Here is a 50156-nt window from a genome sequence, read left to right as displayed (position 1 = left end):
AAATTATTTTGAAAATATTACTTTATAAACTTATCAAGAACTTCTGACCCTTAGCGGGGTGCAAATATATATAATATTCATATCTAATTCCAAATAATTTTAAAGCCTTTTTAACTTTATTTTGTAATGAATTGATTAAAAGATTTTTAAACAATTAAAGCAATGCACCTATTTAAAAAATAAACTGAAATAGATTAAAAAATTAATCGAAACGAATAGTTTTGGCGGGAGCAATTCTAGTTATAATATACGATGGAATTAATAACACAAGTAAACATATTGAGACAGTCCCTATATTTAACAATATAATATAAAAAAAATTAACATCAACTGGGGCAACATTTACATAATAACTTTCAGGATTTAATTTAATAATCTTAAAATATTTTTGTATTAATATTAAACCAATTCCGATAGTATTACCCCATATAAGTCCCCTTCCAACTAAATATGCTGCATTATAAATAAATATTTTTCTTATTGACCAGTTATTTGCTCCTAGCGATTTTAATATTCCTATCATTTGTGTCCTTTCAAGAATTAAAACCAGAAGTGCAACTACCACATTTATTGTTGATACTGATATCATGACAATTAAAATTATAAAAATATTGAAATCAAAAAGCTTTAGCCATTCAAATATATAATAAAATTTTTCCACTATTGTTTGAGAGTCAAGGGTTGAAGATGTTTCTTCATAAACTTCTTTTCCTTTATTTTCAATTTGTGTAAAATCATTAACAAAAACCTCAAATGCGCCAACTTCATATGGCAACCATTTATTTATTCTTTGTACATGTCGAAGGTCTCCAATAACATAAATAGCATCAAACTCTTGAAAACCAGAGTTGTAAATTCCAACTATTTTAAAATTTCTAAGATTATAGCCATCATTATTCTCTTTCATAAAATACGTCACAAATTTATCTCCAAGTTTCAAATGCAACCGATTGCATAAATACTGAGAGATGAGCACTTCTTCATTAAGACTGGCGCTAAAATTAGGCAATCTTCCCTCAATCAAGTACTCATTAAGATTACTCGATTTAAAATCTTTACCAACACCTTTAAATATGACACCTTCAAAAGCATTCTCTGTTCTAATTATTCCCGCTTTACTTCCAACAGCCTGAATATGAGCAATACCTTTAACACTTTTAAATAGTGGATAAAAATTTTGATAAATAGATATTGGTCTACTACTTACATCTGATTGATTATCATTATACCCCGAAATAATGATGTGTCCATTAAAAGCTGATACTTTCTGACGAATTTTTTGTTGTAAACCAATTCCAGTGGAGATAGAGACAATCATCATAATCATTCCCAATGCAATGGCTGTGATGGCAATTTTTATTATTGGCACAGAAATACTACTTTTATGGTCTTTAGTAGTAATTAGTCGTTTTGCTATAAAATATTCTAATTTCAATAGTATGAATTCAAATTTGGTGTTCAAAAATACAGTTTTATTATCATTTTTACTAATACTATCTTGTGGCAGTTCAGTAAAGAATATAGAGAATAGAGAAAAGAAAATAGAAGATACTTCAGAAAATACATCCGCAGGAATTCAAACAGGTGCTGATAATTATGTAGCTTATCTTCCTTTATTAAAAGATAAAAAAGCGGGAATTGTAACCAATCAAACGGGAATCCTTTCTAACAAAATGCATCTTGTTGATTTCCTGTTAGAACAAAAAGTAAAACTCCAAAAAATCTTCGCTCCAGAACACGGATTCCGGGGCACAGCTGATGCAGGCGAACATATTGTTGATGGAAAAGATATAAAAACGGGTTTACCTATAATATCACTTTATGGCGATAACAAAAAACCAAAACAAGAACAATTGGCAGGAATCGACATTATGATTTTCGACTTACAAGATGTTGGTGCACGTTTTTACACTTATATTTCATCGCTACATTACATCATGGAAGCTTGCGCCGAAAACAATATTCCACTAATAGTTTTAGACAGACCAAATCCTAATGGTAGTATTGTGGATGGACCAACATTAGAAAAAGAATTCACTAGTTTCGTCGGAATGCATCAAATTCCATTACTGCACGGAATGACCATCGGCGAATACGCTAAAATGATTAATGGCGAAAAATGGCTGAAAAACGGGGTTAAGTGCAGCTTAACTGTAATCCCATGTTTGAACTACAAAAGAGAAATGGCATACAGTTTACTAGTTAAACCGTCGCCTAATTTACCCAATGACCAAGCGATAAACTTATATGCAAGTCTATGCTTATTTGAAGGCACAAATGTTAGCGTTGGTCGTGGAACTGAAAAACAATTTCAGATTTATGGTTCACCATTTCTTCCAAAAAGTGATTTCAGTTTTACACCAGTTCCAAATTTTGGCGCTAAAGAACCGATGCACAAAGGACAATTATGTCATGGCGAAGATTTATCCAAAATAGAAAAAGTAAAACGATTAGAATTGAAATGGTTGATACAAGCGTACAATACCACATCTGATAAAACCAAATTCTTCAATTCATTTTTTACTAAACTTGCTGGAACTAAAAAACTACAACAACAAATTGAAGCCGGAGTCTCAGAATTTGAAATCAGAAATTCATGGAAAAAAGGATTGAGTGATTTTAAGGAAATGAGAAAAAAATATTTGATTTATGAATAAAATCGATGAAAATTTTGCCAATTAATATAAGTTAAGATTGACTGTTGGCAATGTCTTTGCTGTAATTTTGCTATTAAGAAGCATATTTATATTTTTAGACAAGGCCTATGAAGGCTGGCAATTCTTTTCAGCTCCAACTGTATTTATATTTGGATTATTTCTAGTTCTTTGTGATTATTTCGTTCAAATAAATGTTAAAAAATATCTTTTGCTGAATATTGTTGAATTGATAATTTTACTAACTTTTTTTACTGTTTTCAATGATTTTGTGAAATTCATATTCTAACTTCAATCTCCGGATTGATTTTCAATAGTTCCTCAACAAAAAGTTGTTTTTCCTTTGGCGAAATATAAACTTCGTCAAACTTGTTATACTGAACCGCTATTCTATCGAGAGATAATGCTGGTGAACTCAAAATACTGTTAGTTTTTTCAATTTTTCTTATTTTGTTTATTTCAATTCTTTCGTTAACGATAAACATACTTTTTACGATCAATTGATTTTCATTTATGATATATCGTGTGGTTTTCGAAATAAAAAAAATCAATAAAATAATTACTGAAATACCTATGTAACCCATCCATTTCCCTTCAATCATACTTGAAACACTCAAAAAAATAGGATATAACAAAGGTAATCCCAACCACCAATCTATTTTTGATTTATATACTTTCATAATTACAAAGGCATTTTTTTCTTCATTTCTTCCACTATATTATAAGCTGCCGGACAAATAGCCACATTCTTAAGTGTTAAATCCGAAATTTTATGAAACTTTTTTCTATCGGTATGAGGAAATTCGCGACACGCTTTGGGACGAACATCATAAATCATGCAATAATTTTCATTATCCAAAAATGTACACGGAACGCTTTGTAACACATAATCTTTATCCTCATCAATTCTTAAATATCGGTCCATAAATTGCTGTGGTTTTTGCTTCAAATGCTTTGCTATTCGTTCTATGTCTGCCAAAGTAAAAAGTGGACCAGTCGTTTTACAACAATTAGCGCAAGTCAAACAATCGGTTTTTTTAAACTCAGCATTATGTAAATCTTGCATGACGTAATCCAAATTTTTGGGTGTCTTCTTTTTCAGCTTATCAAAATACTTTTTGTTTTCGATATGCTTATCTTTGGCAAGCTTTTGTAATTGTTCGATTTGGTACAACATTGTTTAAAACTGTTTAAGGTTGTTAAATCCTTATTTCTAAACAAAATTAAACCTTTAAACAATTTAAACTATATTAAATGAAAGATTTATTAGGCCAAGCCATACTCGATTTTCAAACTAATAATTCATCCGAAGACTTAGTGACCGAAACCAATATCTCTGACGCTGACGAAATGAGCGTTGCCTATCTTTTCAGAAATTACGATGAAATGCCCAAACTAGAGAAGAAAGCATTACAACTCGCCAAAGGAAAAGTGCTCGACATTGGTTGCGGCGCTGGAAGTCATAGTCTATATCTTCAGAAAAAAGGATTTGATGTTACTTCGATAGACATTTCTGAAAATGCTATTAAAGCATGTCAACTTCGCGAACTTCAAAAAGCAAAAGTTCAAAATATATTGGAAGTTGAAAATGAAAAATTTGACACTATTTTACTTTTGATGAATGGCACTGGTATTTTTGAGACGTTAAATCAAACTTCAAAATATTTGCAAAAATTGAAATCTATACTCAATCCAAATGGACAAATCCTAATTGATAGTTCCGATATCATTTATATGTTTGACAAAGATGATGATGACAGTTTTCAAGTTCCTGCCGATGGATATTATGGAGAATTGACTTTTACTATTTCCTATAAAAATGAAACTGAAGAACCCTTTCCTTGGTTATATCTTGACTACAACACTTTGCAAAATGTTGCTTTTGCCAATGGCTTACAATGCGAATTGATTTTAGAAGGAAATCATTTTGATTATTTGGCAAAAATTACTTTAAAAAAATAAATCCCAAACTCGGTTTGGGATTTATGTCTTGCTCTACTGCATATATTTTGTCATCATGGTTTGCATTTCTCCTTGCAAACTCATCATTGTTGCTTGTGATTTTTCTGCAATAACTTCGGCTTTTTCTGCCATCTTTTTACCTGTAGGACTATTATAAAATGCTAGCATAGCTTTTACATCCTCTTTATTATATTCATTCATATAAATTTCGGCTGTAGCATCGTTTGCTTTTTTCATCAATAAATCAAATTCGATTACAAACGCCGCCTGTTTTTCTGCAGGTATCATACCCAGCAATTGCTTTTTTGCAGCGTTAAGTTGTCCTGAACTTCCACTTTTTTCAATTACTTGAAGAACATCTTCTTTACTTGGTTTATCTTGCGCAAATGCTACACTTGAAACGCACGCAAAGGCTACCGCGATTAAAATTTTTTTCATGTTTATTTATTTTATTGTTAATTTAATAAAAATACATTTTATTTTCAATACTTTATTTTAAAAATACAAGAATTTAAAAATTCAAAATTACTTTATCTGGAACGAATGGAAATCGGTAACGAATATATGCATCTAATCGGTTTTCCATTCTGTCTTCCTGGTGCCCATTTGGGACAAATTTCTAACACTCTAACAGCCTCTTTACCAGCGCCATATCCAATATCTTTAATAACTTTGATATCCGTTAAACTACCGTCCTTTTCCACAATGAAAGAAACTATTACTTTTCCATTTATTCCTTGTATATCGGGAACGCGATAGTTTTCTGCGATAAATTGATAAAATTTTTGTAAACCTCCTATATAATCTGGTTTAGTTTCGACAGATGCAATATCATACAACTGAAGGTCAGATTCTGAGTCGGGGCCAGAAATAGGTTTCTCAGTAAATTCGTTGTTAGCAGAAGATTTTATTTTTTCTTTAAAAATGAGCGGATATTTTATTTCTATACTAATGGGTTTTCCGCCACGTTTTGCTGGTTCCCATTTTGGACACAATTTTAAAACTCTTACGAACTCTAATGCTGATTCAGTATCTAGAACTTGTGTGATTCTAATTTTTGTCACGTTACCTTCAACATCAATTGTGAATGTAGCTTCTAATTTTCCAGGTTTTGAAACTTTTGAATAATCAAAATTTTTAGTCAGATAATCACTAAAATTTTCAAGTCCACCACCATTAAACTGAGCTTCTATTAAATCTCCATTTAAATAGACTTCATCTTCACCTCCAATTTGAGAAAAACCAAAAAATGGGAATAGAATAAGCAAAAATAATGTAGTGACTATTTTCATTTATGAGATTTAGGGAATATTCAAATATTTATGGGTTTGTAAAGAAATTCTCCATTTAGGATTCTTCATAACATAATCCACAATCATTGGTGTCATTTCTTCTCTTTTACTCCATTCGGGTTGCAGAAAGAGAATGGCTTTATCATTTACTTTTGCGGATTGTTCTTCAGCAAAAATAAAATCGTGTTTGTTGTAAATAATAACTTTTAATTCATTGGCAATAGCATATGCATCAGCTACAGGTACTTTATTTTTCTTAGGTGAAAGACAAAACCAATCCCAAATTCCTGAAACGGCATATACTCCAGATGTTTCGATATGCACTTTTAAATTATTGCGGTTTAATTTTTGGGTAAGTAAAGTCATGTCCCAAGTTAAGGGTTCACCACCTGTTACGACAACCGTGTCTGCATATTTTTTCGCATTCTCTACGATTATATCTGTGGCTGTTGGCGGATGCAATTCGGCATTCCAACTTTCTTTCACATCACACCAATGACAACCCACATCGCAACCGCCAATTCTAACAAAATACGCCGCTGTTCCTGTATGAAATCCTTCGCCTTGAATAGTATAAAATTCTTCCATTAATGGAAGCATCTCTCCTTTATCGACAGCTAATTGTGTTTCTTTTGATAACATTTTTTCATCTATAGTCGGCAAATATACTTAATTTGCTTTGCCAGTTTGCTATTCATTTTTAAAAATGATTTAATTTGAAAATGATACCTACAAAAAAACCGCTCTGTACTGTGAAAGCGGTTTTAAAAAAAATACGATTTTATTTTATTTCAACTTTTGTATTGCATCAAGAGCATAAGTATTTGCCGGATCAAGTGCTAACGTCTTGTTCAAAAACTCAATCGCTTTTGCTTTATCTGAATTAGCATAAAAAGAAGCAATACTGTTGTATGATTCAATAAACTTTGGTTTTAACTTATCTAATTCGGCTTTATATAAAGTATAATTGAAATCTTTTATAGTTCCTTTATATAAATCAAGAATAAATTCATTACCAATAATCGCAGAGTTAGCTTTTTCCAGTTCTTTTTTCCATTTTTCAGATGCTATATTAATATACTGTTGATAATACGTTGCCATCAACTCATCTTTTTCTAACAAATTATTCGTTCTTGCTCTAAACAAGTAAGCATCTTGAGTGGTTGGCGATGCTGTAATTACGTTGCCCAGTGCTGTATCTGCTTTTTGCAATGCAATTGGGTCTGGTTTTACGACATCTTTCCTTGTGTTATCATAATACAAAGATGTTCCTAAGTAAAAATTATCTATTAAATAGTTTTTAGAACTTGGTACTGTTACTGCAATTTCAAATATAGCTGCAGCTGCCGCAAATGCTTTTTGGTCATATAATTTTTTTCCTAACTCGTTTAATTCACTTGCAAATAAGGGTTCTACTTCTACTGCTTTTTTAACATCAGCAACTGCGGAAGTTAGCATTGCAGCATCAATAGACTTTCCATCGGCATTGGTTCCTTTTTTAATTTTTGTTTTCCCTAAATAAAAATAATCTCTTGGGATAATTTTATTTGAAGTATTCGCAGTAAAATCTTGCAAAGCTTTCAAAGCAGTATCTACATTTCCATTTTCATATGCCGAATATCCCAAATAACGCAATATTCTTGGGTTAACACCGTCTAATTCTTTCATTGCATTAGCTTCTAGTTCTAATGCTTTATAATCTTTAGCCAAAATTAAAAAGTCAGCGTGACGCATACGAGAGTTTAGTGAATAATCCGTCAAAGTCAAGTATTTTTCGTAAAAACCAAGTGCTTTTTGAATGTTCTCATTATAAGTTGACGGCATATTGTTTCCCCATAAATAATAAGTTTCTGCCAATTCTCTGTATACTGGTCCATAATTTTCATTAATTTCAATGACCTCATAAAAAGCTTTAATTGCTTCTGTGTAAGCTTTAGCTCCTTTTAACAAAACACCTAATTGCATTTTAGCTCTAATCAATGTAGGATCTGCTTGATAAGCATTCCTGTAGGCAACATAAGATTCGTTTTGATTTTTATCCCCATAATAAGCATCGCCAAGAGCCAGCTGAACTTGGGCATCAGTTGGATTTGCAGTCTTAGCTTTTGTCAAAACAGCAATAGCACTTTTATAATCGGGTTTATCAGCATTCATATAGGCACGAGCAATGTATATATACTCTTCGGTATCTTTCTTTCTCATGTCTTTAGTAACCAAATCAAATTTGGCTTGGGCCGCAGCACTATTGTTGGCATCCAAGTCTATTTGAGCTAATCCAATGTTATTGAACTTTGCGTTTTCACTAAAAGCTAATCCCTTGTTGAAATAAATAGTCGCTGAGTCCACGATATTTTGTCGCAAATAAATATTACCCAGGAAAAAAGTTGCTTTTCCATTAGTAGGTTTAGCTTGTATAGCAGCCTTAAGTATGGATTTTGCTTTTTCAAACTGCTCCGCATCAATCGCAGTTTTAGCCGACTCTAAATCTTGTGCTTTAGCAAATGTGGTTGCTACTAGCGCTAAGCTGAAAATTTTAAACTTGTTCATTTTACAATTTTTATTTTTTTTCTTTAATGACATTATTTCTTATCATGATTTTTCGACTTGGAAAACGTTCTGGAACTAATCCTGATTTTAGAATTATACGTTGCCCTCTTTCTCCGCCGAGAAATGACGCAAACCCCATTCCGAGACCTGAATACCCTTGACAATTGATGATGTACAAATGACGTGCCAAAGGATATTTTCCCGATGCCAAATTATCTTGTGTTGGAAGCACATATTCTTCAGAGTCTATTCCTTTTACACTCATAACATTTACTCTGTCGACAAATTCCTGTAAATCTAATGGCGGTTGAAATATCCAGTTTATTCCAATAACTCCAATCATCCCTTGGTTTTCCGATACATACTTAACAACTTCTTCATTAGTTCTAAAAGAAAAAATGTTTTTTTGTTTAGCTATTTCAACTCCCGCTAATTCGGAAATATATCTCGCAGTACTGGAATTTATATTATCAAATACTAATCCTTTTATAACTGTTGGTTTCCCAACTTTTAAGAAATTAATAATATCTATCAAATTTACTACTGTGTCCTTATCCTTCTTATTCTTTATAAATGCGATAGCATCAGTTGCAAATTTTGTAGTTTTTGGCAATATTTTTTTGCTTTTTAATGTTCCTAGCTCCGCATTCGTCAACGTTCTTGTAAGCACCGCAATTTTTGCGGTATCGCGTAGCATAGCATTTACAATTTCATTTTCCGATTTAGCTACTAAGTGCAATTTAGCATCATATTGTGTTTCAAAGACTGCAACTTCATCTTCGATTATTGGAAAAATGGACTCGTCAACATATAACGTAGCTTTACCTTGTAAAACAGTTTCTTTCGAAACTTCGTTCTTTTTCTGGCAAGAGAATACAAAAACCATGGCAAGTAGCAAAAAACCAATAATTGTTTTGGTGAATTTATTCATTTTAAAAGATTAATCTTTATTAAAGAAACGCAAAAATCGTAAAAAAGAATATACGATTAACAAAATACCAAAAACTATTCTATAGTTATATGGTAAAGGCAAGGGTAACGACTTCCAAAAAATTATAATCAATCCAAAAAGTAGATAAACACAAAAAAACAAAATCCCTATAACGAGAAGAAATCGCTCTTTAAGCGATTTCTTCTGAAAGTTATTAATGACTTTTGAAATCATTTATTCTGGGGATTGAATAGAAATTGGAAGTGAATATAGTACTCGAACTTTTTTTCCGTTTTGTTCTCCAGGATTCCATTTTGGACAAGATTTTAAAACTCTAATCGCTTCTTTACCTGTGCCATATCCAATATCGCGGACTACTTTAATATCGGTTAATGAACCGTCTTTTTCTACAACAAAAGTTACAAACACTTTACCTTTTAAGCCTTCTTCATCTGGAAGTTGATAATTTTTACTTATAAATTTATAAAACTTTTCCAATCCGCCAGGAAAATCTGGTTTTACTTCAATACCTGCTGTGTTATAAATATTATTGTCTTCTTCTACAACTTCACTTGGACCGTTTCCTACAGGTTCAACTGTTAATTCAGCATCTGGATCGCCTTTGATGTTTTCTTTACCTAGATTTTTATCTTTGATTTCTTCGATCTTTGGCGGTTCTTCTACAATTTCCTCCGTTTTTGCAACAACTGGTTTAACAAATTTCACTTGATCCACTTTTGGCGGCGGCGGTGGAGGTGGTGGAAGATCTTTAGGTTGCTCTTCTTTAGGAGGTAACTTTATAGTGACTATTTTCTTGTCCATGGACTCCTCCTCTTTTGACAAATCAGGAATTAAGTCCGCAATTAGTGGTGCAGCTACCGCAAAACTAAATATGAGAGCTCCTATAAGTAGTGAACGCAAGGTTGTCTTCGAGTTTTCTTTTCGCAATTCATATGCACCATATGCTTTATTACGCCCTTCAAAAACGATGTCTATCCATTGTCTTGTTAATAAATCTAATTTCATTTTATACTATTTTAAGATTAGCTCAAGAGCATTACTTGTTCATTTCATCTATTAGTTTCTGTTCATCAGGCGTAATATCATTTACGATGGCATAAGTAGGCACATCGCAAATAGCCATTTCATCCAAAATGTCAACTAAGTTTCTATATGTAGATTTTTTTGAAGGTTTAATGATAACAATCATCCCTTTATCTTTACTACCCGTCACTTGAGGAATTGAAACCACTCGTTTCAATATCTCTTTACGAATACCATTTTTCCCATAAACCGCATCGGTAACACCACCATTAGCTTCTGGTGTTGCAAGAAGCCCATGAAACCATTTAATTTTATTGTCTTTTCCCAATAAAATAGTAACGGTTCTTCTCTGGTCGGTTAACATTGGTTTCTCTTTAGTTTTATCATCTTCTTTATCAGGCAAACCCAAATCCATAGATTGAGGTTTTGATAAAGACGTTGTTAACATAAAGAAAGTAATAAGTAGGAAAGCCAAATCTACCATGGCTGTTAAATCAACCTTTGCGTTAGATTTTTTACTTCTTACTTTCTTACTGCCTTTTTTGCCACCGCCATCGCCGCTATTTAATTCAGCCATTTTATACTATTATTAATTATTAATAATCTTTTCCTCTTAAACCAGTAACTAGATTAAAGCTATTGATTTTTTGGTCCTGTAACATATCCATAATCTTTTTGATTTGTGGATATTCTTCTTTAGCATCGCCTTTAATTGCAAATTGTAACTCTTTGTCGGCTACATCTATATTTGCTTGACGTGCGGTATAAATCCAATCTTTCAATTGATTATTAATAGAGTCGCAGGGAATTCCTGGTTGAACTCCAACTTTTGATCTATCTGCGCCCTTCATGGCCAGCAATTCCTTCATGGACTCGATAGGCACACCAAACTCTTCTACAAGAGAAAACTGTGTTTTTTCATCATCTGTAAAAGTTACACCATACTTATCTCCCATTAACTCTAACGTTTTTATACGTACATCTCTCCCTTTAACACCAAAGAATACTTGTTCTTTTCCTTCATTTTTTCCAACTATTAAAGTGGCTAAATCAGTTTCAGGCAATTTAGTTTGAACTGTGGACGAAGGCGTGTCTACTGGTAACGGTTCTGGCAGCTTGGCTGTTGCCGTTAAGATAAAGAATGTAAGTAAAAGGAAAGCTACATCACACATGGCAGTCATGTCGATGGATGTTGACTTTTTAGACATTTTTACTTTACTCATAATTTAAGTGATTTTAACAATTTCTAATAGGTATTAAAAACTGCTTTATGATTTAAGACTTCCTCTTAATTTTCTGTATGTATTTACTATAGTCGAACCTGCTTCATCAATAGAATAAGTTAAAGTATCGATCTTTGAAGTAAAGTAGTTGTAAGTTACAATTGCAAGAGCAGAAGTAGAAATACCTGTTGCAGTATTGATCAACGCTTCAGAAATACCATTTGCAAGTGCAGCTTGGTCAGGAGCACCAGCAGTAGCTAACGCACCAAATGCTTTGATCATCCCTGTTACAGTTCCTAATAATCCTGCAAGTGTTCCCAATGCCACTAATGTTGACAAAATTGTCATGTGTTGCTCTAACATTGGCATCTCGAGAGCCGTCGCTTCTTCAATTTCTTTATGGATTGTTTCAGCGGCTTCTTCACTAGTAAATCCTTCCTTTTTAACTTCTTGATATTTTACTAAAGCTGATTTTATAGCGTTTGCCACTGAACCTTGTTGTTTATCACATGCGTTGATTGCATCTTCAATATTCCCTTGTTTGATGCTACTTTGAACGTTTTTCATAAATACGTCTAACTTGCCTTTTCCTGCCGATTTAGAAATAACAAAGAAACGCTCAATAGAAAATACAATAACCATTAAAAACAATCCCATTAAAACTGGCACTACAGCTCCACCTTTGTAAACCATCGCTAAATAATTTCCTGGTAGCGGATTACCAGTATTTACTCCTCCTTCAAAATTTGAGCCCGCACCCATAACGAACTTCCATAATAAGACACCAAATAAAATACATGCTACAATTACAATTCCAGAGAATACGTTTCCTCCTTTTGCTCCACTTTCTTGCTTAACGTTTGCCATTTTTTTTAATTTTAAATGTTTTAAATAATTTATAATTTGTTGTTGTTTAAAAAACTTGTTTGGGCAAATTTAAATTTTTAGTTGATATAAAAAAACTTTTTTTACGTTTAATACTTTATCGATATCTTTTAATAACGTAGCAGATAAAAATATAAAAAAAAAAATTAAATTGATTTTCCTATCTATGGATTGACTACTGTAATGTATTAACGAAAAAAAATTAAAAATTGTATTTTTTATTTTTATTTTTTACATCGTACTTTAAATGTTTAACTTATTTGTTAAGTTATCAAAGTTTCATTTAATGGTTTTAAAAAAAATAGTACTTTGCATAATTTTATATAATTTCAGAAAAAATGACTATGATTTCAGAATTCAGCAAGCAAATTAATGATGGTTATAACTTTAAAGGAGAAAGTATAACTCTTGGCGGAGCTATTTTTAATGGCGAAGCAGTAACGAACACTTTTGTAAAAGTACCTTTAAAAACCTTAAATCGTCACGGTTTAATTGCTGGCGCAACAGGAACAGGAAAAACAAAAACTATTCAAGTATTATCTGAGCAATTATCGTCTTTTGGAATTCCAGTTTTAATGATGGATATCAAAGGTGATTTTTCGGGAATTGCTGCCGCAGGCGAAGAAAAATCGTTTATAACAGAACGTCATGCTAAAATAAATATACCATATAAAGTAGAAAGTTTCCCTGTGGAATTGATGTCGTTATCACAACAAGATGGCGTTCGATTGCGTGCTACAGTTTCTGAATTTGGTCCTGTACTTTTTTCTCGAATTTTAAATTTAAATGATACCCAAGCCGGAGTTGTTGCAGTAATTTTTAAATATTGTGATGATAAAAAAATGCCGTTGCTTGATTTGAAAGACTTCAAAAAAGTAATCAACTATATCACTGATGAAGGGAAAGATGAAATTGAAGAACACTACGGAAAAATTTCAACATCTACCACTGGTATTATTCTGCGAAAAATTATAGAACTAGAACAACAAGGCGGCGATATTTTCTTTGGTGAAAAATCATTTGAAATCGATGATTTAATGCGAATAGATGAAAACGGAAAAGGATTTGTAAATATTATTAGACTGACCGATATTCAAGATAAACCGAAACTTTTCTCCACTTTTATGCTCAGTTTGTTAGCAGAAATCTATCAGCAAATGCCTGAAAAAGGAGATGCAGACCAACCTGAATTAGTTATATTTATTGATGAAGCCCATCTCATTTTTAATGAAGCTAGCGATGCTTTACTAAATCAAATTGAAACAATCATAAAATTAATTCGCTCGAAAGGAATTGGAGTTTATTTTATCACTCAAAACCCAATGGATGTTCCGGCGAGTGTTTTGGCTCAATTAGGTTTAAAAATTCAACATGCTTTGCGTGCTTTCACAGCCAAAGATAGACAAGCTATTAAGCAAACTGCCGAAAATTATCCAATTTCAGAATATTACAAAACTGATGAAGTATTGACTTCACTCGGAATTGGCGAAGCTTTTGTTACTGCTTTGAACGAAAAAGGAATTCCAACACCACTGGCTGCAACCATGATGCGAGCGCCAATGAGCCGAATGGATATATTAAATGAAACTGAGATTGCTACTATCAACGCCAAATCAAAATTAGTTAGAAAATACAACGAAAAAATTGATCGGGACAGCGCTTATGAAATGCTAACCCAAAAAATAGAAATCGCCAATCAGCAAGCCGAAGCAACTCAAGAAACCCAACAAGAAGAAAAAAGAAAAAGCAGCGAACCAAGCACCACAGAAGTTATTGGGAAATCCGTGGTAAAAGTGGTCACTAGTGCTACGTTTATTCGTGGTGTTTTTGGTGTGTTGAATAAATTGTTTAGAAAGTAATCATGAAAAAATACCTTATTCAAAAATCTCCCTTCATCGTTCCCACAACCGATGGAAAACTAATTGAAGAACACCATGGAAAAGCAACTACCAACAATAATGAAATTTCCATCGCGCACATGATTGCACCACCCAAATGGAGCGAACCTTTTCAAACTCCCGAGTTTGAAGAATACACCTATATCATTTCGGGAAAGAAACAATTTATTATTGAAGATGAAATAGTAATTTTAGAAGCTGGACAATCGATTAAAATAGAAAAAAATACACGTGTCCAATATTCTAATCCGTTTGACGAATCCTGCGAATATATTGCCATTTGCAAGCCCGCCTTTGATTTCAACAAAGTACATCGGGAAGAGTAAAAAACAATTGCAATAGCAATATCAATGACAATAACTGAATTTTGAAATTGCTATTACCTTTGCTATTGAAATCTTATTTAAGTAAATCGATAATTTTATTTTCTACTTCTTCACTATTCCATTTTTCTTCAATATTTTCCATTTGCATTACCTCTTCCATAATTTTATTTTGGAAATCGCCAATGGCAAGCGCTTCGGAATAGGGTTGTAAACTAAATGTAACGCGACTATATAAAGGCATCCATTTATCAGGATGTTTATCAGAAAACCACTTTTCTATTTTTTTCTGAAGTAAAAATTTTGCATCTGCAGTTTTAGCGCTCATTTCTGTGAAATTTCGATAGGACAATTCGGCTATAGCATCTGCATTTGGCTTTCTTGAGTTTTCATAATCGTTGAGTAAATTGGCCCAATCATCGCCGTACTTTTCCATCATTTCTTCTAAAACCGTGATGTCCTCAAATCCTGAATTCATGCCATGACCATAGAAAGGAACAATAGCATGCGAAGCATCACCAATCAAGGCTACTTTATCGCTAAATGTCCACGGAAAACATTTCATAGTGACCAAATAGCTTGTTGGGTTTTTAAAAAAATCTTCTACTAAATCAGGAATAACTTCCTTGGTATCTGGGAAGTTTTTAGCAAAAAAAGCGACTAATTGTTCGGTAGTTTTTAATGAGGCAAAAGAATTTTCCCCATCGTGCGGCATAAATAGTGTACAAGTAAAACTTCCGTCTAAATTGGCCAATGCCATCAACATAAAATTCCCTCTGGGCCAAATGTGTAGACTGTTCTTATTTATTTTATGAGTTCCATCAGCGTTTGCAGGAATGTGTAATTCTTTGTACCCAATATTTAAAAATTCTTGCGAATAGTTAAACATGCTTTGGCGTTGCATTCTATGTCTAATTCTCGAGAAAGCACCATCGGCACCAAAAGTCAAATCATAATCTTTCGTTATCCATTCACCGCGCTCTGTTTCGCCAATTGAAATCGTTGCAGTGGTTAAATCAACATCCCAGACTTTTTCTTCGAAAAAAAATTCAACACCAGCTTTTTCAGCTAAATCCACCATTTTTTTGTTCAATAATCCTCGTGAGATGGAATAGATTACTTCGCCATTTTTTCCATACAACTGCTCATTTACAGTGTCTTGACCAACATGAATTGCACGTCTATCAACAGGAATTCCTATGGCAAGAACCTCTTTTTCTAAACCGATGTCTTGCAACGTTTTGATTCCTCTATTCGATAAAACTAAATTAATCGAACGTCCAGAAAAATTGATTTTTCGGATATCAGGACTTCTATCATAAACGTGAACAGTGTGACCTCTTTTTTTAAGATAAATCCCCAATAAAGAACCTACTAATCCTGAACCTACAATAGCAATTTTTTTTGGTGTTTGCATTTACTTTTTCTAAATAAGTCGCAAATTTAATTATTAAAACGCAGATTTAGTGCTGTTTTTTCCAGCATTTTTAAATCGGCTCGTTTGTATTTCTTCGTAACGAGAATATAAATTAACATATCTTTCCAGTTCTACAATGAAATAGAGATGCTTGCTTGGACAGCATGACAAGACTATTGTTATTTTGGATTGAAGACTAATTTGGTTGATGTTTGTATAATTTCCAATCTATTAAGTTTCATTTTTCTAAATTTCCCGTTCACAAATAAATCGGTTTGATCGCTATAATGTTGGCTCATTGGGTTTCCTGATTGTCCCGTTGGCAATACACTAATACTGTTTTCAATATCAGAAAAGTCAATAATTCTTCGGGTTGATGGTCCGGCTTTTATGTTGTATTTTGGATCATCTGAATAAAAAAACATTTGGTTGTTAATAACTTCATTTGAACCTGCAACAGGAAATGAACCAATATTAAAAAACTTTTTAAATAATGCTAATTTCCCAATTGGGTGTTGAAATTCTATTTGGTGTACTTTTCCCCATTGCCATGCCTTTATGTCAATTCCTAATTGAAGTTCTAGAGATGCAATAGCATCATTAAAAGATTTATTCAAGATTTCTGCTTGGGTTTCTTTTTTACTTTTGGTGGTAGTATTATCCCACCATGGTGATGTACTATTTTGACTTTGTTTTTCAATAATTTGTTTTATAACATGAGTGCCGATCAATAGCTTGAAGTTTTCGGGACCAAGTTCGTCTTCAAAGGTATTTTTGAGATAAAAGTAAAGCCATTTATTATAAATTGTTGGTGCAACATCCGTTACGTTGTGCGTCGCTTTCCATGATTTTAAAAGGCGAACGGCTTCCTTTTTATTATCGGAAAATTCAGAAACAACAAGATGCTTTACCATATTTGCAACAATAGTTTCCGCAGAAGTCGATTTATTATCAACCATCATTTTTTCAACATCTGACCTTGTCCAGTTGTTCTTCGAACTCAGCAATGCGTCTATTCTGTTGGCTCTGTCTTTTGAGAGATAATAACCAGGATATAAATAACCATCGATAGCTTCTGGTTGATTATTTGCAGAATAAACATAATGCCATGGTGGATTGATTGCTACAGGATTTTTTGAAAACGGCAACCATTCTTTTTTGTCATCAATACCGTTATTTCCATTTAGAATGAAATTTGTATTTACAGATGACGGTACTTTATAAAGTTTACCCGAAGTAATCCATGCGATATTTCCTTTTGCATCGCCATACATAATGTTTAAACCTGGCGCATGAATAAGTGCTATATTTTTTTGAAAATCTTCTAAATTCTTTGCATGACAAAGCGAATAAACCGCTTCTAGAATTTTATTTTTCTGCTGCGTGTAAATCCAAGACATTGCGATAGAAGGTTTGTCTTCGATACCATCAAGTAACCCATTGACAATCGGACCATGAACTGACGTTTTTATATTCAATTTTACATCACTGCTATCTTTTACTTTAATGATTTTTTGCTGATAGGTGTAATTTTTAAACCCGTCTGTAGTAATGTACTGTTTTGGATTATTGGGATTATCTTTCTCTTGAAAAAAATCAACATCGTCATTTTCAAACATAGTTAATCCATAAGCATAATCACGGTTGTGTCCTAACAGCGGATATGGCACGCCTGCAATATAGTAACCGTAAATTTCATAATCTGGGCAAACAATATGCGCTTCATACCAAGTTCCAGGCTGTGAAAACATAATATGTGGATCATTGGCTAGAATCACTTTACCACTTTTTGTTTTGGCACCACCAATTACCCAACTGTTGCTTCCAATAAAAGCTGGCACTGGAGAAGTTTCTAATAGTTGTGTCACAGATTTTGCAATCGTAGCATATTCCTTAAATTTTCCTTTATAAGATTTGAGCTGTGTTGTTCCAAGCGAACCTTCTAAACCAAAATCTTGCAGATAGTCCATGCCATATTTGTCTCGAATATCAGTTAACAACGGATCGGTTTTTTGTGCCATAGCGAAACTAAAGGACATATATCCCAAAATATTGTACACGTCTTTTAAGACAAATTTTTCTTGCTTAATATCCAATAATGTTAATTCTATTGGAGTAATACCTTCCTCTATGTATTGATTTATCCCTTTGAGATAGGCATTAGCTAATAAATAGGTTGGAGCGTTTTTATCTAATTGGTCAATTGCTTTTTGAGAGTTTTCATCAATACCAGTTCCTAAAAAAAATTGGTCATTTTTTAATGCTACATTTCCAAATATTTCAGCCAATTTTCCAGGTGCAATACGACGCATGAGTTCCATTTGCCACAATCTATCTTGTGCATGAACATATCCCAACGTTGTCATCGCATCGATTTGATTTTCTGCATAAATATGTGGCACACCATAATCGTCGATATAAACAGTGGTTGGTTTGCTTAGCCCTGCTAATGTTAGATTACCTTCGTATTTAGGTTTAGTGTATTGGAGGAAAGCGACGGCAATAGCAGCTAGTAAAACAAATAAAATTAGAATTGCTAGAGAAACTTTTTTGATTTTTTTCATAGGATGAAATTATATATCAAATATACTCCAAGTTTTAAAAAAAAGGCACAAATCGATCATGATTTGTGCCTTTTAAAATTCTTATAGTTTACTTATTTATTTCTTTTTGTCATCAAGTATTGCACCTGTTCCTGCGCCAACTCCTGCACCAGCTAAACCACCAATAATTGCACCTTGACCTTTTTTCTTGCTTACAATTGCTCCGGTTGCTGCGCCAACTCCAGCGCCAATCACTGCACCTTTTGCAGCACCACTCCAACCTTTTCTTTTGGTGGCGGTTGTAGTTGTTGACGAATTACCATTTTGATTGACGTAAATCATTTCTTTTTGTGTCGCTGCTTTTGTAGCTTCTACTTTCATTGAGTCTATAATTCTTTGTTTTTCTGCTACAACTTTCATGGAGTCAATTGTAATTTGCTTTTCATCATTGACAACTCCCATGGCATCCGTATTTTTACAAGAAGTGATTATCAAACCAATCAAAACCGATAGTGTAAGCGCTAAATTTTTCATAACTTATTCATTTTTATTTCTATGTTGCAAATATGAAACTTGTATCAATCATACTGCTTACACAATTGAAAGGAAGTGTTATATAATTCAAATAAAAAAAGCCTTTCTAAAAAATTTAGAAAAGCTTGTAATGATCACTTAAATTATTTTTATTTTCTTAGAAATTCGGCTCTATTCCCCACATTCATACCATTGTTCTTGGCTAACACTCCACACATGTGGAAAAGCATTCGTGCGCCTACGTTTCCATCCCAATCGTCGTTCTCGCCTGGAGCAACTTCAACCAAATCAAAACCAATGATTTCTTTACCGCTTTCGGCTAATTTGTTAAATAAATAAGTGGCTTGTTCAAACGAAAATCCTCCTGGCACTGGTGTTCCTGTATTTGGACAATACCAAGAATACATGCCATCGATGTCAAATGAAACACATACTTTTTGAGGCAAGGTAGCAATGATGTCCTCACATTGTTGTGCCCAAGTTTTTCCTTCGAAAGTTTCCTTTTTCAAATCTGTATCGGTGTGGACTAAAACTCTTCCTTTTTGTGAATTTACAACGGCAACTTCTTGTTCGCAAAAATCTCGAATTCCAACTTGTACAATTTTTGAAATTTGTGGAATTTGTAATGCATTATACATAATGGATGCATGTGAATAGGTAAATCCTTCATAAGCAATGCGTAAATCCATGTGCGCATCTAGATGTAATATTCCAAAATTATCGTGTTTTGTTGCTAACGCCTCGTAGTAACCAAGCGGAGTAGAATGGTCTCCACCAAGTAGTACCACTTTTTTTCCTTGATTTATCCAATGCAAAACCGTTTCTTTAACTTGCGTATGTAAGTCACGACAGACGATATTTATTTTATCTAAATCAGTTTGTAACGCTGGAATATCGGCAACATTTTGTCCGTCTTCTAAAGCTTCAATTATCGGCTGTGCTAGCGCTTTGTACTTGTCAGAATTGATTTTCCAACTTTCGGGAATTTCAGCTAAATACATTCCTAGTTTCCATAACTCTGGAAAATCCTGATGATTTAAATCCACCTGAAAAGAAGCGTCGAGAACAGCATTTGGACCTTCTGATGCGCCAGCGCCGTAACTCACAGTAACTTCCCAAGGCACGGGAATGATAATAATTTCTGATTGTTCAGCTGAAAATGGCAAGCCGAAAACGGTAGCATCTGCTAATCCCGGTTGCGATGGGTCAAAATTGTCTATGATTTCTTGTTTGGTCATTATTTCTTAATTTGATTTGTCATTCCGGAGAAAGAGGAAACTCTACAACTAAATTAATCAATTTAATGAGTTTCCTCTTTCGTTGGAACGGCAATATTGTAGATTAGTTATTTAACGATTGTATCCCTTCTTTCAATATTTGTCCAAAATTATACATGTCTTCATAAGACGTATAAAATGGAACTGGTGCCAATCGAATTACGTTAGGTTCGCGCCAATCGGTGATCACGCCATTTTTGATTAAGTAATCAAATAAGCTTCGACCTTGCCCATGAAGAAAAACGGATAACTGACAAGCGCGTTCGTCTTGATTGCCTGGTGTGATAATTTCAAATTCAGTTCCCTCAATTTCGTTATCTATTTCGTGAAGAATGAATTCTAAATACGCGGTAATTTGGTTTCTCTTTTTAATCAGTTTTGGCATTCCTACTTTGGCGAACATCTCTACTGAAGCTAAATAAGGCGCCAAAGATAGAATGGGTAAATTGGAGATTTGCCATCCATCAGCGCCAATGATAGGGTTGAATTTTTGTTCCATTTTGAAACGGTTTTCTTTTATATTTCCCCACCAACCTGCAAATCTTGGTAAATTACTATTGTGATGTTTTTCGTGAATAAAACAACCAGAGGCATTTCCTGGTCCTGAATTCATGTATTTGTAGGAACACCAAGCCGCAAAATCGATATTCCAATCATGCAGGTGTAATTCAATATTTCCTGCCGCATGTGCCAAATCAAAACCAACGATTGCACCCACTTTATGTCCGGCTTCGGTGATGGTTTTCATATCAAACACTTGTCCGGTGTAATAATTTACGCCACCAAAAAGTACGAGTGCTAGCTCATCACCAATTTCCTCAATTTTTGATAAAATATCTTCAAGACGAATATTGTGTTCACCGTCTCTTCGTTTAATTTCAATGATGGTGTCTTTTGAGTCATAGCCGTGATGCTCTACTTGTGATTGAAACATATATTGATCAGAAGGAAATGCTTTTTCTTCGCAGATGATTTTATATCGTGTTTTTGTTGGGCGATAAAATGAAACCATTAACAGGTGAAGATTTACCGTTAATGTATTCATAACCGTAATTTCTGCAGGTTTTGCACCAACTATTTTACTTAGCGGTTCGGCAAAACGTTCGTGATAATCCCACCAAGGTTTTTCTGCATAAAAATGTCCTTCTACTGCAAGGTTTGCCCAATCATTCATTACTTCATCCACATAGGTTTTTGCTATTTTTGGTTGCAAGCCTAATGAATTTCCTGTGAAATAAATCACATTTTTTTCGTTATGTTGCGGAAAAATAAATTCGTCTCGGTAGTGTTTTAATTCGTCTTGTTGATCAAGTTGTTGAGCGAATTCGCGGGTATTTTTAAATGTCATTTTGTTTTGTTTGGATTGTAAAAATAGAAAAAAGAGTAAAGAGTAAAGAACAAAGAGCAAAGAATTTTACTGTGAGGTTGTTGTAAAAAACCCAATCTAATTTTTAAAACTAGATTGGGTTGTTCAATATGCACTTCAACTGCGCTCAGTGTGACAGCACAGTTTTATATTATCAACATGGCATCGCCATAAGAATAAAAACGGTATTTTTCTTTAACTGCTTCTTCGTAGGCTTTTTTCATTAAATCGTGGCCACAAAATGCAGAAATCATCATTAGTAATGTTGATTTTGGAGTGTGAAAATTAGTTACCATACAATCTGCTATGCTAAAATCATAGGGTGGAAAAATGAATTTATTTGTCCATCCTGTAAAAGGATTTAAAGTTCGTTGTGAAGAAACTGAACTTTCTATTGCTCTCATAGAAGTTGTCCCTATGCAGCATACTCTTTTTTTGTTTTCTTTCGCTTTATTGATAATATCGCATGCTTCTTGAGAGATAAACAACTCTTCTGAATCCATTTTATGTTTTGATAAATCTTCTACTTCTACTGGATTGAATGTTCCTAAACCAACGTGCAGTGTTACCTCAGCAAAATCAATCCCTTTAATTTCTAGTCTTTTTAAAAGATGTTTAGAAAAATGTAATCCAGCAGTTGGTGCCGCAACAGCGCCTTCTACTTTTGCATAAATGGTTTGGTAACGCTCTGCATCTTCTTCGGTAACTTCGCGATTGATGTATTTTGGGATTGGTGTTTCTCCGAGTTCAGTAAGTTTTTTTCTAAATTCAGTATAAGAACCATCATATAAAAAACGCAGCGTTCTGCCACGTGATGTGGTGTTGTCGATCACCTCAGCAACTAAAGAGTCGTCATCTCCAAAATATAATTTATTTCCAATTCTAATTTTTCGTGCCGGATCAACTAATACATCCCAAAGTCTTTGCTCAGCGTTTAATTCTCTTAACAAGAAAACTTCGATTCGTGCTCCTGTCTTTTCTTTGTTGCCATACATTCGGGCAGGAAAAACTTTTGTATTATTCAAAATCATTACATCTCCATCGTCAAAATAATCAATGATGTCTTTAAACAACTTGTGTTCGATGGTTTTTGTTTTTCTGTTAACAACCATTAATCTTGACTCGTCTCTGTTTTCTGATGGGAATTCGGCAAGTAATTCGTTGGGAAGATTAAAGTTAAAATGAGATAATTTCATTAAAAAAAAGTTTAAGAGTTTAAGAGTTTGAAAGTTTAAGAGTGTCTTCTTAAATCTTTAAAAATCTGAGTGCAAATATACGATTGTGAAATAGGCGTTGTCAAGTAAATAGGAGTTTATTTTTATTTTACTATTTTTGCCAAATAAATCGGGATGTAGCGCAGCCAGGTAGCGTACTAGCATGGGGTGTTAGGGGTCGCTGGTTCGAATCCAGTCATCCCGACTTTTATTCTTTCTGTATTGTAAAACCAATACTTTTCAAATCGTCCCAAAACGTGGGATAGGATTTTGAAACTACTTCGGCATTTTCAATGATAATGGGAACTCTTAATGCTAATGGTGCAAAAGCCATTGCCATTCTGTGGTCTTGATAGGTTTTTATCACACAATTTTCGTTGATTTTTTCCGAAGATTCTAAAGTAAGACTATCATTGGTTACCGAAATCGTTACTCCTAGTTTTGTCAATTCGTTTTTTAAGGCTTCTAGTCTGTCGGTTTCTTTAATTTTTAAGGTGTGTAATCCTGTTAGATGACAACCTATACCTAACCCGAAACAAGTTACTGCAATGGTTTGTGCGATGTCGGGTGATGATTGAAGATTTAAGAATAACGTCCCGAAGCTTCGGGATTGTCTTTTGATATTGTAATTGATTTTTGAAATTGTGATTGAATTATCATCATTGAAAACAGTTTCCACTCCAAAGTTCTTATAAATTTCAACTAGCACGGAGTCTCCTTGTAGACTATTTTTTTTATAGCTTGACAAAGTAATTTTTGTTCCAATTTCAGATAAAGCAACAATGGAAAACCAATAGGAAGCAGAAGACCAATCGGATTCAATTGTGATGTTTTGCCCTTCGACTGTACTCAGGGTGACAAGTGGGTTAACTTTTATTATATTTTCTTCAAATGATGTTTCAACGCCAATATTGTTAAGCAACTCTATAGTCATGTTAATGTAGGGAAGCGATGTGATTTCTCCTTCGAGTGTGAGTTCTAATCCGTTTTCAAGTTTTGGAGCAATTAATAAAAGTGCCGAAATATATTGACTACTAACATTAGCTGGAAGTGAAACTTTGCTTTTGTTTACTTTTTTTCCGATGATTTTCATGGGTGGAAATCCTTCCTTTTCTTGATAACTGATTTCAGCTCCAAGTTGCTGTAAGGCATCAACCAATATCTTTATTGGGCGTTCTTTCATGCGAGAAGAACCGGTTAACACTACTTCTTTTCCTTCTTGAATGGCAAAATAGGCAGTTAGAAATCGCATGGCTGTTCCGGCGTGATGAACGTCGATTTCAGTTGGCAGTTGGCAGTTTTCAGTTTTCAGTTTTTGTAAAGCTTTTTCCATCACTTCACTATCGTCAGAATTGGAAGCATTTTCTAATGAAATAGTTGGATATAAAGCTTGCAACAATAACAATCTGTTGGTTTCCGATTTACTTCCGGTGATTGAAATTTCGAGTTTCGTCCCTAGGCTTCGGGAGCGAGTGTCGAGTTTTGAAATATATTGTAGATGTAGATTCATTTTTAGTTGTTTCACTGAGACACACAGAGTAGCACAAAGATACACTGAGAAACTTCCATCTCCCAGCTTCCATCTCCCAACTTATTTCAATTTCTCATTATTCTGATGCCTGTCGTGGTCGCGATTGGTTTTTAGCTCCATTTTTTTATCAAAAGCCGCTTGAAGGTCAATCCCTGTTTGATTGGCAAGACACAACACTACAAAAACTACATCGGCTAGTTCTTCGCCAAGGTCTTTGTTTTTGTCGCTTTCTTTTTCGGATTGTTCGCCATAACGACGCGCAATAATTCGTGCCACTTCGCCTACTTCTTCGGTAAGTTGTGCCATATTAGTTAGTTCGTTAAAATAGCGAACGCCGTGGTTTTTTATCCAGTTGTCTACTTCGAGTTGGGCGTTTTTTAGGTTCATTTGTTATTGTTTTGCCACTAATACAGAAAGGCGCAAAGTGAATTTATTTATAATTTTTATTATCGAGATATACGAAAATCTACTAAGAAAGAGGAGTTTGCTTCATCGTGAATTCCTTTTTTGATTAGGAATGGTTCACAACATAGTTCAAAAACCAGTTTGGAACTTTTTCTACATCTACAATTGTTACTTTTGAGCCTTCTTTAATATCTGCAATAAGCGAACTTGCCGAACCGGAATTATCCCAGAAATAAGCATCGTCAGAATTTCTTATTGCCTCTCGTAATTGTCCTAAACTTTTATAATATCTATCGATAACTGTTTCTGGTTTGACAGGATGACCATTTTGAGCAACTCTAACATTTACTCTACTTATGTTAATTTCAGGATCTTCTGTGGCTATATAATATAAGTAAACTTTAAATCCTTGACTTCTTGCATATTTTAAAAAGTCAATTTTACTTGGATGGCTCATCACGGTTTCATAAGAAAATGAAATTTGTGATGCAAGAAGTTGTTGTCGTATAAATTCTGCAATATCAGCTGCTAAATAGGAATCTACTTCTGCATTTATCTTTAAAATATTTTTCTCTACTACTATTTTCGACCATAAAGCAGGCTCTTTTCTTTTTATTGGCGAAAAAGTACTTTTTTTAAAAAAGTCTTGCAGTTGTTCTTGCGATATATTTAACTGAAATGAATTGAACAATACTATTTTAGATTCTTTAAGTTGTAGTTCAATATCATCGGCATTGATGTAAACACCAAAAGGAATAATATCTTGCAAACTTTTTATGATTGTTGTTTTACCAGAACCATTTGGACCAGCAAAAACGCGCATTCTCTTAATGCCCATTTTATTTAAGAATAAACTGTTTTTTGAGTTTAGTTTGAGACTTTTCTATTCTTTTTACAAAATGCTTAGAACCATCAGAAGCGATTTTATATAGAGTACCATTTTCTTCTATATAAAAAGGTATATGTGTTTGTTTGGCTTTATCATTTGCTTTTAAAGTTGCAAAAAAAACAGCTCCGGCAATAGCTCCAATGGTTGCACCTTCTTGATTATCATCAGCAATTAATGCTCCTAATGCAGCACCAATAATACCGCCAGCTACTAAATTTTTTACTATTTCATTATCATTGTTCATAACACAAATGTACGTATTATTTGTTTAGTTTTTAAGCCTGTAAACATATCTTTAGTTTGTAAATCTCAATTTCTAGTTTAGTGTTGTTATGTTGTTCAACTTCGAGTTGGGCGTTTTTTAGGTTCATGGTTTATTGTTTTTTTTAACCCTAACAGGGTTTTGAACCCTGTTAGGGTTGCGTTGTACTTAAAGATTTCGTTATTTGTCATACAATCCTTTTCCTTGCAGAATATGTTCTTTAAATTTTTCGATTTGATTTTCCCTTGATTTTTTTAATTTTAAAGAGGAAAAATAGCGCACATAATTTTGTTGTTGTATTGGGTTTAATTGAACGAAGGCGTTATATAATTGAGGCATAGTAGCCAAAGCTAATTCAAACTCGGCAGGCATTTTGCAATCTGAATTATCTTCAAAAAGTACTTTCATTCCTGCACGATGCATTTGTATCGCCTGATTGATATAATCTTTAATAATTCTTTTATTGCTCATTACTTCCTTTTGATTGGTAAATCGCAGTTGTCTTGCTGACTGTACCTTATCGTTTTCTACTGCTAAAATAAAATGATAATCGTTGATCAAAGCACCTTGAAAAAAAACTACGGCACAATATTCATGAAAACTTTGTAATAAAATTATAGGATCGTTTCCAATAATGTAGCAAGGTTTACCCCATTTAATTGCTTCTACCATATCAAAGTCTTGAATAATTTTGCGCAGGGCTAAAAATTCATTTTTCCATTTAGGGTTTCGTTTGATAAATTCCTCTACGGTAGCAGGTGGTTCATGTTTTGCCATGGCTTGTCGGTTTTACTTTTTTAATCCTTTTTATATTTTTTTAACCCTAGCAGGGTTTTGAACCCTGTTAGGGTTAAAAATTTCCTGTTTATGAATTATAGTATTCTACTCCAATTATTGGGGTCAAACATATCGTTGTCTTTTTCAGATTGTATCATTTTTTCGGCCAGTTCTTTCATGGCATCGGCATTTTCTTCATTATTTACTATACAATCCATCACATATTCGCGCACGGCGGCAGTGGCAAGGTCTATTTCGCGCATTTCTTTATCGAGTTCCTCTTGTGCCATGACTAGGTTAGCTTCGGCTAGTTTTTCGTCTAAAATAGCGTCTTCATATTGGTCAATCATGTTGTCAAAATTGTCGAAGCCTTCCACCATGGTGCTAACATCATCTCCGTTCTCAGCGGCTATTTCCTCGGCTAGTTGTTTTAACTCTCTTAGTATATCTGCTTGTTCAAGCAGGGGTTGGGCAACTAACCACTCTTCTAGGGCATTTTCGTTTTCGTCAAAAATGATTTCTAATAGTTTTTCACGATATTTCATGGTCGCTCTTTAATTAATTAGCCACACTACGCTTGTTTACTGCTGGGTGGTATAGTACACAAATATAAAAATAATTGTGAACTTATACTTACTAATACGTAAAGGAGGTTAGGTAACGTGAAGCAAGGCTATGCCACATTAAAAATGAGGGCTATAAGGTTGTAGACGGTGTTTTTAATCTTGTAAAAGGCGTTTTTACTATTGTAGACGGTGTTTTTACTATTGTAGACGGTGTTTTTAATGTTGTAAACGGTGTTTTCAATGTTGTAGACGGTGTTTTTAATGTTGTAGACAGTGTTTTTAACATTGTAGACGGTGTTTTTACTATCGTAGACGGTGTTTTTAATTATAAATATGCCTATTTATTATTATATTCTTTTATTTTAAAACATTTTGTTAAAGTATTCATAAATTTTTAACATTTGCTTTGAAATCAGAAATAGGCTATTTATTTTTGATATAGTGTATTTGAAATCATTAGTAATTTAATTTTATTTATCATGGCAACACGAACACCAGGAAGAATAAAGCTTCCTTCTAATGTTACCGATTTATTAGAATTGGCTAATAAAATCTACGAAAAACATCAAGCAGATGGGGCCGCTTCGCCACTGAATGCACAACAAGATTATGACTGGTCTATGGAAGGACCCAAAATTTCTCCCTGTTTAACCAATCATAACAAAGCCGAAGAAGCTATGAAAGTAGCCGAAAGGTTTTATAAAGAAAGAGATAATGATTTGCCAGCTATTAGAGCCATTGTTCAAAATAGTGCTCAGTTACTGAAAAGCGTATATGCTAAAAATCCAAAAGTGTTGGGCGATTATGGTTTTGTAGTGGATGACACTAAAAAAGTGAAAAAATCGTAACTGATTTGAGATGCAGTTAATAATGGTGAACTTTTAATGAAGTTCACCTTTTTTTATTTGTAAAGGCGGATACTGTATAGCACTATTTTGTATCATTGTTTATTACAAAATGAAAAAATTACATTTTTACAGTATATATTTTTACATTTTACATAAATAAACACTATTTCAATTTTTCGTTATTCTGATACCTGTCGAAACCTATACTAAATGTGATTATTTTTTGTCTCATTACCCTTTTTTCAAAACAATTTTTTCCGTTTGTATTTCAATGATTTTTTTATAGAAATTTTTCAATATTTCGTAATATCCCGATTCTATAGTCGCTTGATTAGTATCATGAGTATAAACCAATTGTATTTGTTTTCCAGTATTTGAAATCATGTACCTCAAATTTGCCAAATTATCAGGCATTGATAGCGCCATTTCCTTTGGCAAGGTTTCAACTACATATCCTTCTGGAATGGTGAAATTGATTATCACTTTATCTTTATTTGGATAAATAAAATCTATTGGATATTCACGTTTTTCTTTTTTGAATGGATTTTCAGTTTTCATTAAAAATAAAAAAGGTGAAAAATACATTTTGTCGCCTATAATCTCCACAACATTTGATGTAGTAAAATCGTAATTTTCAATAATTGGCAAATCTAATTCTTCACTATTTTGCACTGTGTAGGAACTTATTTCGATACCTGGATAAATTTTTTCTAATTTTTCGACCTGACTCTGAGACGAAAATCCGTTATGGTTTTTTCTGAATAGAAATGCATTATAATCAAAGTATTGTTCCCGAACTTTTCCCGCAACTTCTCCTTGTTGATTTATACTAGCAATAATGTTTGTTACATTATTTGAATTTGTTTTGGGCATTAAATCTATTTCTTCCGATGTTCCATCTTTTCTAATCAATCGTCCGCTTCCGTTTAAAACTCTCACTGGTAGTCTGTTACTATCGGAAAGCTTCTCCGTGGCGTCCATCAGTAAAATAGTGTTATTGACATTGACTGCAACAATAACGTAGTTGAAAAGCGTTTTATTAGGAAAATAAGCAATTCCATTTTCTCTTGTACTCACTAAAACGGGATTTGCATCAATTCCTGACATACGAAGCATGGAAACTAACATTAAATTTATTTCGGCAACATTACCTACTTTTTCGACATAGGCAATTTCAACTTTTTGTCGAGGGTAATACCCATATTTTTCATTCCAATTCATCCTATTTTTGACATAACTGAAAATGCGTTTGACTAATTCTTCCTGTGTTTGTGCACTATTCTTAATGGATAAAATATCATTTTTAAAGTATTCAAAACTTGTAATGGCTGCATTGAAATCTTTATCGTCATAAATAGATTTTGCAACGTCTTCCCAGGTCGTGGCAATTTGCTTTGGCTCTTGTTCTGGATATCTTATTGTTTGTAGCTCTTGTTCAAGTTTACCATAATAATTGGCAATGTTATTGACAAAATCTTCTTCAATTAATGCAGGAATATTGCTTGCTTTATACTGACTTATTATTTGTTTATATCTTAGATTTTTTGTTTGAGATGCATAGCCTACTTTTCCTTCAAATGATTGTGAGGTTGTTTCAATCTTTTGATCTAGACTTAAATCGATGTATCCTTTACGTATGCTTTTATATATATAAAATTCTGGTATAAATGAATTATATTCTGCATAATTGACTGGTATATCGTATTGGTATTGAAATTCAGGAAGTGTTGTTATATTTTCCGATTTCAACTTGTATTCTAATTCGATTATGGAACCTACTTTAACATTTGGAAAAGTAACTGACTTTGCTTCCCAATATTCGTTTATTTTTTCAGTGAATTTACCTTCTGATTTGACTTTAGTTTTCAGCACTTTATTATTCTCTAAATTATAAGTATAGCCTTCTTCAATCGTTACATTCTCATCCTCAAGATTTTCATAACCAACATAATAAGGAATTTTAAAGTTGGCCCAATTTAAACCTTCTTTTTTGTAAATCTTGATTTTTATTTGAAAAGTTGTAATTGTTGTAAATCCATTTTCTTCGGCGTAAAGGAAATCCGTTTTTGCTTTTTTGAAAATATAAGCCGCCACGGCCGAAGTATCGCTTTTATGTTGCTTTTCCAGCAATTCTGCTTTGGTCACTTGTCCTAACTCGAGTTTTTGGGCAACAGAGGTTAGTGAAAACAGAAAAACCCAAAAAAAAATTAAAAAACAACTGCGCATATCTATCCTTTTTTGAGTACAATTTTTTCTGTTTGCTTATTGACAATTTCTTTAAAGAAATTTTTTAAAGCTTCATAATCTTCGGACTTAATAATGGCTTGATTGATATCAACTGTAGAAACTAACTGAACTTGGCTGCCATTATTAGAAATATTATATTTAAAACTACCCAAGTTATCGGGCATCGCAACAGAAATTGATTTTGGCAAAGTCTCCACAGTATATCCATCAGGTATTTTTAAACTGATATTAAATTTATCCTGATTTGGGAAAACAAAATCAACGGGATATTCTCTCACTTCTTGTTTAAACGGATTTTCTGTCATGGCTAAAAATAAAAACGGAGAAAAATACATCTTATCACCTATTATTTCTACAGCATTATTGGTTTTAAAATCATAATTTTCAATAATTTGCTTCGATAAATCGGTTGCATTTTGTACTTCATATTCACCAATTTCTATTCCTGCATATTTCTTCTCGAGTTTATCAATAGCGCTTTCTTTTGACAATCCGTTGTTGTTGTTTCTAAAAAGAAATGCGTTGTAATCAAAATATTGCTCTCTAATTTTTCCAGATACTTCGCCTTGCAAGTCGATTGTTGCCATAAGATTAATTACATCATTGGAATTGGTCTTTGGCATTAAATCTATCTGAGCTGAACTTTCATTTTTTCTTATAATTCTTCCAAACCAATTTAAGTCTTGGATAGGCAATATATCAGGATGGGAAAACTTATTGGTGGCGTCAAGTATGATTAATTTATCTTGTAATTCTATCCCTGCAATAACATTATTAAAAGAAGTTCTTGACGGAAATAATGGAATCCCATTGCCTCGAGTACTTATTAGGATAGGATTGGCATCAATACCTGCATAACGCAACATAGCAGTAAGCATCAAATTGATTTCGGCTGAGTTCCCTTTTTTATCTTCGTAAGCTTTTTTAACTCCATCAGCACAATAAATCCCGTAGGTTTCATTCCAATTCATTCTTGATTTTACAAAGTTAAAAACGAGCATTATTCTATCATCTTGAGATAAAGTTCCATTTAAGGTAGCATCTAAGTCATTTTCAAAATATCCTGCTTTTTTTAACTCTTCGCCAAAGTTTTTACTTTCATATATTCTTTTAGTTACTGTTTCCCAGTCTGATGAATAACTTTTATAAGGTTTTTTTGGAAAATTTTCCCCAGATAATTCATGTAAAATAGATGCTCTATAATTATTGATATTATTAACAAATGCTTCTTCTTTAATCGCTGGAACATCTTGAAGAGTATATTTAATTTTATCTTCTGAATACTCTATAAATTGTTGTGAATATGATGATAGATTAATTTTTTTAAATTGCTTTTCTTTCGTAATACTGGGAGTTAAAAAACCTTTATATCTGACATTAAAAATATAATACTCTGGAATACTGGTTGTGAATTCAGAGAAGTTAACAGGTATAATTTTTTGAAAATCCCACTGTGGAATATTTCTAACATATGGTGAACGTATCTCAATTTTGTATTCAATTATGGAACCTTCCTTTACATTGGGCATGGTTATCTTTATTCTTGACCAAAATTTGTTTATTTTTTCAATAAACTCACCTTGGCTATTCAACTTTACTTTTTCGACTTTATCATTTACAAGATTATAAGTATCGGCTTTAACTATTTTTATCTTTTCATTATCTCCACCATCATCAGTATAATAAGTTAACGATTGATTGGCAAAATCGTATCCTTCTTTTTTATAAATTTTTATTTTGGTTGTTATTTCAGTTAGTAATTCAAAACCAGACGTTAGAGAATAAGAATACGAAACTTTCCCAACATTAAACAATATAGCTGCAACGGCAGATGTATCGCTTTTATGTTGCTTTTCCAGCAATTCTGCTTTGGTCACTTGTCCTAACTCGAGTTTTTGGGCAACAGAGGTTAGTGAAAACAGAAAAACCCCAAAAAAAATTAAAAAACAACTGCGCATATCTATCCTTTTTTGAGTACAATTTTTTCCGTTTGCTTATTGACAATTTCTTTAAAGAAATTTTTTAAAGCTTCATAATCTTCGGACTTAATAATGGCTTGATTGATATCAACTGTAGAAACTAACTGAACTTGGCTGCCATTATTAGAAATATTATATTTAAAACTACCCAAGTTATCGGGCATCGCAACAGAAATTGATTTTGGCAAAGTCTCCACAGTATATCCATCAGGTATTTTTAAACTGATATTAAATTTATCCTGATTTGGGAAAACAAAATCAACGGGATATTCTCTCACTTCTTGTTTAAACGGATTTTCTGTCATGGCTAAAAATAAAAACGGAGAAAAATACATCTTATCACCTATTATTTCTACAGCATTATTGGTTTTAAAATCATAATTTTCAATAATTTGCTTCGATAAATCGGTTGCATTTTGTACTTCATATTCACCAATTTCTATTCCTGCATATTTCTTCTCGAGTTTATCAATAGCGCTTTCTTTTGACAATCCGTTGTTGTTGTTTCTAAAAAGAAATGCGTTGTAATCAAAATATTGCTCTCTAATTTTTCCTGATACTTCGCCTTGAGAATCTATTGTTGCCATTAGATTAATTACATCATTAGAATTGGTCTTTGGCATTAAATCGATTTGAGCTGAGCTTTCATTTTTTCTTATAATTCTTCCAAACCAATTTAAGTCTCGAATTGGTAATATATTAGGTAATGAATACCTGTTGGTGGCGTCTAATAAAAGTACTTGATTTTCCAATTCAATACCCGAAATCACGTAGTTGTAGGCTGATCTACTAGGGAAAATTGAAATCCCGTTAGAACGAGTACTTACCAAAATTGGATTAGCATCAATTCCTGCATACCTTAGCATCGCAGTTAACATCAAGTTGATCTCTGCCGCACTACCTTTTTTTTCTTGATAGGCTTTTTTTACTCCATCAGGACAGTAAACACCAAATGTTTCATTCCAGTTTATCCTCGACTTTACGTAGTTAAATATAAGTCCTGCTCTTTCTTCAAGTGATGAAATACTATTAATAATCGCATCGATATCTTTTTCGAAATAACCTGTTTTATTTAATTCGCCACCAAAATTTGGATCTTGATATATGGTTTTTACAACCGACTCCCAATTCGTTGAATATGACTCATAATTAGCATTTGGAAATTTTGTTCCTGCTAATTCATGCACAACTGTACAGCGGTAATTGTTTATATTATTAACAAAAACTTCATTCTTTAATGGTGGAACATTTGAAATAAAAAACTTAGTTATCGTTTCAGAAAAATCTATGGATGAATTTACCTTACCTGTGTTTAAACCTCTTTGTAACACTTCACTAGGACTTAATGTGTAGCTATAATTAATTTGTCTATTTTTAATTTCTTTTGAAGAATCTGGAGCGAAATACCCTTTAAAATAAGTGTTGTACGTAAAATACTCGGGAATATTTGTGCTATACTCTGAATAGCCAACAGGAATATCTTTTTGAAACTCCCAATCGGGAAAATTACTAAAATAGGGTGATCGCAAAGTAATTCTATATTCGATAATAGAACCTTCTTTCACATTTGGCATCGTTATTTTTTTTCTATTCCAATATTGATTTACCTTTTCAACGAACTCGCCGTCATTTCCTAATTTTGACTTTACAATTTTATCTCCAACCAAATTATAAGTTGCTGCTTTAGATATATCTATTCTTTCAGTTCCTCTATTTCCGATGTACAAATCCTCTGAATGATTAGCATACTCATATCCTTCTTTTTTGTAAATTTTGATTTTTATATCAATTTCTGTAATTATTTCAAAACCTTCATCTCCAGAATAATTGAAATGTGTTTTTGCAATATTAAATAAATAAGAAGCAACGGCAGATGTATCTGTTGGACATACTTTTTGTTTAAGTTCGTCGACGGTTACTTTTCCTAACTCGTACGCTTGTGAAAAACCAATGGTACTTGCCACTAATAAAGCGATGATAAATATTTTCTTCATAATTTATGATTTTGTGATAACCACTTTCGAGTTATCGGTTTTGGCAATGATTTCTCTAAACTTTCGGTAACTTTCGTATTTAGATTTGTCATAAATGCCCTTTTTTATTATTAATTTTCGTTTGCACAATATTTTACTTGGATTAATTAAATTAAATTCGATTTTATAAAACCCAAATTCGGTTTCTTGTTCAAATGCATTCGGTTTTGCTTCAATAATATACCCTTCCGGAATGGTAACTTCAATTTCTTCTTCATTAGTATAACCTCTATCAATTTCAAATGGAGATTCGCGAGTTCGATATTTTTTTGGAACATAATAACTTTGATCAAAAGCATTTACTGCAAACATTAACTTGCCTCCGGAATTTTGTGCGTAGCCTTCTGCTTCTAGTTCAACGTGTTCTGTAAATTCAATTGCAGCTTGGTTGTTATTATAGGTAATTTTGGTGATATTGAGATTATTAATATTGCTAAACTCTTCTTTATAATTTTTAATTTGATTTTCTCTGCTTAAGCGTTCTTTTCCAAACTCTTTATCATAGCGCAACCCTTTTGACACAATTTGTATTTTCCCTAGTAAATCTCCGTCTGGTGTAATGGTATAATTTCCTTTTGTGGCTTGTAAATTGTCTTTTTCTGTAAAGGTTTTCGTTTTTACAATTTCACCTCCATCAGGTTTTACTAACAATACATTTCTGTCATCAGTAAAATTTCCTTGAAATCCAAAGGGCATAATCTGACTAGTGCATTCTAACCAAATTAAATTATTGTCCGATGGTAAAGCTAAAATGATGTGATTTCCATCTACTGAAGCAAAATCACTTTGCAAATCTTTAGTTTCATCAGAGTCAGCGTAAACCACAGTATAATAAGAGGGAACACCAACTGTTTTTAACAAACATCGGGTATAATTAGTCAATGCTTTACAATCGCCATAACCTAATTTATCAACATCTTTCGCCAGCATGGGTTTCCATCCGCCAATTCCAACTTGAATACTGACATATCGTGTCTTCTCTTGAACAAACTTGTAAACAATCTTTGCAATTTCAAGCGGATTTTTTTCATCACCAACTAATTGTTTGATTTTCAACTTTGTTTCCTCGGGAATTTCTTCAGTATCGGCAAGCAGTGAACTGTAGTACCATTTTCCAAAATCAGACCAATTTGCAGCATTTCCTGTAACATTTTCAAGTTCGAAATTCTCCAGAGCAAAGTATACAAAAGGAAAGGTATTCTTAAAACCAGGACTAAGTTCTTCCCGCTTTTTTGCAAATAAATTTTTTGCAGAATAACTTATAGAAGTTGCTGTTTCCTTCTTTTCTAATCGATACGCATCTGAAAAATTTGCCTCTTTCGTTTTTAACTTCAATTCTGCTTTATAAGAAACTGTGATTAATGATTTTTCGGTGCTTACTAAATAATCGTCCACAGGACTCCATGGACGAATAAATGCGGTATTAGATGTTACAACTTCCGTTTCAAAAACCATCGTAAAGGGATAAGTAATTGGAGTAAAATTTAAATAAAGCGCTCGATTATCGTTAAAAACCGAAAAACCATCAGCAACACTTGTATCAGTAAAATCACCTTTTTTGTATGACTTCAAATGTTTACCAAAGGCATCGTATAGAGTAGCTTCAATTTTAACAATCCTTTTATTCTTATCATAGCTTTCAGCTAAATCCAAATTACGTATTCCTAATTCATTAAAAACTGTCATTACTCTAAGTGACTTTATTGTCATAGATTTTTGGGAAGTAACATCAATATTAATTTGACTTAAACGCAATACCGCATTTGCATTTTGCTTCAATGAGTCTGGAATAGTTAGAGTAGAATAGCCTAATTTTTGTCCAACACATAAAGTTGAAATAAAAAAAAGTAGAGCCGGTAATAAAAAAGTTTTCATCAAAATTAATTTTTTCAAAAATATAAAATTAACTTATCATTAACAATCTTATTCTTTATTTTTACTATCAATAATTATCGTCACCGGTCCATCGTTTATAAGTGCCACTTTCATATCGGCACCAAATTGTCCTGTTTGCACTTTTTTGCCTAGTTCGATTTCCATTTTAGCGATGAATTTTTCGTAAATAGGAATGGCAATTTCGGGTTTGGCAGCTTTAATGTAGCTGGGACGATTGCCTTTTTTAGTCAATGCGTGTAGCGTAAATTGACTAACGACGATTATTTCGCCATCAATATCTTTTAGTGATAAATTCATCACTTGATTTTCGTCGCTAAAAATTCGAAGGTTTACAATTTTAGCGGTTAACCAGTCAATATCTTCTTGATTATCTGCCTCTTCAATTCCGAGTAAAACTAATAATCCGGTGTTGATTTCGGCAACTATTTTGTTATCAATGGTTACTGATGAGTGCGTTACTCTTTGGATTACGGTTTTCATGGTTTGTGATAAAAATTTAATTCTCTTAATTTTTCGATTAAAGAGTTTCTAAATTTTAAATATGATGATAATTTTTTTAGTTCTGATAATTCAATTTTCTGACCAATGATTTGATACAAATCAGCAATATTTAATCCTTTATTTCTTTTCCTTTTGGTTTCGTCTTCTTTAGATAAACGAATGATATTTTCAATTACATTTTTGGGGTTTAAAATTAATTCGGGATTTAAATGAATACCTAATTCTGCGTCCGTTTTTTCAATTCCTATTTCATTTTTTAATAATTCTTTATCTGCCAACATCCAAGATTCCGTCATTTGAATTGGGACAATTGCAACTATATTTTTGCAATAGCTGGTATCTTGTTCTAAAAGTTTTTTTTGGGCAGGAATTATTTTTGATTGAAAAATTAAATTATCGTTTACTGCATCCGAGTCTGTATGAACAAACAAAAATAAAATACCAAATTTATCAGAAGCAACTTTCGATGCTTCAAGAACTTGCTGATTAAAATCTTTTTCTGATTTGTTAATGTTGATAATTTCTACTTTTGTTTCAATATCACCTGTACAATCAAACGCAACTTCTTCGAGAGTTCTTTCGACAACACTTGATAAAAATCTAACATCTGTACTTCCCTCTGTGAAAAGACCCGCAAGAATAAAATTACTCATAACTATACTATTGAGTCTTCAAATTCCGCCGTTTTTAAATAATCATTTACAATGGCCAATGTTAGTTTACGATCTTGTTCTGAAAAAACAAGTTTCAATTGTTGTAATGAATTATCTTTTATAACTGGGCTTATTTTAGTTGAATTCATTTTCATTCTTGCGCCACCAATATCCGAAATCGAAGTTCTCATTTGAGCATACCAAATGCTAACATTCTTATCATCTTTCCAAGTTTCCATATTACCAACTAAAACAGGTGAATGTGTGTTTACAATAACTTGTCGCAAAGGAATTTCTATTTCATTAAAATCAACACTTAAATCTTTCAACAACTCAGTCATTGCTTTAATTCTAAATGGATGAATACCATTTTCAGGCTCTTCAAAACACAACAATCCTGTATGCTTCTCATCAAACTCTAAAATACATAGAGCCAAAATTCTCAAAGTACCTTCAGATAAAACTCTTGAAGAAAACTCCTTTTTATCGGTATCTTTTAGTTTAATTAAATATTGTTTATTTTCATTATCATCAACAACATCTACCTCAATAAAATTGGGCAAAAAACTATTCAATTTTCTTGAAATCTCTTTCAATGAATATTTTTCATTTTGCTTTATTCTAAATAATGCTGCTGCTAAATTTTTCCCACTGACAGAAATAGTATCTTCTCCATTATTTTTACTTGTTGCTTGTCTTAAATCTTCGGGATTTAATTGCAAAAACTTCCAACTTTTCATTTCTTCTTTGGCAGCTAAAACGTGCGGGAAATCAACAGTATCAAAACTGCTTAAAACAGTTCTTGTCGCATTACTTAAAGGAAATCTTCTTTTATTACCTGTTGTTCCATCTTGAGGAACTTGTATTATTGCGAGTTCATTTTCAAAAACAGTTTGAATATATGGAATACCTCTTTTTCCAGTTACAACCTTTGGTCTCCAAAACTCTAGAGATTTTTTAGGAATTATTGCCGAAACCCAACTATCTTCTTGATGTTTTAAAGTAAACAAATTTTCTTTTGAAACAACTAAATCTTGTATTCCAGAAGAATTTGTTACTCTTTTTATAGATAATTCATATCGTAACCTTGTGTATTTAAGTTTAGTTTCATTACCCCAGGCATCTTTTATGTTTTTATTCACTAACATTTCTACAACAAACTCCATTTCTGAAGCATAATTATCATCACCATATTGCGTAAATAATTCAAAAAATTCTCCTCGTTGTTCATGAAATGCTCTTTTTAAATTATCCGTTTCAGCTAACCTTGATAACAATGTTAACGCATCAAATAAATTACTTTTACCCGAAGCATTAGCTCCTGCAATTACAGTAAATGGAGTTAACTCCATTTCAAAATTATGAAATGATTTAAATCCGTTAATTTTAAGATATGTTATCATTATAAAATTTTTTGATAATCCAAAAATACAATTATTATTTGAAACTAACTTTTCCTCGTTTCATCACTAGCTATTCTGTCGTCATTATAAACGTCAGCACGATAATGTTCGTCATCGCCTTCAAGGATTTTAAGATAACTGTTGTAGCGAGTCCAAGCAATTTTATTGTTTTCTAAAGCGTTTTTAACGGCGCAGTGTGGTTCTTCTTTGTGCAAACAGTTGTTGAATTTGCATTGGTCTTTTAGCTTAAAGAATTCTGGAAAATAACCACTAATCTCGGCAGGTTGCATGTCTACAATTCCAAATCCTTTTATGCCTGGTGTGTCGATTATCTTGGCATCAAATGATAAATCATACATTTCGGCAAAAGTGGTGGTGTGTTGCCCTTGCTTACTTTGCTCAGAAATGGTTTTGGTTTTTAAATCTAACTTGGGTTCTAAAGCATTTACTAAAGTTGATTTCCCTACACCCGAATGACCCGAAAACATACTAACCTTCTGCTTCATCATTTCTTTCAGTTGGTCTAGTCCTTTTTTTTCTGTTGAGGATATTTTCAAGCATTTATATCCAATTTCAGAATAGATATATTGCAGGTATAATTGCTCATCAATCATTGCCTCATCATAAGTATCGATTTTATTAAAAATCAAAACCGCTTCAATGCCATAAGCTTCGGCAGTAACTAGAAATCTATCAATAAAACTAGTCGTTGTTGGCGGATTATTGATGGTTATCAAAAGAAAAACAATATCAATATTGGAGGCAATAATATGTGTTTGTTTGGAAAGATTTACTGATTTTCGAACGATATAATTCTTTCTGTCGTGAATGTTGTTGATTTGTCCAACAGTTTCATCAGTGGTTTTATCCAATTCAAAATCTACTACATCGCCAACCGCAATTGGATTGGTACTTTTGATGCCTTTCATTCGGAATTTACCTTTGATACGGCATTCAAAAAACTCGTTGTCATTGGTTTTTACCGTATAAAAACTTCCTGTAGATTTATAAACTGTTCCTGTCAAAGTGAATTACGAATTACGAATTATGAATTACGATTTTGACAAAGGTAGAAAATTGTAGTTGCAATTTGTTTTAAAGTTTTTGGTAAAAAAAAAGGGCAATCTTTTGATTACCCTTCTTTGTATTATTTGATGTTTAATTTTTCTAAATGCAAACGAATTTGTTTCAGTTTTTTATTGTATTCTAGCAACAGTACATTACCTACTTTGGCAGGAAACACTCTAAAATCTACATCTTTTTCTTTTAGATATATTTTATCTTCGCTCAGCTGTCCGTCGTCATAAATTATAGTCTTAAACGCATTTTTGTTTTTCTCTCCTTTTATTCGTTCATAATCAACAAAACAAGCATAAAATCTATCATTGCCTTTGTCTAATTGGGTGTATTCATAGTCAAACGCTCCATATGCTTTCAGCGCATGTGCATTCAATTGTGGACTTCCAAAATCAGACAAACTTGGCGCTCTTGAAATGCTTTTGTCAAATTCTTTTATTTCTATTAATTTAAACTCTTTGTCAAATTTGAAAACTACAGCATCAGTAATCGAAATTTGTGTTGTAGCAGATTGACCACGAGATAAAACTGCCATGGCAATTCCGCCAGCACTTGCTGTTTTTTTATAAAACTCACCAATTGCAAAATATTCGTTTGATGCTGTTCTAACTACGTTATGGAAAAAAATATATCCTTTATCGCTGATATAATTTTTGCTGACTTTCGCAATTTTTGCCACGTCAACATCCCAACTGATAAAACTTTCTTTGATTGTTTTACCGTTCATGTCAACTAATTCCATAAACAATCCTTGACTTTTATCATCCACTATATTGTCGCCTTCTTTGAAATATTCGCCTACCAAAGCTATATTACCATCTTTTTCTAAAAAAGCATTTGTTATTAATCGTGGTTTTGATGCTTTTGAATATTCTCTGTCAAACAATAATTTTCCAGTAGTAATATCAATTACTTTTGTTCGTAATGTTAATTTTCTTGATAAAGCACCAGGTCTTGATGTTTCGAGTGCAACCAAAACTTTTTCGTTCACCTCGATTGGATTTATCATCAAAATTTCTTTTGACTCGTCAGGCGAATTGTATTCCCAACTTTTGCCACCATCGGTTGGATAATATTTTAAAGAGTAGCCAATTTTTTTATTGTCTTCAAATTTATTATATACAAAACCTTTGTTATCAACGGGAAACAAAACGTTAAAGTCATTGGTTTGTTGCTGCATCAACTGCATATATTGCATTTCCTTTTTTTCTAACGGAATAGTGATGGTTGGTTTTTGATTTACTTATTTATCAAAAGTAAGAAGCTCAATTTTTTTATCAGCATAGTTAACCATGGCAAACATCATAGCTTGATTATTAAAACCCGATTTCATCAAAAATGTATTTTTATTATTGATGTATGATTTTTTGGCAACTTCGTTCAGGTTTTTATCCAAAATTTGGATAGAATATTCTCTATCGCCTTTTTTTAGTTTATCTACTTCATAGAAAAAATAGTAACCATCTACATCTTTATTTTTATCTAAAATGCTGCCCGAATTTCTCAAAGAGAAACTGTTTACACCACTAACTTTGGCTTCTTGTGCAAAAGATAGAAATGAAGTTAATAGCAATAATCCAGCTAGTTTTGTTTTCATAAATTAATTGTTTTTGTTGTTTAAATTGGTAAAAAAATCTAAAATTGATTTGAAATTATCATTGTTTTTCATGGCTTGCTCATGTTGTAAGCAAAAATTAAAACCTATTTTTTTTATGTTTTTTAATTCGATATTATTTAAAAATAATTTTACTTGATTTAAGTTTTCTTCTTCGGAAAAAGGACTTAATTGCGAAACATATTTTCCAAAACTATGATTAGATTTGAGTTCATAGACCGCTTTTAAAAGTGATCCAATTACTAACGAATATGTCTTTTGGTCAACGACATTGTTGTTATATAATACTAACGTCTTGTAAAGTGCAAAATCAATTCGGTTTTCATCTAAAAAATTTGATATAGATAAAAGTGCAACAAGTTTTTTAATTTCACTTAATTTTTGACCAGATGCTTTACTATCTATGTCTTTACCCTGAATTAATTTACCTAACATTTCGATTCGAAATGGCATATCAGGATGCGTTTTAAGAGAATCTTTATTTAACAAATAGTCATCCACTTTAGAATTAATATCGAACAAAGTTTCTTCCTTTAACAACCATGCTTCTTTAAATGGATAGTTGTCAAAATTAAAATGATTTTTTATTTTTGAATCTTCATTAAAAACGATATCATCAGATAAGTTTAGATTTTGTAGCGCTTGTACACTTGCTTTTTTATTGAATTTAGTATTTTTGAACATTAGATAACCTAACGAGTCGGCTTGAATCTCAGCGGTTCGACCTCGCCTTAAAAAATTGTAATTGAGTTTTTCCATCATTTCAGAATAGGCTTTTCTTCTACCATATTCTTGTCGTCTCAATTGGCTAAATTTTTTCTTATTTTCCTTTGAGTTTATTGTTGTTAAATAATTTAGTAAACTTTTGTCGTTATGTTCCAACATATAATGAGCAATTTCGTGACAAAGAATGAAAGCTAACTCATCATCAGAATTAACAAAATTAAATAATCCTAAATTAACCGTAAAAATTCCGTTTCCGTAACAAGCTGCATTTGGTATAGGAGATTTATCTATAAAAAAGTAAAAATCATTTTTATCTATATTTCTATTACTCACATAGATTTCATTCAAAATTGATGTTAAATAATTTGAAATTTGCTTATTAAAAATAAACGAACTATCATTCAAATTTTTTATAAACTCTGTCTTTCTCTCAAGAATAATTTTTTTGATATCTTCTTTGGTTTTTGGCGCTAATTTTTTTATTTTCTTTTCAGAAATATCAGCCACATATTTGACTAAAGAATCTTTGTTTGAAGGTGAGTAATCAAGTTTTAAAATTTGTGAATGGCCAATAGATGTTAGATAAAAAAAAAGAATACAACAAAAAAATCTCATAAATTTTATCTTCTATTTGGTGAATATTTTTCAATATTACTGTTTTATTTAAGTATTTACAAATTATTTACAATCTTTTCCTGATGACTAATACTTTCTTGATGAATGGCTTTAAAAAATTGAATAATAAATTCTTCACTCAATCCTTTTTGACTGCCGTCATTGACCATTTTATCTAAAATATCGTTCCATCGTTTATTTTGTAAAACAGCTACATTTTTCTCTTTTTTCAAAGCACCAATATCTTCGGCTACTTTCATTCTTTTACCAATAATATCAAGCAATTTGGCATCGAAATCGTCTATCTTTTCTCTTAATTTTGACAGTCTGTTTTGGTAATCGTCAGCATCATCGGTTTCTTTTCTGATGGTTAAATCAAAGAAGATTTGCTTTAGTCTATCGGGAGTAATTTGCTGTGCCGCATCGCTCCACGCATTATCTGGATCGATATGAGTTTCGATAATCATTCCATCATAATTCAAGTCCAAAGCTTCTTGTGTCACCTGAAAAATCATATCGCGATTTCCCGTAATGTGTGAAGGGTCAATAATGAGCGGAATATCAGGGAAACGATTCTGAAAATCTATAGCGATTTGCCATTCAGGATTGTTCCTGTATTTGGTTTTTTCATAGGTTGAAAATCCTCTGTGAATTACTCCAAGTTTTTTTATATTGGCTTTATACAATCGTTCCACTCCACCAATCCACAGCGCTAAGTCAGGATTTACCGGATTTTTTACTAACACTATTTTATCTGTATTTTGCAAAGCATCTGCAATTTCTTGTACTGCAAATGGATTTACAGTAGTTCGTGCGCCAATCCAAAGTACATCAATATCATGTTCGAGCGCCAGTTTTACATGTGCTGCTGTTGCCACTTCTGTAGCCATTAATAATCCGGTTTCGGCTTTGGCTTTTTGTAACCATTTTAAACCAATTTCTCCAACACCTTCAAATCCTCCAGGACGTGTTCGCGGTTTCCAAATTCCTGCGCGAAAAATAGATACATCCGAGTTTTTCAACTCATGAGCAATTTTCAAAACTTGGTCTTCTGTTTCTGCACTACATGGTCCGGCAATTACTAACGGATGTGACAATTTAAAATCGTCTAACCATTTTCTGTTTTCTATTGTGATATTCATAGCTAGTTATAATTTGTAAAGTTATTTTTTTTAATCTAAAATCTATTGATGGCTTCTTGTATTTTTTCTTCGGTAACACATAATGAAAACCGAATAAATCCTTCTCCATTACTGCCAAATATGGTTCCTGGTGTAATGAAAATATGTTTATCAAGTAACACTTGATCAATATATTTTTCTGATGAAGAAATTCCCTCAGGTAATTTCGCCCAAACAAATAATCCCACTGATTTTTTATCAAAAGTGCAATTCATTTTTTTGGCTAATTCAAAAATTAAATCTCTTCTTTTCGTATAGATTTGATTTTGACTTTCAAACCAATTTTTTCCCAATTGTAACGCTGCAATGGCTCCTTTTTGAATGCCATAGAACATTCCTGAATCCATATTGCTTTTTACTTTTAAAATAGCGTCAAGTAGTGTTTTATTCCCTAAAACCATGCCTACACGCCAACCTGCCATGTTAAATGTTTTTGAAAGTGAATTCAATTCTAATGCAACATCCATTGCGCCTTTTACTTGAAAAATAGAAATGGGGTTGTCGTTTAAAACAAAACTATAGGGATTGTCGTTTATTATAAGAATTTGATGTTTTTTACCAAATGCCACTAATTTTTCAAAAAAAGCCAATGTTCCATTAACTCCCGTTGGCATATGAGGATAGGAAACCCACATCAATTTTACCTTTGACAAGTCTAGCTTTTCTAGTGCTTCAAAATCAGGAAACCAATTATTTTCGTGGCATAAATCGTAATATATTGCATTGGCTTGTACTAATTCTGTTACCGAAGCATAGGTTGGATATCCTGGATTAGGTATTAAAACGGAATCGCCTTCGTTTAAAAAAGCCAACGAAATATGCATAATTCCTTCTTTTGAACCCATTAAAGGCAAAACTTCGGAATTGAAATTTAAAGCAACTCCGAAATGGGTTGCATAAAAATCGGCCATCCCTTTTCTGAGCTCTAGCAAACCTTGATAACTTTGATATTCGTGTGCTTTATCATCAAACATCGCTTGCTGAATTGCTTCAATTACTGCATTATCTGGAGCTAAATCTGGACTTCCAATTCCCATATTGATAATTGGTTTTCCGTCAGCAATTAATTGTCGAACTTCTTTCAATTTTCGCGAGAAATAGTATTCTTCGACGGTTTCTAATCGTTTTGCTATTGTTATCATTCTTTTATTTTTTTAACCACATAGAAACATAGATTCCATTTTCTAATAAAGACGCTTCGCTTGATTTGAGTTTTCATAGCTATGTGAAACAAAGTTTCTATAAAATCTTTTCAAATATTGCTTTCTATGTATCTATGTGTTTATTTTTTTCCGTTTTTATATTCGCCCAACACTTTAAAATGGGTTGTCATGAGTTCTAAAATCTTTATTGCTTTTTCAAAATGTTTGTACTTTTCAAAAACTACATCCACAAAAAACGAATATTGAAATGGGGTTTCAATTATCGGCATCGACTGTATTTTGGTTAAGTTTAGTTTGCAGTTATTCATCACATTTAAAACAGTTGCCAAACTACCTGCAGTATCATCCAATTCAAATTTAACAGAAGCTTTATCAATACTTTCTTTTGGCCACTCTTTGTTTTTAGTTTTTACAATCACAAATCGCGTTTTGTTACTTTGAATGGTGTGAATTCCCGAGGCTAGAATTTCTAAATCATATAATCGTGCCGCGATTGGTGCTGCAACGGCACCAATTCCAGTGAGCTTATTTTCTTGAATTCGCCTGGCGGTTTCTGCTGTGTCGCCACTTTCTACCAATTTTATATGTGGATATTGATGAAAAAAAACGGCACATTGTAACAAAGCGATAGGATGAGAATGTACTTCTTTGATATCTTCTATTTTTTGTCCTTTGAGTACCATTAAGTTCATGTGGATGTCCAGATAATGCTCTCCAATAATGTGCAAATTATTTCTATCAATCAAAGCGTAATTTGGAATTATTGAACCCGCGATAGAATTCTCCAAAGCCATCACCCCTTTTTGTGATTGATTACTTACTAAACTTTGCACTAAATCGTTAAAAGACATGCATTCGTCTAATTCATGTTCTTGTTCAAAATATTCCTGCGCCACTTGATGGTGAAAAGAACCTTTAATTCCTTGTATTGCGATTTTTGTTTCCATTTGTATATAGAAATTTGAGATTCTGAACTATCCCGAAGCTTCGGGACAGAATAAAAAAAATCCCGATTTTCATCGGGACTGTATGTTTTGTTACTAAAATTTTATTTATGACAACTACACAACAATCCCGTTTCTTTTCCAGAAGAAATAAAAAGAGTTGTTATAATAAGTAGCATTTCGTAGCATTTCTTTGTTTTGATTTTGGCTAAAATAAAAAAATTAAACTTACACGATGTCGAAATTGTGAAAAAAATTTACGGTAACGTTTTCGTTATTCCATAAACAAGGTTTTCTTTATTATACTTTGATTAATTATTACATTTGCTTCAAATCATTTACTATGTCAATAGAAGTTCAAAATATTTCGAAAAGTTATGGTGCTCAAAAAGCGCTTGACCAAGTTTCTTTTTCGATTAAAAAAGGAGAAATCGTTGGTTTTCTTGGGCCAAATGGTGCGGGAAAATCAACGTTGATGAAAATTTTGACTACGTTTATAAACGCCGATGAAGGAACTGCTGTTGTGAATGGAAACGATGTCAATAGCTCACAATTACAAGTACAACAATCAGTAGGTTATCTTCCAGAGCATAATCCGTTGTACCTTGATTTGTATGTTAGAGAATATTTAGCCTTCAATGCTGATGTCTACAAAGTGGCAAAATCTCGCATTGAGGAAGTAATTCAACTCACTGGTTTAACACCCGAAAGTCATAAAAAAATTGGACAACTATCGAAAGGTTTTCGACAAAGAGTTGGGCTAGCCACTGCACTTTTGCACAATCCAGATGTTTTGATTTTAGATGAACCTACCACCGGTTTAGACCCGAATCAATTAGTAGAAATTAGAAACGTGATCAAGAATGTGGGCAAAGACAAAACCGTTTTTCTTTCTACTCATATTATGCAAGAAGTTGAAGCCATTTGTGACCGCGTAATTATTATAAACGATGGTAAAATTGTTACAGACAAAAAGTTAGAAAAATTAGTATCCGAAGAAAAAGAACAAATCATCGAAGTAGAATTTGACAAAACTATTGACGAAAACTTGCTCGCAACAATAGAAGCAATTGTTTCATACGAAAACACAGCAAATAATATCTGGCTACTTACTTTTCGCACCGATGAAGATATGCGACCAAAGGTGTTTGATTTTGCTCATGAAAACGGACTTAAAACACTGCAAATTAGTTTAAAAAATAAAAATCTAGAACAAATTTTTAGGGAGAAAACGAAGAAGTAGTGTTCAGTGATCAGTTTTTAGTGTTCAGCTTATTATTCTCTATAAACCGAATAGTGCAAACTAAACTCACGGATAAATAACTCTTCCTTGATACAGCTCTTCAACATCTACAACTGGTGGTACATTTTTTAAGATGATGTTTCCAGTACTTACCATTTTCCCTGTGATACTTTCTGTTGGCTTGACAATCATGTCATTCGAACCACGGTGAAAGACTTTTATGTTTTTTGCTTGTAAATTTTCTCCTAATAATCGTCCGTTACCGTCATAAAAATTAGCCAATAATTCATTGGTCAACCCCGAAATATAAAAACGAGAAACGTTATTGTTTTCAATCACTGTTTGACTATTATTCACTTCAATAAAAAAGTCATTAGTTCCTGCGCCTTCTTCTAAATCCATTGCAATCAAACGTAAAATGGGATAAGTCAAAATACCATTCGAGCTGATTTTTCTTTCGGTTCTAGAATGAATTTCAAGAAATTCTACCGTTGGTGTGGTCACGAATATTTTTGTTTGTCCAAACTCTCTCACCCAGTTACAAGTGGTATTGTCACGCAGAATTAATTCATTATTGATAACCTCAACAGATATATCATCAATCAAATTTTCACCCGTTGTAACTTGAACTTTAAATTCGTTACCCTGCCTAATTTGCATCTCAATTCCTTTATGAACATAGATAGCATTGAAAGAAGCAACTTCAAAATCTTTTGTAATACTAGCACCTGTAGACTCAATACAATCGCTAGGTTTTGAACACGATACAAAAAGTATGATACTAATTATTATGGAGAAACCGTTTTTCATTTGACATCTTTTATATTCTAATACCCATTACAAATTCCATAGCTTCTGCTAAAAAAATATGGGTCTTGATTGATAAACCAGTATAAATATTTTTTGTTATATAGTATTTCATTCCCAATCTATCATAAACAGGAATGTCAAATTTATAAGGTTGATAAACGTAATATCCTATTTGGAATTCTAAGGAAATTCTATTGATAAACAACTCATAACCAGTAAAAATCCCGATTCGTCTGTAGTCGGTATTTGGATCTAGATTTTGCTGTGGATAAGCTACTGATTGGTATTTTATAAAATCTTTATAAAAATTTGAAAAGAAAACTTCGGTTCCGAGTTGAATAGCTCCTTTTCTGTTCAAACGTTTGTCGGCATAGAAACTTAAATGAAAAAAAGGATGTTGTCCGCTGTCAATAATAGAACTTTCATTAATACCGCTTCGCAAAACAAAATTATAGCGAATAGGTTCTTTGAATTTCAAATCAACTGGAATAGTATCTACTGTTCTTGGTTTGTTTTCGTTTAGGTTATAATTCAAGCCTAGATTTATGCTGTAAGTATTGATACCACTATTTGGCGCTTCAATTCTTCCGTTTGAAAAATGAGTAAAGATTATTCCAGCTTGAATACCAACTCTATCTATAATATTCTCTTTTTTATAAGATAAAACAAAATCAGTATTTGCTAATATTTCAGAGCCAAAAGCGCTATTCTTACTATTGTTTACTCTGTCTTGCGGATTTGTGGCAAGCGCAATACCTTGAGCTATTTTAAATTGCAATCTTCTTTTCCAGAAATAGAAATTATAAAAAGCACCAACGGCATAGGTCTTTCCTAAAATGTCATTTTTAAAATCTTGGTACATAAAATACCCACCATAATCAGGGTAATTATATACTTTTTGCCATTCTTGATCGCCATGGGTTTGTTTTGAAAAACTAACCATCACGCCATCAGGATGACCTGTAATCAAATGGTTTAAATCATCTGTGTGAGGCAAAATGTTTCCCCTAAAATAGTTGATGTCAATTCCATTCGTTTCCTTTTTTTCTTGAGAAAAAATAGCAGTTGAGATAAAGAATAATAAAAAAAGGAAGTAAAAGTTTTTCATTCAAATGTTTAAGACGCACAAATATAGCAGAAAAATTGAGAGCAGCTATTTTTTAAAAAAACCAATATTAGCTCTCTAATGCAACGTTAAAACAAATCATTTTATAACCAATAGTTTAGAAAAATTAATCAGTTTTCTTTCAACTGCAATAATGGTCCAGCTTTTACACCATACTTTTTTGACTTGATTAGTACTTTAATTTCTTCTCTAATTTCATCTACTCTGCCATTCATAGCTCCAAATTTTCCGGTGTAAACTATTTTCCGATTTTCGTCAATGATTAAAGTTGTTGGATAAAATCGAATATTAAATCGTTCGGTTATATGTTTACTATCGGGAATGATTGTATAGTCAAATTTTATACGTTCTAAAAAACGCTCTACTTTATCTTTTGGATCATAGGTTACGCCAAACCATTCGATGTCTTCCGTTTCAAACTCTGCTTTGAGGGTATTCAAATCGGGCATTTCTTTGATACATGAACCACAATTTATGAACCAAAAATCAATAACAATTATTTTATCTTTTAGCGTTTCAAGAGTATGCACTTTGCCTTTTATATCTTTTAAGGTCA

Annotated in this window: 46 protein-coding genes, 1 tRNA gene and 1 pseudogene (1 of these 48 only partly in view); 7 read left to right on the top strand and 41 right to left on the bottom strand. The window is 32.6% G+C overall.

The window, feature by feature from the left end; translation table 11 throughout:
- Positions 1–202: 202 nt before the first annotated feature.
- Positions 203–1435: an ABC transporter permease gene (locus tag WFZ85_RS09725; protein WP_342696100.1), complete on the bottom strand. Its 1233-nt coding sequence runs from the start codon at positions 1433–1435 to the stop codon at positions 203–205.
- A 4-nt stretch (positions 1436–1439) separates the two neighbouring features.
- Between WFZ85_RS09725 and WFZ85_RS09720 the strand changes: the two genes are divergently transcribed.
- The gene (locus tag WFZ85_RS09720; protein ID WP_342696099.1) at positions 1440–2657 is read left to right on the top strand and encodes an exo-beta-N-acetylmuramidase NamZ family protein; all 1218 of its coding nucleotides are present in this window, start codon (positions 1440–1442) and stop codon (positions 2655–2657) included.
- Positions 2658–2932: 275 nt separating this feature from the next.
- Here the strand turns inward: WFZ85_RS09720 and WFZ85_RS09715 are convergent, their stop codons facing one another.
- Both WFZ85_RS09715 and WFZ85_RS09710 read right to left on the bottom strand, forming a co-directional pair.
- Positions 2933–3334, bottom strand: a complete 402-nt coding sequence (locus WFZ85_RS09715) for a PH domain-containing protein (protein WP_342696098.1) — start codon at positions 3332–3334, stop codon at positions 2933–2935.
- A gap of 2 nt (positions 3335–3336) precedes the next feature.
- A complete protein-coding gene (locus tag WFZ85_RS09710; protein ID WP_342696097.1) occupies positions 3337–3831 on the bottom strand; it encodes a YkgJ family cysteine cluster protein in 495 nt (164 codons plus the stop codon).
- Positions 3832–3908: 77 nt separating this feature from the next.
- Between WFZ85_RS09710 and WFZ85_RS09705 the strand changes: the two genes are divergently transcribed.
- Positions 3909–4616 (top strand): class I SAM-dependent methyltransferase, encoded by a 708-nt coding sequence (locus tag WFZ85_RS09705; RefSeq protein WP_342696096.1) that lies wholly within the window; start codon positions 3909–3911, stop codon positions 4614–4616.
- 33 nt (positions 4617–4649) lie between these two features.
- Here WFZ85_RS09705 and WFZ85_RS09700 read toward each other — a convergent pair whose 3' ends face one another.
- The 9 genes from WFZ85_RS09700 to WFZ85_RS09660 all read right to left on the bottom strand — a co-directional run bounded on the left by WFZ85_RS09700 (position 4650) and on the right by WFZ85_RS09660 (position 12520).
- A complete protein-coding gene (locus WFZ85_RS09700; RefSeq protein WP_342696095.1) occupies positions 4650–5054 on the bottom strand; it encodes a DUF2059 domain-containing protein in 405 nt (134 codons plus the stop codon).
- Between the two features lie 92 nt (positions 5055–5146).
- Positions 5147–5908 (bottom strand): energy transducer TonB, encoded by a 762-nt coding sequence (locus WFZ85_RS09695; protein ID WP_342696094.1) that lies wholly within the window; start codon positions 5906–5908, stop codon positions 5147–5149.
- 9 nt (positions 5909–5917) lie between these two features.
- A complete protein-coding gene (locus WFZ85_RS09690; protein WP_342696093.1) occupies positions 5918–6550 on the bottom strand; it encodes a 7-carboxy-7-deazaguanine synthase QueE in 633 nt (210 codons plus the stop codon).
- A gap of 144 nt (positions 6551–6694) precedes the next feature.
- Positions 6695–8455 carry a tetratricopeptide repeat protein gene (locus WFZ85_RS09685; RefSeq protein WP_342696092.1) on the bottom strand — a complete coding sequence of 587 codons (1761 nt, stop codon included), beginning with the start codon at positions 8453–8455 and terminating at the stop codon, positions 6695–6697.
- Positions 8456–8465: 10 nt separating this feature from the next.
- On the bottom strand, positions 8466–9386 hold the full coding sequence (locus tag WFZ85_RS09680) for a PstS family phosphate ABC transporter substrate-binding protein (RefSeq protein WP_342696091.1): 921 nt from the start codon (positions 9384–9386) through the stop codon (positions 8466–8468).
- A gap of 234 nt (positions 9387–9620) precedes the next feature.
- Positions 9621–10412, bottom strand: a complete 792-nt coding sequence (locus tag WFZ85_RS09675; protein ID WP_342696090.1) for an energy transducer TonB — start codon at positions 10410–10412, stop codon at positions 9621–9623.
- A gap of 31 nt (positions 10413–10443) precedes the next feature.
- Positions 10444–11007 carry an ExbD/TolR family protein gene (locus tag WFZ85_RS09670; protein WP_342696089.1) on the bottom strand — a complete coding sequence of 188 codons (564 nt, stop codon included), beginning with the start codon at positions 11005–11007 and terminating at the stop codon, positions 10444–10446.
- Between the two features lie 19 nt (positions 11008–11026).
- Positions 11027–11653, bottom strand: a complete 627-nt coding sequence (locus WFZ85_RS09665) for an ExbD/TolR family protein (protein ID WP_342696088.1) — start codon at positions 11651–11653, stop codon at positions 11027–11029.
- A 45-nt stretch (positions 11654–11698) separates the two neighbouring features.
- On the bottom strand, positions 11699–12520 hold the full coding sequence (locus WFZ85_RS09660; RefSeq protein WP_342696087.1) for a MotA/TolQ/ExbB proton channel family protein: 822 nt from the start codon (positions 12518–12520) through the stop codon (positions 11699–11701).
- Between the two features lie 356 nt (positions 12521–12876).
- Between WFZ85_RS09660 and WFZ85_RS09655 the strand changes: the two genes are divergently transcribed.
- Together WFZ85_RS09655 and WFZ85_RS09650 are read left to right on the top strand one after the other, a co-directional pair.
- Positions 12877–14397, top strand: coding sequence for a helicase HerA-like domain-containing protein (locus tag WFZ85_RS09655; protein ID WP_342696086.1), 1521 nt, complete (start codon positions 12877–12879; stop codon positions 14395–14397).
- 2 nt (positions 14398–14399) lie between these two features.
- Positions 14400–14762, top strand: a complete 363-nt coding sequence (locus tag WFZ85_RS09650) for a cupin domain-containing protein (RefSeq protein WP_342696085.1) — start codon at positions 14400–14402, stop codon at positions 14760–14762.
- 73 nt (positions 14763–14835) lie between these two features.
- Here WFZ85_RS09650 and WFZ85_RS09645 read toward each other — a convergent pair whose 3' ends face one another.
- The 6 genes from WFZ85_RS09645 to queA form a co-directional block, all read right to left on the bottom strand.
- Positions 14836–16176, bottom strand: coding sequence for an FAD-dependent oxidoreductase (locus tag WFZ85_RS09645; protein ID WP_342696084.1), 1341 nt, complete (start codon positions 16174–16176; stop codon positions 14836–14838).
- A gap of 179 nt (positions 16177–16355) precedes the next feature.
- Positions 16356–18740, bottom strand: a complete 2385-nt coding sequence (locus tag WFZ85_RS09640) for a penicillin acylase family protein (RefSeq protein ID WP_342696083.1) — start codon at positions 18738–18740, stop codon at positions 16356–16358.
- A gap of 96 nt (positions 18741–18836) precedes the next feature.
- Complete coding sequence (locus tag WFZ85_RS09635; protein ID WP_342696082.1) at positions 18837–19253, bottom strand: glycine zipper family protein; 417 nt, start codon at positions 19251–19253, stop codon at positions 18837–18839.
- 149 nt (positions 19254–19402) lie between these two features.
- A complete protein-coding gene (locus WFZ85_RS09630; protein ID WP_342696081.1) occupies positions 19403–20491 on the bottom strand; it encodes an agmatinase family protein in 1089 nt (362 codons plus the stop codon).
- A 103-nt stretch (positions 20492–20594) separates the two neighbouring features.
- Positions 20595–21878 (bottom strand): kynureninase, encoded by a 1284-nt coding sequence (gene kynU / locus WFZ85_RS09625; RefSeq protein WP_342696080.1) that lies wholly within the window; start codon positions 21876–21878, stop codon positions 20595–20597.
- A 164-nt stretch (positions 21879–22042) separates the two neighbouring features.
- Positions 22043–23092: a tRNA preQ1(34) S-adenosylmethionine ribosyltransferase-isomerase QueA gene (gene queA / locus WFZ85_RS09620; RefSeq protein WP_342696079.1), complete on the bottom strand. Its 1050-nt coding sequence runs from the start codon at positions 23090–23092 to the stop codon at positions 22043–22045.
- 149 nt (positions 23093–23241) lie between these two features.
- Between queA and WFZ85_RS09615 the strand changes: the two genes are divergently transcribed.
- Positions 23242–23315, top strand: a tRNA-Pro gene (locus WFZ85_RS09615).
- A 3-nt stretch (positions 23316–23318) separates the two neighbouring features.
- Here WFZ85_RS09615 and aroA read toward each other — a convergent pair.
- From aroA to WFZ85_RS09580, 7 genes are all read right to left on the bottom strand, one after another.
- Entirely contained in the window at positions 23319–24620 is a 1302-nt protein-coding gene (aroA, locus tag WFZ85_RS09610) for a 3-phosphoshikimate 1-carboxyvinyltransferase (protein WP_342696078.1), read from the bottom strand.
- Between the two features lie 81 nt (positions 24621–24701).
- Positions 24702–25028, bottom strand: a complete 327-nt coding sequence (locus WFZ85_RS09605) for a nucleotide pyrophosphohydrolase (protein ID WP_342696077.1) — start codon at positions 25026–25028, stop codon at positions 24702–24704.
- A gap of 124 nt (positions 25029–25152) precedes the next feature.
- Positions 25153–25884, bottom strand: a complete 732-nt coding sequence (locus WFZ85_RS09600) for a zeta toxin family protein (RefSeq protein ID WP_342696076.1) — start codon at positions 25882–25884, stop codon at positions 25153–25155.
- 1 nt (position 25885) lies between these two features.
- On the bottom strand, positions 25886–26179 hold the full coding sequence (locus WFZ85_RS09595) for a hypothetical protein (RefSeq protein ID WP_342696075.1): 294 nt from the start codon (positions 26177–26179) through the stop codon (positions 25886–25888).
- A 198-nt stretch (positions 26180–26377) separates the two neighbouring features.
- Positions 26378–26974 (bottom strand): YdeI/OmpD-associated family protein, encoded by a 597-nt coding sequence (locus tag WFZ85_RS09590; protein ID WP_342696074.1) that lies wholly within the window; start codon positions 26972–26974, stop codon positions 26378–26380.
- 95 nt (positions 26975–27069) lie between these two features.
- Positions 27070–27519, bottom strand: a complete 450-nt coding sequence (locus tag WFZ85_RS09585) for a hypothetical protein (RefSeq protein ID WP_342696073.1) — start codon at positions 27517–27519, stop codon at positions 27070–27072.
- 151 nt (positions 27520–27670) lie between these two features.
- Complete coding sequence (locus WFZ85_RS09580; protein WP_342696072.1) at positions 27671–27826, bottom strand: hypothetical protein; 156 nt, start codon at positions 27824–27826, stop codon at positions 27671–27673.
- A 193-nt stretch (positions 27827–28019) separates the two neighbouring features.
- On the opposite strand from WFZ85_RS09580, the gene WFZ85_RS09575 reads away from it, so the two are divergent.
- Positions 28020–28388, top strand: a complete 369-nt coding sequence (locus WFZ85_RS09575; RefSeq protein WP_342696071.1) for a hypothetical protein — start codon at positions 28020–28022, stop codon at positions 28386–28388.
- Between the two features lie 231 nt (positions 28389–28619).
- Here WFZ85_RS09575 and WFZ85_RS09570 read toward each other — a convergent pair whose 3' ends face one another.
- The 13 genes and pseudogenes from WFZ85_RS09570 to WFZ85_RS09510 form a co-directional block, all read right to left on the bottom strand.
- Complete coding sequence (locus WFZ85_RS09570; protein WP_342696070.1) at positions 28620–30614, bottom strand: DUF3857 domain-containing protein; 1995 nt, start codon at positions 30612–30614, stop codon at positions 28620–28622.
- A gap of 2 nt (positions 30615–30616) precedes the next feature.
- Positions 30617–32593: a DUF3858 domain-containing protein gene (locus WFZ85_RS09565; protein WP_342696069.1), complete on the bottom strand. Its 1977-nt coding sequence runs from the start codon at positions 32591–32593 to the stop codon at positions 30617–30619.
- Positions 32594–32595: 2 nt separating this feature from the next.
- Positions 32596–34608 (bottom strand): DUF3857 domain-containing protein, encoded by a 2013-nt coding sequence (locus tag WFZ85_RS09560; protein ID WP_342696068.1) that lies wholly within the window; start codon positions 34606–34608, stop codon positions 32596–32598.
- A gap of 3 nt (positions 34609–34611) precedes the next feature.
- Complete coding sequence (locus WFZ85_RS09555) at positions 34612–36522, bottom strand: DUF3857 domain-containing protein (protein WP_342696067.1); 1911 nt, start codon at positions 36520–36522, stop codon at positions 34612–34614.
- A gap of 48 nt (positions 36523–36570) precedes the next feature.
- Positions 36571–37023: a D-aminoacyl-tRNA deacylase gene (gene dtd, locus WFZ85_RS09550; protein WP_342696066.1), complete on the bottom strand. Its 453-nt coding sequence runs from the start codon at positions 37021–37023 to the stop codon at positions 36571–36573.
- The gene (locus WFZ85_RS09545; protein WP_342696065.1) at positions 37020–37697 is read right to left on the bottom strand and encodes a DUF4276 family protein; all 678 of its coding nucleotides are present in this window, start codon (positions 37695–37697) and stop codon (positions 37020–37022) included. Before WFZ85_RS09545 ends, dtd begins: the two co-directional genes overlap by 4 nt.
- Before the next feature lie 2 nt (positions 37698–37699).
- Positions 37700–39100 carry an AAA family ATPase gene (locus WFZ85_RS09540; protein ID WP_342696064.1) on the bottom strand — a complete coding sequence of 467 codons (1401 nt, stop codon included), beginning with the start codon at positions 39098–39100 and terminating at the stop codon, positions 37700–37702.
- 44 nt (positions 39101–39144) lie between these two features.
- A complete protein-coding gene (gene rsgA / locus WFZ85_RS09535; protein ID WP_342696063.1) occupies positions 39145–40125 on the bottom strand; it encodes a ribosome small subunit-dependent GTPase A in 981 nt (326 codons plus the stop codon).
- A gap of 122 nt (positions 40126–40247) precedes the next feature.
- Positions 40248–41774, bottom strand: a pseudogene (locus WFZ85_RS09530) (DUF6770 family protein).
- A 3-nt stretch (positions 41775–41777) separates the two neighbouring features.
- Complete coding sequence (locus tag WFZ85_RS09525) at positions 41778–43133, bottom strand: M48 family metallopeptidase (protein ID WP_342696062.1); 1356 nt, start codon at positions 43131–43133, stop codon at positions 41778–41780.
- 56 nt (positions 43134–43189) lie between these two features.
- Positions 43190–44275 carry a bifunctional 3-deoxy-7-phosphoheptulonate synthase/chorismate mutase type II gene (locus tag WFZ85_RS09520; RefSeq protein WP_342696061.1) on the bottom strand — a complete coding sequence of 362 codons (1086 nt, stop codon included), beginning with the start codon at positions 44273–44275 and terminating at the stop codon, positions 43190–43192.
- A 35-nt stretch (positions 44276–44310) separates the two neighbouring features.
- The gene (locus WFZ85_RS09515; RefSeq protein WP_342696060.1) at positions 44311–45456 is read right to left on the bottom strand and encodes a pyridoxal phosphate-dependent aminotransferase; all 1146 of its coding nucleotides are present in this window, start codon (positions 45454–45456) and stop codon (positions 44311–44313) included.
- 140 nt (positions 45457–45596) lie between these two features.
- Positions 45597–46424, bottom strand: a complete 828-nt coding sequence (locus WFZ85_RS09510) for a prephenate dehydratase (RefSeq protein WP_342696059.1) — start codon at positions 46422–46424, stop codon at positions 45597–45599.
- A 340-nt stretch (positions 46425–46764) separates the two neighbouring features.
- Between WFZ85_RS09510 and gldA the strand changes: the two genes are divergently transcribed.
- Entirely contained in the window at positions 46765–47664 is a 900-nt protein-coding gene (gene gldA, locus WFZ85_RS09505) for a gliding motility-associated ABC transporter ATP-binding subunit GldA (RefSeq protein WP_342696058.1), read from the top strand.
- Positions 47665–47730: 66 nt separating this feature from the next.
- On the opposite strand, the gene WFZ85_RS09500 is transcribed toward gldA, so the two are convergent.
- The 3 genes from WFZ85_RS09500 to WFZ85_RS09490 form a co-directional block, all read right to left on the bottom strand.
- The gene (locus WFZ85_RS09500) at positions 47731–48474 is read right to left on the bottom strand and encodes a head GIN domain-containing protein (RefSeq protein ID WP_342696057.1); all 744 of its coding nucleotides are present in this window, start codon (positions 48472–48474) and stop codon (positions 47731–47733) included.
- A 10-nt stretch (positions 48475–48484) separates the two neighbouring features.
- Entirely contained in the window at positions 48485–49582 is a 1098-nt protein-coding gene (locus WFZ85_RS09495; protein WP_342696056.1) for an acyloxyacyl hydrolase, read from the bottom strand.
- Positions 49583–49710: 128 nt separating this feature from the next.
- On the bottom strand, positions 49711–50156 hold the 3' portion of the coding sequence (locus tag WFZ85_RS09490; RefSeq protein WP_342696055.1) for a peroxiredoxin family protein. It continues 403 nt past the right edge of the window; only the last 446 of its 849 coding nucleotides appear in the window; its start codon lies off the right edge, out of view; the stop codon is at positions 49711–49713.

The sequence above is a fragment of the Flavobacterium aureirubrum genome (assembly GCF_038739835.1).
Lineage (GTDB): Bacteria > Bacteroidota > Bacteroidia > Flavobacteriales > Flavobacteriaceae > Flavobacterium > Flavobacterium aureirubrum.
This window is presented reverse-complemented; position numbering and strand designations above follow the sequence as displayed.

What these genes read in the sequence shown, in the direction of transcription:
- WFZ85_RS09500 (WP_342696057.1), bottom strand. Translation starts at nt 48,474, where the DNA reads ATGAAAAACGGTTTCTCCATAATAATTAGTATCATACTTTTTGTATCG.
- WFZ85_RS09555 (WP_342696067.1), bottom strand. Translation starts at nt 36,522, where the DNA reads ATGAAAACTTTTTTATTACCGGCTCTACTTTTTTTTATTTCAACTTTA.
- WFZ85_RS09575 (WP_342696071.1), top strand. Translation starts at nt 28,020, where the DNA reads ATGGCAACACGAACACCAGGAAGAATAAAGCTTCCTTCTAATGTTACC.
- WFZ85_RS09520 (WP_342696061.1), bottom strand. Translation starts at nt 44,275, where the DNA reads ATGAATATCACAATAGAAAACAGAAAATGGTTAGACGATTTTAAATTG.
- WFZ85_RS09685 (WP_342696092.1), bottom strand. Translation starts at nt 8,455, where the DNA reads ATGAACAAGTTTAAAATTTTCAGCTTAGCGCTAGTAGCAACCACATTT.
- WFZ85_RS09645 (WP_342696084.1), bottom strand. Translation starts at nt 16,176, where the DNA reads ATGCAAACACCAAAAAAAATTGCTATTGTAGGTTCAGGATTAGTAGGT.
- WFZ85_RS09545 (WP_342696065.1), bottom strand. Translation starts at nt 37,697, where the DNA reads ATGAGTAATTTTATTCTTGCGGGTCTTTTCACAGAGGGAAGTACAGAT.
- WFZ85_RS09670 (WP_342696089.1), bottom strand. Translation starts at nt 11,007, where the DNA reads ATGGCTGAATTAAATAGCGGCGATGGCGGTGGCAAAAAAGGCAGTAAG.
- WFZ85_RS09630 (WP_342696081.1), bottom strand. Translation starts at nt 20,491, where the DNA reads ATGACCAAACAAGAAATCATAGACAATTTTGACCCATCGCAACCGGGA.
- WFZ85_RS09600 (WP_342696076.1), bottom strand. Translation starts at nt 25,884, where the DNA reads ATGGGCATTAAGAGAATGCGCGTTTTTGCTGGTCCAAATGGTTCTGGT.
- WFZ85_RS09655 (WP_342696086.1), top strand. Translation starts at nt 12,877, where the DNA reads ATGACTATGATTTCAGAATTCAGCAAGCAAATTAATGATGGTTATAAC.
- dtd (WP_342696066.1), bottom strand. Translation starts at nt 37,023, where the DNA reads ATGAAAACCGTAATCCAAAGAGTAACGCACTCATCAGTAACCATTGAT.
- WFZ85_RS09540 (WP_342696064.1), bottom strand. Translation starts at nt 39,100, where the DNA reads ATGATAACATATCTTAAAATTAACGGATTTAAATCATTTCATAATTTT.
- WFZ85_RS09515 (WP_342696060.1), bottom strand. Translation starts at nt 45,456, where the DNA reads ATGATAACAATAGCAAAACGATTAGAAACCGTCGAAGAATACTATTTC.
- WFZ85_RS09525 (WP_342696062.1), bottom strand. Translation starts at nt 43,133, where the DNA reads ATGAGATTTTTTTGTTGTATTCTTTTTTTTTATCTAACATCTATTGGC.
- WFZ85_RS09690 (WP_342696093.1), bottom strand. Translation starts at nt 6,550, where the DNA reads ATGTTATCAAAAGAAACACAATTAGCTGTCGATAAAGGAGAGATGCTT.
- WFZ85_RS09660 (WP_342696087.1), bottom strand. Translation starts at nt 12,520, where the DNA reads ATGGCAAACGTTAAGCAAGAAAGTGGAGCAAAAGGAGGAAACGTATTC.
- WFZ85_RS09700 (WP_342696095.1), bottom strand. Translation starts at nt 5,054, where the DNA reads ATGAAAAAAATTTTAATCGCGGTAGCCTTTGCGTGCGTTTCAAGTGTA.
- WFZ85_RS09565 (WP_342696069.1), bottom strand. Translation starts at nt 32,593, where the DNA reads ATGCGCAGTTGTTTTTTAATTTTTTTTGGGGTTTTTCTGTTTTCACTA.
- gldA (WP_342696058.1), top strand. Translation starts at nt 46,765, where the DNA reads ATGTCAATAGAAGTTCAAAATATTTCGAAAAGTTATGGTGCTCAAAAA.
- WFZ85_RS09605 (WP_342696077.1), bottom strand. Translation starts at nt 25,028, where the DNA reads ATGAACCTAAAAAACGCCCAACTCGAAGTAGACAACTGGATAAAAAAC.
- kynU (WP_342696080.1), bottom strand. Translation starts at nt 21,878, where the DNA reads ATGACATTTAAAAATACCCGCGAATTCGCTCAACAACTTGATCAACAA.
- WFZ85_RS09705 (WP_342696096.1), top strand. Translation starts at nt 3,909, where the DNA reads ATGAAAGATTTATTAGGCCAAGCCATACTCGATTTTCAAACTAATAAT.
- WFZ85_RS09650 (WP_342696085.1), top strand. Translation starts at nt 14,400, where the DNA reads ATGAAAAAATACCTTATTCAAAAATCTCCCTTCATCGTTCCCACAACC.
- WFZ85_RS09675 (WP_342696090.1), bottom strand. Translation starts at nt 10,412, where the DNA reads ATGAAATTAGATTTATTAACAAGACAATGGATAGACATCGTTTTTGAA.
- WFZ85_RS09585 (WP_342696073.1), bottom strand. Translation starts at nt 27,519, where the DNA reads ATGAAATATCGTGAAAAACTATTAGAAATCATTTTTGACGAAAACGAA.
- WFZ85_RS09580 (WP_342696072.1), bottom strand. Translation starts at nt 27,826, where the DNA reads ATGTTAAAAACACTGTCTACAACATTAAAAACACCGTCTACAACATTG.
- WFZ85_RS09640 (WP_342696083.1), bottom strand. Translation starts at nt 18,740, where the DNA reads ATGAAAAAAATCAAAAAAGTTTCTCTAGCAATTCTAATTTTATTTGTT.
- WFZ85_RS09665 (WP_342696088.1), bottom strand. Translation starts at nt 11,653, where the DNA reads ATGAGTAAAGTAAAAATGTCTAAAAAGTCAACATCCATCGACATGACT.
- WFZ85_RS09635 (WP_342696082.1), bottom strand. Translation starts at nt 19,253, where the DNA reads ATGAAAAATTTAGCGCTTACACTATCGGTTTTGATTGGTTTGATAATC.
- WFZ85_RS09570 (WP_342696070.1), bottom strand. Translation starts at nt 30,614, where the DNA reads ATGCGCAGTTGTTTTTTAATTTTTTTTTGGGTTTTTCTGTTTTCACTA.
- WFZ85_RS09710 (WP_342696097.1), bottom strand. Translation starts at nt 3,831, where the DNA reads ATGTTGTACCAAATCGAACAATTACAAAAGCTTGCCAAAGATAAGCAT.
- WFZ85_RS09495 (WP_342696056.1), bottom strand. Translation starts at nt 49,582, where the DNA reads ATGAAAAACTTTTACTTCCTTTTTTTATTATTCTTTATCTCAACTGCT.
- WFZ85_RS09680 (WP_342696091.1), bottom strand. Translation starts at nt 9,386, where the DNA reads ATGAATAAATTCACCAAAACAATTATTGGTTTTTTGCTACTTGCCATG.
- aroA (WP_342696078.1), bottom strand. Translation starts at nt 24,620, where the DNA reads ATGAATCTACATCTACAATATATTTCAAAACTCGACACTCGCTCCCGA.
- WFZ85_RS09560 (WP_342696068.1), bottom strand. Translation starts at nt 34,608, where the DNA reads ATGAAGAAAATATTTATCATCGCTTTATTAGTGGCAAGTACCATTGGT.
- WFZ85_RS09510 (WP_342696059.1), bottom strand. Translation starts at nt 46,424, where the DNA reads ATGGAAACAAAAATCGCAATACAAGGAATTAAAGGTTCTTTTCACCAT.
- WFZ85_RS09595 (WP_342696075.1), bottom strand. Translation starts at nt 26,179, where the DNA reads ATGAACAATGATAATGAAATAGTAAAAAATTTAGTAGCTGGCGGTATT.
- queA (WP_342696079.1), bottom strand. Translation starts at nt 23,092, where the DNA reads ATGAAATTATCTCATTTTAACTTTAATCTTCCCAACGAATTACTTGCC.
- WFZ85_RS09695 (WP_342696094.1), bottom strand. Translation starts at nt 5,908, where the DNA reads ATGAAAATAGTCACTACATTATTTTTGCTTATTCTATTCCCATTTTTT.
- WFZ85_RS09715 (WP_342696098.1), bottom strand. Translation starts at nt 3,334, where the DNA reads ATGAAAGTATATAAATCAAAAATAGATTGGTGGTTGGGATTACCTTTG.
- WFZ85_RS09590 (WP_342696074.1), bottom strand. Translation starts at nt 26,974, where the DNA reads ATGGCAAAACATGAACCACCTGCTACCGTAGAGGAATTTATCAAACGA.
- WFZ85_RS09720 (WP_342696099.1), top strand. Translation starts at nt 1,440, where the DNA reads ATGAATTCAAATTTGGTGTTCAAAAATACAGTTTTATTATCATTTTTA.